Origin of the sequence: Campylobacter sp. W0066.2 (assembly GCF_024723515.1) — a bacterium.
Lineage (GTDB): Bacteria > Campylobacterota > Campylobacteria > Campylobacterales > Campylobacteraceae > Campylobacter_D.
In genome coordinates this window covers 1-57671 of the sequence record NZ_JANQCV010000010.1, presented here as the reverse complement: position 1 = coordinate 57671, position 57671 = coordinate 1, and the positions used below count along the sequence as shown (strand labels likewise).

Below are 57671 nucleotides of genomic sequence, written 5' to 3'. Positions count from 1 at the left end.
TAGCTAAAAACACAGCTACCACAGGGCCACTTAGCTCGTTATTTGCCATAGATGGATGACAAAGGTAAGTGGAAATTAAAATTTCATCTTTTGTTTCTTGCGTGCTAGGTATGAGTAAATCAGCATAATTTAAAACTCCATTTTCATGGTGCTTTGCATCTATGAAAACTTTATATTTTCCTTCTTTTAGTTTAACTCTATCTTCATGTTTTATACAAAACCCCCAACGCCTTTTATAATAGCTTGTCACATAAGGTATGGCATCAGGCATTTCTTCTATAGAGTAAAGATGTTCTTGTAAGCTTGCTAGATTAAGCTCTGTGTCTATGCCTGTGCTATAGTTTAATACATGAAGATTATTTTGCTTAAAATCACAAATTTTTTCTCCATTTGGAGTGATGATATAAGCATTGTTTATCTCCCATTCAGCAGGTACTTCCCAGTCAAACACTTTACTTTCACTTGCTATAGAGTGAATTTTTAATATACCCCCCCCCATAGCTTCATCAAGTATTTTTAAGCTTTGTCTAAAGCCAGCCCCTGTAATACTTCTACATATAGGAAAAAGCTCACAAGCTAGCTCATACATACTTTTACTCACAACAAGCCTTTTTAGTTTCTTCTAAGATCTTAAATAAATTTTCTTTAATAAATTGTGCTTCTTTTAAACTCATTTCTTGATGAGCAGGTATGCTAAGTTCAGCTTTATAAAAATTATCCGCATTTTCTAAAAATAAATTTCCATATAAATTTTTATAAAAACTAAACTCATAAGTTGGCTTATAATGCACTTGTATACCTATGCCTAAATTTAATAATTTCTCAAAAATAATCTCTTTTTGGCAATAAAATTCAGGAAAAAGCAAAATAGGGTATAAATGTCTTGAGCTTTTTTTATAATCTTTGATTTTTATAGTGCTAAAATAAGGATTTTTTTCAAATTCTTTATCATAAAAACTTGTGATGATTTCTCTTTTTTCTAGCATATTATCAAGTTTTTTAAGTTGATTTATACCCAAAGCACAAGCAACATCACTTAAACGATAATTATAACCTAGTTCAATCATATCACTATCCCAAAGCCTTTTTTTGACTATGCCATGACTTCTTAAAAGCTTGATTTTTGAGATTAATTCCTCATCATTGCTAACGACTGCACCACCCTCAAAGGTTGTAATAGGTTTAACCGGATGAAAAGAAAATATGCTCAAATCTCCCATAGAGCCTACTTTTTGATCTTTATAAATAGCACCTAGAGCATGACTTGCATCATCAATTAGTGGGATGTTGTGTTGTTTGGCTAAGGCTAAAATTTCATCCATTTCTACACTATTTCCCGCAAAATCAACCACGCAAATTGCTCCTATATTAGAGCTATCTTGGCTTAATCTTAAAGCAAGTTTTTTCTCATCAATATTTCCATCACTTTTTACATCTATAAACTCAACCCTAGCACCTGCCATTAAAGCAGCATTTGCAGTTGCAGCAAAGGTAATGGGGGTTGTTAAGACAATTTTTTCTTTTACATCTAAAGATAAATACGCAAGGTGTAAAGCAGAAGTGGCTGAATTTAGCACGCAAGCATATTTTACACCCACATATTCACAAAGGGATTGTTCAAATTCTTCAACCTTTCTTCCACCGGTTAAAAAATCATCTTTTAAAGCCTCGCAAACTACTTGTATGTCTTGTTCATCGATATTTTGATGAGAATAAGTTATCATTTTTCAAGCTCTGTATGATTTATTATATTTAAAAGCTCTTCTTGGCTAATCCATGATGGATTATTATCAGAGCTATAAGAAAAGCCATTAGAAACTTTTTTGCCCTTTTGCCCTTTTGCATTTATACTAAAATCAACATTAGTGTTATTAAATTGGATACTTGGGCTGATGGCATAATAATTTTCAAATTCATAAGTTAAATGACTATCATCACTTGAAATCATAATTTCATGTAGTTTTTCACCCGCTCTTATGCCTATGATTTTATGAGCTAAATTAGGAGCCATGGTTTTAGCTAAATCAACGATTTTCATAGAAGGAATTTTTGGTACGAAAATTTCCCCTCCATGCATGTATGTAAAGTTATTCAACACGAAATTAACCCCATCTTCTAAAGATATCCAAAATCTTGTCATTCTCTCATCTGTGATAGGAAGTTCTTTAGCGCTTTCATTGATTAGCTTTTTAAAAAATGGTATAACAGAGCCTCTTGAGCCTACTACATTGCCATATCTTGTAACGCTAAATTTAGTATGAGAATTTCCTGCGATGTTATTTGCTGCTACAAAAAGCTTATCGCTTGCAAGTTTTGTAGCTCCGTATAAATTAATAGGATTGCATGCTTTATCAGTTGAAAGTGCGATGCATTTTTCTACATTATTTTCCAAACACGCATCGATTACATTTTGTGCTCCATGGATATTAGTTTTTATACATTCCATTGGATTATACTCTGCAATTGGTACATGTTTCATAGCAGCTGCATGAATGACAAAGTCAACATCCTTCATTGCTATACTTAATCTTTCTTTATCTCTTACATCACCTATAAAATAACGCATGCAATTATCATTAAATTCTCTTGCCATTTCAAATTGCTTGAGTTCATCGCGTGAATAAATGATGATTTTTTTGGGTTTGTATTTTTGAAGTAAAGTTTTAGTATAAGTTTTTCCAAAACTTCCTGTACCACCGGTGATTAAAATACTTTTTCCATTAAACATATATATTTTCCTATTACTTGACTAAGTTTTTATATCGGCTGAAAATAAAATTATTTTAAAATTCTTGGTAAAGTTATACCTGTTTGGGCTTGGTATTTGCCTTTTTTATCAGCATATGTTACATCACAAGGCTCATCTCCTTGTAAAAATAAAACTTGAGCTATACCTTCATTAGCATAAATTTTAGCAGGTAGTGGGGTTGTGTTTGAGATTTCTATAGTGATATGTCCTTCAAAACCTGGCTCAAAAGGAGTTACATTCACTATAATACCACATCTTGCATAAGTGCTTTTGCCAAGGCAAATTGCCAAAACATCATTTGGCATTTTAAAATACTCAACTGTTCTAGCAAGTGCGAAAGAATTTGCAGGTACTATACATACATCACCTACAAAATCTACTACATTTTCTTCTACAAAATTTTTAGGATCTACAACAGTGGAATTTACATTAGTAAAAATTTTAAATTCTCTTCCAACTCTTATATCATATCCATAGCTTGAAAGCCCATAACTAACTATACCTTTACCTATATTTGCTTCGCAAAATGGCTCTATCATATTGTATTCTAGTGCCATTTTTTTGATCCAATTATCTGCTTTTAAGCCCATTTTTGTCCTTTATAATTGAAGTGAATTTTTAAATTATATCTTAAAATAAAAGTAAAAAATAAATAATTGAAGTTATTTTTAGTATTTTTATATATAATTATAAATTAAGTCTTATAAATATAAATAAGGAGAATATATGACAAAAGAGGAAATCAAAGAACTAATGCAACTTTTTGCAGAAGCAAATATAAGCAAGATTAAAATAAAAGAACAAGATGGATTTGAAATAGAACTTGAAAGAGATATGTGTTGTGAATTACCAGCTCCAGCTCCTATTACTCCAGCTCCACAGCCAATTAATGTAAATGTAGTTAATGAAACCAAAGCAAGCTCAAACTCTTCTAATAAACCGACTATCAATAGTCCTATGGTAGGTACTTTTTACCAAGCTCCAAGCCCGGGCGCAGCACCTTTTGCTAAAGCAGGACAAACTATTAAAAAAGGAAGTACTATAGCAATTATTGAAGCAATGAAAATCATGAATGAAATCGAAGCTGAATATGATTGTAGGATAGTAGAAGTATTAGTTGCAGATGGTCAGCCTGTAGAATTTGGTATGCCTTTATTTGTGGTGGAGAAATTATAAAATGGAAATTAAAAAAGTTTTAATAGCAAATCGTGGAGAAATTGCATTAAGAGCTTTAAGAAGTGTAAAAGAAATGGGAAAAAAAGCAATTTGTGTGTATTCTACTGCAGATAAAGATGCTTTGTATTTAAAATATGCTGATGCGAGCATTTGCATAGGAAATGCTAGAAGTTCAGAAAGTTATTTAAATATCCCAGCTATTATTAGTGCGGCTGAAATTAGTGAAGCGGATGCGATTTTTCCAGGATATGGATTTTTAAGTGAAAATCAAAATTTTGTTGAAATTTGTGCAAAACATAATATCAAATTCATAGGCCCTTCAGTAGCTGCTATGGCATTAATGAGTGATAAAAGTAAAGCAAAACAAGTAATGCAAAGAGCAGGTGTGCCTGTAATCCCAGGAAGCGATGGGGCTTTAGGCGGGGTTGAAGCAGCAAAAAAACTTGCTAAAGAAATAGGCTATCCTGTGATTTTAAAAGCAGCAGCAGGCGGCGGCGGCCGTGGTATGCGTGTAGTTGAAGATGAAAAAGATTTAGAAAAAGCTTATTGGTCAGCAGAAAGTGAAGCGATGAGTGCTTTTGGTGATGGCACTATGTATATGGAAAAATATATCCAAAATCCACGCCATATAGAAGTGCAAATCATAGGAGATAGCTTTGGTAATGTGATACATTTGGGTGAGAGAGATTGCTCAATGCAAAGACGCCATCAAAAGCTTATAGAAGAATCTCCTGCAATTTTACTAGATGAAAAAACAAGAGCAAGACTTCATGAAACAGCAGTTAAAGCTGCGAAAGCTATTGATTATGAAGGTGCGGGAACTTTTGAGTTTTTAGTGGATAAAAATTTAGATTTTTATTTTATTGAAATGAATACGCGTTTGCAGGTTGAGCATTGTGTGAGTGAGATGGTAAGTGGGGTAGATATTATCGAACTTATGATTAAAGTAGCAGAAGGGTATCCTTTACCAAAACAAGAAGAAATTAAACTTAAAGGCCATTCTATAGAATGTAGAATCACTGCCGAAGATTCTAAAACTTTCTTACCTTGCCCAGGTAAAATCACAAAATACGTAGCTCCAGCAGGACGCAATGTAAGAATGGAAAGCCATTGTTATCAAGATTACAGTGTACCTCCTTATTATGATTCTATGATTGGAAAATTAGTCGTTTGGGGAGAAGATAGAAACACAGCTATAGCTAAAATGAAAATAGCCTTGCAAGAGCTTATTGTAGGTGGAATAAAAACAACCAAAGATTTTCATTTAGCGATGATGGATAATGCAGATTTTATCAATAATAATTATGATACAAATTATCTTTCAAGACATTAATTTAAGATAGGTTTTTAACCTATCTTAATTCTTCTATATGGGCATTTGCTCTTATTTTATCAAGATGATTTTTTAAGGCTTGTTCTTTTTGAGCTAGAGTATAGACATTGCTAACTTGATCTTTGATTAAATCAAATTCGATAGGGTTTTTGCCATATTTTTCTTTTACAAAATACACTATATAAGCATTTTCACCATTTAATACCGGAGTAAATTCTCCTATTTTTGTATTATTTAACAAAGCAAGTAGTCTTGGATCTATATTAGCTGCATTTAAGCTAATGGCTTTTGATTTAATTTGAGAATTTTTATACATAGGGTTTTGTGCAAGTTGTTGTAAAAGTTCAGGATTAGTAGAATTATAAACAACTAAGTCTATATTTGAAAAAGTGCTAAATTTATCAAGATTACTTTCATAAAAATGTTTTAGTGTTTCCTCATCGATATTGATTTTTGCATTTTGCATTATACTTCTATAAAGTTTATCTCTTTCAAGATCTTTTTTAATCTTGTTTTTAAAAACTTCAAAATTTAAACCATCTTTTTCTATTTTTGATTGCAAACCATTGATATCAGTTTTATTGCCTTTTGCTATTTGGGCTAATTTTTCATTAAGTTCAAAAGTACTTACATAAATTCCTAGTTTTTTAGCTTCACTTTGTTGAATTTTATCATCTACTAAAAATGCTATAGCTTTTTGTCTATCATTGGTTTTTAATTCTTTCATGGTTTGTTCTATATCATAAAGAGTAATAGGTTGATTTTCTACTACCATTGCTACTCCACCAAGGGTTTGAGCATATAAAATATTTGCAGCAAAACAACAAGATATTAAAAATTTTCTCATATAAAACCTTTATTTAAGTGTAAATATAGCATTATAACAATAAAAATTTAAAAAAGGTAAAAATATGCAAGAAATCACAACGCGTTTTGCTCCTTCTCCAACAGGATATTTACACATAGGAGGGCTTAGAACGGCTTTATATAATTATCTTTATGCAAGAAAAAATAAGGGTAAATTTTTATTGCGTATTGAAGATACGGATTTAAAAAGAAATTCACAAGAAGCCACACAAGCTATTATAGAAGCATTTAAATGGTGCGGGCTTGATCATGATGGGACAATTGAGTATCAATCCCAAAGATTTGATATTTATAAAAAATACATTCAAAAATTATTAGATGAGGGTAAGGCTTATTATTGTTATATGAGCAAAGAAGAGCTTGATGAGTTAAGAGCTAAGCAAGAAGCAGCTAAAGAGCGCCCAAAATATGATGGTAGATATAGAGATTTCAAAGGAACTCCCCCAAGTGGTATTGAGCCTGTAGTGCGTATAAAAGCACCACAAAGTGGAGAGATTAAATTTATAGATGGTATTAAAGGCGAGATTAGTTTTAAGGCTGAAGATATTTTAGATGATTTTGTAATTGCAAGAAGCGATGGTAGCCCAATTTATAATCTAACTGTTGTAATTGATGATGCACTAATGAGCGTGAGTGATGTTATAAGAGGAGATGATCATTTATCAAATACTCCAAAACAAATCGTTCTTTATGAGGCACTAGGCTTTAAAATACCTAAATTTTATCATGTGGCTATGATACATGGTGAAGATGGTAAAAAACTTTCTAAGCGTCATGGGGCAACTGATGTGATGGAGTATAAAAATATGGGAATTTTACCTCAAGCCCTGCTAAATTTCTTAGTGCGTCTTGGTTGGAGTCATGGCGATGACGAAATTTTTTCTTTAGAAAGCATGCAAGAGCTTTTTGATCCAAATCATATTAATAAAAGTGCTTCTTGTTATAATTTTAAAAAGCTAGAATGGCTTAATGCTCATTATATTAAAACTTTACCTTTTGAAGAAATCAATAGACAATTAAAAGATTTAGGTTTTGATTTAAGTCAGTATGAAAAAGCAGGCTTTTTGCTAGATATGTTAAGAGAGAGAGCTAAAACTTTGCATGATATTATTAGCGGGGCTAAAGTGTTACTAAATGACCCAAAAGAATACGATCAAAAGGCTGTAGATAAATTTCTTAATGTAACAAATTTAACTTATTTGGAAAAATACGCTATGGTTTTAAACGAGCAAAAAAATGCTTGCGAATTTGAAGAATTAACTAATCAATTCTTAGAAGAAAATAATCTTAAGTTACAAGATCTAGCCCAAGCTATACGTATTGCACTCACTGGAAGCTCGGTAAGTCCTAGTATATTTGAAGTATTAGAATTTTTAGGAGTGCAAAAAGCTAAGCTTAGAATAGAAAATTTACTAACTTACATGAAGGAGAAATAATGAATTTAAAAGAAGAGGCTTTAGAGTACCACTTAGGTGGTAAAGTAGATATTATTGCTAGAAAGCCTATGGATAGTGCGCATGATTTGTCTTTAGCTTATTCTCCAGGGGTTGCTGAACCTTGTGTTGAGATAGCAAAAGATGAAACTTTAGCTTATAAATACACTAATAAAGCTAATTTAGTTGCCATAGTAAGTGATGGTAGTGCGGTTTTGGGACTTGGCAATATAGGAGCAAGCGCAAGTAAGCCTGTGATGGAAGGAAAGGCTTGTTTGTTTAAAAAATTTGCTAATGTTAATGCCTATGATTTAGAAATTAATGCTCATAGTGTAGATGAGATTGTTACCTTTTGTAAAGCTATAGCACCTACTTTTGGGGGGATTAATTTAGAAGATATTTCAGCACCAAAATGCTTTGAAATAGAAGCTGCTTTGCAAGATCTTGGAATTCCTGTAATGCATGATGATCAACACGGAACTGCAATCATTTCTACAGCAGGATTAATGAATGCTATGGAAATTAGTGGTAAAAAATTTGAAGATATTAAAGTAGTAGTAAGTGGTGCGGGTGCAGCGGGTATTGCAAGTGCTAGAATGTATAGAAATTTAGGGGTTAAAAATATCGTTTTAGTAGATAGTAAAGGTGTGATTAATACCCAAAGAGATGATTTAAATCAATACAAACTAGAATTTGTAAGTGATACTAAAGATAGCACTTTAAGAGAGGCTTTAAAGGGTGCTGATGTGTTTTTGGGTTTAAGTGCGCCTAAGATTTTAGATGATGAGATGATTTTAAGCATGGCTAAAGATCCTGTGATTTTTGCGCTAGCTAATCCTGTGCCTGAAGTAATGCCTGAAGATGTTAAAAGGGTTAGAAACGATGCTATAGTTGGAACAGGTAGAAGTGATTACCCAAATCAAATTAATAATGTTTTAGGTTTTCCTTTTATTTTTAGAGGGGCCTTAGATGTAAAAGCGACTAAAATTACTGAAAATATGAAAGTAGCCGCCGCTAAAGCTTTGGCTGATTTAGCTAAGCTTGAGGTAACTGATGAGGTAAAACAAGCTTATGGAGTAGAAGAGCTTAGCTTTGGTAGAGATTATGTGATACCAAAACCATTTGATAGCAGGGTAAAAGCTGTAGTTAGTGCTGCTGTGGCAAAAGCTGCAGTTGAAGATGGAGTGGCTTTGGTAAAAGAATTTGACTATCAAAAATATCTAGCAAGCTTACAATAGTTTTTATAGATTAAGTTTTATTTAAAATATTTTTTTGAATAAAACTTAATTTTTATTTTCAATCTTCAATTTAACTTTTCTATTATTTTACTTTTTTACTTAATAATCTAAGATTACAAAATAATTTTTTACAATAAATGTTAAATTTTGATATAAATTTTAGTATTGATTATATTTTTAATTAAATTAATTTATATTTAAGATATTTTTTTATAGGATACTAATACTTAATCATAGAAAGGCTAAGATGGTTTTTGGAAAGATAGATTATCTTAATTTACTCCCTTTGCATATCTATCTTAAAAAAACAGCTTTTCCTAGTTATGTTAAGCAAACTACAGAATACAAAAAAGGGGTTCCTAGTAAGCTAAATCGCCATTTGTATTTTAGACGTATTGACGCAGCGATTATTTCAAGTATTGAAAGTCGTAGAAAAAAATACAAAACCTTAAATGTGGGAATTTGCGCAAGCAAAAAGGTAAAAAGCGTTTTAGTAAAAAAATATTCTCAAAGCAAAGAAGATGCAAGTTCTGCAACTTCTAATGCTCTTGCAAAAGTTTTAAAGCAAAAAGGGGAGGTTATCATCGGTGATAAGGCTTTAAAACTTTATTTGCAAAATCCAAAAGATTATATTGATTTGTGTGAATTATGGTATGAAAAGACAAAACTACCTTTTGTTTTTGCACGCTTTTCTTGTGTTAAAAATTTTTCTATTTATAAAAAAATGATGAAAAATTTCACAAAAAGTAAAATTTTCATTCCACAATATATTTTGCTAGATTACTCTAAATCAAGAAATCTTTCTCAAAAGGAAATTAGCGCATACTTAAAGCTAATTTATTACAAAATAGGAACAAAGGAGCAAATGGCGCTAAAAAAATTTTTAGCTAAAACAAACAGCAAGATACTATAAAAAGGACAATTTATGAGTATGGCTAAACAATATATCAACGAAACTTTAGAAAAAATTCAAACAATTTCCCCAAGACAACCTATCTTTTTTCAAGCAGCAACTGAGGTATTAAATTCTTTAGAACCTTTACTTGAATCTAACAAAACTTATCAAGATCATGCAATATTAGAGCGTATTGTAATGCCTGAAAAAACAACTATATTTAGAGTTGTATATATCAATGATGTAGGTAAAGCTCAAACACATTTTGGCTATAGAGTGCAGTTTAATTCTAGTTTAGGTCCTTATAAAGGTGGACTTAGATTTCATCCTAGTGTGAATTTGGATGTTTTGAAATTTTTAGGTTTTGAGCAAATTTTCAAAAATTCTTTAACAGGTTTAATGATAGGCGGTGCTAAAGGTGGGGCAAATTTTGATCCTAAAGGTAAAAGTGAAGCAGAAATTATGCGTTTTTGTCAAGCTTTTATGGCTGAACTTTCAAAAATCATAGGTGCAAGCACTGATGTGCCAGCGGGTGATATAGGGGTTGGTGCTAGGGAAATTGGATATATGTTTGGAGCTTATAAGAAAATTAGCTCTAATTTTGATGGAACCTTAACAGGAAAGAAAATTCCATGGGGTGGAAGCTTAGCAAGAACAGAAGCAACAGGATATGGCTGTGTGTATTTTACCCAAGAAATGCTAGCAAAATATAACAATGCATTAGAAGGAAAAGAGTGCGCAGTCTCAGGTAGTGGAAATGTGGCAATTTATACCATAGAAAAATTACACCAACTTGGCGCAAAAGCAATCACAATAAGCGATAGCGATGGATTTGTTTATGATAAAGATGGAATAGATTTAGATTTATTAAAAGAAATTAAAGAAGTAAAAAGAGCTAGGGTGAGTGATTATGCAGCGCTTAAAAAAGGTGCTGTTTTTGCTCCAAAAAGTGCATATAAACAAGGTTGTAATGGAGTGTGGAGTATACCTTGTGATATAGCTTTTCCAAGTGCTACGCAAAATGAATTAAATTTAGAAGATATTAAAACCTTATATCACAATGGTTGTCGCATGGTAGCAGAGGGGGCTAATATGCCAAGTACACTTGAAGCGATTGATTTTATGTTAAATCAAAAAGACTTTTTATTTGCCCCAGCTAAGGCTGCAAATGCAGGCGGGGTAGCGACTTCTCAACTTGAAATGCAACAAAACGCAAGTATGTGTCAATGGAGTTTTGAGGAAGTTGATGCAAAATTGCATAAGATTATGAAAAATATTTTTGAAAATTCATATGAGTGTGCAAAGGCTTATAGTCATGAAGGAAATTTAGTAGTAGGTTCAAATATAGCAGGCTTTAAAAAAGTAGCTGATGCGATGATTGATCATGGTTATATTTAAAAAGATGGCTTAAATGCCATCTTTAATGCATATAAAAAAAGCTTGTTATTTGATTAGCAATTTTTTCTTCTAAGGACTCTTTGGCTCTATCTATATTGCTAAGATAAGCAGTTCTTGCTAAAAGCGAGGTGCTTTGAGTAGAGTTTTTGGAGCTAATTTGTAAATTAACTTGCAAAAGATAGTAATTTTCTACTTCCATTTCAAAAACATTATCTATTTTATCAAAGTCATTATAAAAAAATCTCGCATTAGAAGCAATTAGCCTTTGTGCATAAGAAAATTTTTTAAAATCTACTATATTGATATAAATTTTATAATCACTTTGAGTATTATCTAAAACTAATCCTAAATTTTGTAATTTTTGAGTGATTTTGGCTTCTAAATTTGTGTTTAGTTTTGAAGGATTATTGATGTATAAAGAAAAGCTTTGATTTTTATTAGCATATAGGAAAATACCCTCGTTGTTTGTTTGGATAAAAGTTTGCATAGGGCCTGTGCAAGCACTTAAAAATAGTGCAAACACAAGCAAGAAAAGATTATTTTTGAGCATCGATTATGGTTGGTACGGCACGAAGACCAAGTTTAGAGTATTTTGCAAAAATTTCTCTTACTGCTTTAACTTCAGCTTCACTAGGTTTTTTATAATCTTTTAAATTTTTATCATAGTATTTTTTCATGATAGCAATTTTTTGTGCATCATCTTTAGCATTTTTACTTTCTTTATAGATTAATGCAGATTTTTCAAAAGCACTAGTATCATGGATTGGAGTTAAGATAAATTTAACCTGATGAGTTTTTAGTGTTTCTTCTATCTTATCTAAATGCATTCTACAATATGGACATTCAGGATCGCTAAAAACATAAAGTAAAGGTTTGTTTTTATCGCCTAAAGAAATAAACATTTTTTCTTTTTTAAGTTCCACTAGAGCTTTTTTTGAAAATTCAGCTTGCTGTTTTTCCATAAGTTTTGCTTGATAAACTTGAGAATAAAACTCACTTTTTTTTACATCAATTACTTCGGTTGTGATGATATTATCTTGAGTGAAAACGATTTCTTGGAAATTTTTACCACTAATTTCAAAATTAACTATCACAGCTTCAAAGTTAGTATCAGGAATTTTTTCTCTACTAGAAACACTAATGTTTGCATTTGATAAATTTGGATTTTTTTTAAAAAAATTAATAATTTCTTCATTACTTGCAGCAAATAAAGAGCTAGCAAGAGTTAAAAGAGCTAAAGATTTTTTCATTTTTTTCCTTTATTTTAAATTTTTATACATTATAAAATGTAAATTTTAACACTTAGGCTTTTAACATTCTTTTTTCCTCAATTTTTATCACTTGAGGATAGTTTTTATCAAGGTATTCTAAATAAGCTATGGCGTATTTTCTTGAAATTTGAAAATGATTTTTTATAAAAGCTACATCTAAATGATGATCTTGCAAAAGCTTTAAAAACTCTTGCATGAGATTTTCAAGAGCATTTTTTTCTATAAAAAGATTATGTGCTAATCTTTTGACTTTGTTTTCTTTAGTGAGTTTTTTTAAGATAAGATCTCCATTTTTCCTATCAAGTTCTAAATACTCATAAAGATTATAAGGTGCGGTAGGTTTTATACCTTCTTTTTTTAAAATTTCATAAAGCTCACAATGAGCCTTTTCTTGCAATTTTTCAAAATCTTGTCCTTTTAAAAACCATATGCCATCTTTAAAATCTAATTTTTCTTGCATTTGCTTGAGCACATAAGCACAAAAGCTCTCACTTGCCCAGCTAAGCCTTAAGGCGATAGAATGAGGCGAGATTAAAGCATAAGGATTTTTAGAGAAAATAAAATTAATAAATTCTTTTAAAGTTTGCATAGCATTTAAATCATACACATTTAAAGCTTGCTCATCGACAAAAACATGATCTAAACTTTTTGCTAGGTTTAGGGCTTGCTCATGAGTGAGTTTAAAGCGTTGATAACTTGAAAGTAAGCCAAAGCCAAGTTTGTGAGTTTGTTTTAAAAACTCAAATACTTTTATAAAATCTTTTTGTTCTAAAAGTGCTAGATACTTAGCTTTTATATCTTTTTTTAAAGGCTCGCTTACTGCATTTAATACCACACCACCACTTTTAATACGCCCATTTTCAAGCAAGATAAATTTATCATCAAAACACAAAGGTAAGTTTTTATCAAACTCCAAGCTAATATAAGTCTTATCTTCAAATTCTTTGATTACACTAATTTTTGCATTAAGCTTTTTTGAGCCACTACAAAATTCTAAAATACTCCCGTGTTTAATCTCTGTATTAAAAACAACCCCATCAATACTTTTAAAGCTTTTAAAAACACCTTTTTTGCTTAATACATAACCTTTTTTTAATTCATGATAATCACAATTTAAACTCAAAGCAACTCTATTGTAAGCTTTTACTTCTAAAACATTTTCTTCATGAATTTGTATGTTTTTTACAATGATATCTTTTTGATTTTCAAGGCAAAAAATTTTTTCATTTTTGCTAATTTTTCCTTCATTTAAGCTTCCTGTTACTACCGTTCCTATACCTTTTAGAGAAAAAACCCTGTCAATGTAGTATCTAAAAATCAAATTTTCATCATTTTCTTTAGGCTTTAAACTAAGTAGATAGTTTTTTAAATTCAATATACTTTGCTCATCATAAATGCTAATTGGAAAAACTTTTAAGATATTGATTTTAAAGGCTTTTAATTCTTTTAAAAGCTCTGCTTGTTTTTGTGTTAAATTTTTACATAAATCAACCTTACTCAAAATAAGCACCACATCTTTTACGCCTAAAAATTCCAAAACCCTTAAATGCTCTATACTTTGAGCCTTTAAACCCTCGTTTATATCTATGACAAACATACACACTCTAAAGCCAAAAGCACCACTTATCATAGTTTTAATCAAACTTTCATGTCCAGGCACATCGATAAAAGCAATATTTAAATTTTCACTTTTTAAATTTGAAAAGCTAAGATTAATCGTAATACCTTTTTCTTGCTCTTCTTTTAAATCATCACCTTCAAAACCATTTAAAGCTTTAACAAGCGAAGTTTTACCATGGTCAATATGCCCAGCAGTGCCTATGATGATACTATGCATGAAATACCTCTTTGATAGCGTGGATTAAACGGTTTAAATCTTTTTCTAAAATACTTCTAAAATCTAGCACAAAATGCCCATTTTCAACACGGCCAATCACACCTTTTTTTCTAAATTTTTCTTGTAAAAGCAAAGCTTTTTCATCAAAACTTAGCACAAAAGTATCTAAGCTTTTATCAGGCATAGAACCACCGCCTACTAAACTTTTAGAAGTTTTTAACTCACATTTTGTAGGAATTTTTTCTTTGACAAAAAGTGCCTTTTTTTCTACGGTTTTTAAATCATCATTTAAAAGTTTTAGTGTAGGGATTTTTTCATATTCTTTTTCTAAGTATGCTTTGGTAGTTTCATTTAAAAAAGCTAGAGTGATTTTATCAACCCTTAGCATTCTTAAGAGTTGATTTTTCTTTAATTGTTGAATGTATTTTTTCTTTCCAAGTATAATGCCTGCTTGAGTAGAGCCAAAAAGCTTATCGCCACTAAAACTTAAAATATCACAATGTTTTAAAAGCTCTTTCACGCTCGGTTCATTTTTACTAAGTTGTTTATTAATCTTTTCACACCAGCCAGCACCCAAATCATAATAAGATATGAGTTTTTTCTTTTTTGTTAAAGCATGAATTTCGCTTAAGCTTACTTCTTCAAAAAATCCTTTAAAAGCAAAATTAGAGCGATGAGTTTTTAAAATCATTTTAGTATTTTCATTGATAGCTTTTTCATAATCATACAGATGAGTTTTATTAGTCGTGCCTATTTCTTTTAGTTTAACTCCAGCTGCTAGCATAACTTCAGGAATTCTAAAATTTCCCCCAATCTCAACTAACTCACTTCTTGAAGTGATAACTTCCTCATTTTTTGCTAAGGTATTTAAGATTAAAAATACAGCCGAGGCGTTATTATTAACAACCAAACAATCTTCACAATTAAATAATATTTTTAAATTCGCACTAAGTGCGTCATACCTTGAGCCTCTTGTGCCACTTTGCATGTTAAACTCTAAATTTGAATAAGAGCAGATGATTTCTTTAGTTCTTTCAAAAATACTCTCATCAATAATGCTACGACCAAGATTAGTATGTATGATAACTCCAGTAGCATTGATCAAACTTTGACTTTGCATATTTAAAAACTCATCAATGCTTTGAGAAATTTTACTTAGCAAATCTTGTAAGCTAAAATTTAAATTTTCATCTTTACTTAGTTCTTTTTTACAATTTGAAACAACTATTTTTGCAAAATGAGATCTTAAATACAAAGGGTAATTAGTCAAGTTTTTATCGTTTATAAGTGTGTTTATGGGCGGAAAATTTCTAAATTTGTTCATCTTAAACCTTAAGAATAAATTAGTAAAATTATAACTTTTTTATAATGAAATTTATATAATTAAGATTAAAAAATTTAAAAGAGAGTGTTATGAAAGATTTTGTATTTTTAGAAAATGAAGATTTAATTCCTCTAGGCGATGATATTAGCATAGTTCAAAAAGCCTGTAATGAGGAAATTTTTATAGGAAATTCAAAGCTTTTAAACCCTGAAGTTTATGCGCCCGAGATTAATTTTTACCTTAAAAACTCACAAGATGATGTGCTAAAAAAAGCCAAAACTATTGAGTCTTTATATAAGATTAGATCTAAAGTTTATGATTTAGGACTTGATTTAGAATACACCAAAGAAGTGGGTAAAAATGTAATTATTGTAAGCAATGAGGATCAAAATAAGCTTATAGAAAGCTTAAAAAAACAAGAATACAAGGTTTTAAAACTAAGTAATGAACAATGTTTAGGTGTTTTAGGTTGCGTGGGCGAGCTTTGTGTGATAGCTTTAAAAGATGATGAGCAAGTAGAGATTGATTGTGATTTTTTCTTATATGATGTAAAAAAAGAAAGTTTTGATCAACAAAGTGGTTGTTATGATTTAACTACTTTAAGTCAAGAAGAAATTATAAAACTTTTAAATTCTAATTCTCCAAAATATAAATTTAGAAATTATATTAGTTATGATGATAGCATTTGTCAATACCATGAAAGAAGAAGTGTTCATTGTGGAAAATGTGCTGAAATTTGTCCTAGTGTGGCTATTTTAAAAGATGATGAGCAAAGAAAATTAGAATTTTCTCATGTGGATTGTTTAAGCTGTGGTGATTGTGTAGGAATTTGTCCTAGTGGTGCGCTTGATTATGCACCTATGCCACGCAATAGTTTTTATGAAATTTTAAAATTTTATGAAGATAAAATCATTTTAATAATCCCTGAGAAAATGTCTATAGAAAATTTAAATATCACTTTAAAAGAAGATGTAATGCCTTTTATGATTAAAGGCGAAAACTATCTTGATCAAGCACATTTTTTAGCCATGCTTCAAACAAGTGGTGCGAGTGTGATTTTTTATAGTGATGGCTTATCGCAAGGTGCTTTAGAAGTGATAGCTTTGATGAATGAAATTTTTCAAAGAAAATTTAAACAAAATGCAATTTTTCTAGCTAAAGATGAAAAAGAACTTTTGGAGGCTATAAATCAAGCACATTTTATAGAAAATCTCAAATTTATATCTTATAATCCTACGCTTTTAAAAAGAGAGGATTTTGCTATAAGATTAAGAGAGCTTATAAAAGAAGAAAATTTAGGCAATATTCCAAGCAAAGAATGGATACGCTATGGAAAAATCACTATCAATACAGACACTTGCACTCTATGTCTTTCTTGCGTGGGAGCTTGTAACGTAGGAGCTTTAGTAGCTGATACTAAGGATAATTCTTTGAAATTTAATGCAAGCTTATGTACTACCTGTGGATATTGTGAGGCAAGTTGTGCTGAAAAAGATACTTTGATACTTCAAAGAAGTGGGATAGATTTAGAAAAAGAGTATTTTTCTTTTATGGTTTTAGCTCAAGATGAACTTTTTGCTTGTGTAGAGTGTGGGAAAGAATTTGCTACTAAAAAGGCCATTGAAAAAATCGCTAGCATTATGAAGCCAAGATTTATGGGCGATGAAGCTAAGATAAAAACACTATATTGCTGTGCTGAATGTAAAGCAAAAGTAATGATACAAAGTATGAATGTGCTTTAAGCCAAAAGGCTTAAAGCGTCGAGTTAATGCAAGTTATAGTTTTTATACTTTACTTAAATTTAGCGCAAAAGCTTTTTGGCTCAAAAACACTTCATCATTTTCTTTAAAATCTTTAGCTTCTAAAGGACTTAGTGTTACTTGACTGATTTGATTGCCTATGGCAAGTATGGCTATAAATATGCTATCTTGTTTTTGTAGTTTTAAAATGCGTGCTTTTATAGCAAATTTTTGTGAGCCTTGTGTCTTTAAAAAAACTTCATTAGGCGAGCCTTCTTTGATGATGGCTCCATTTTCTAAAATGATGACTTTATTGACTAGTTTATAAACTTCACTTACATCATGACTGATTAAAATAGTAGTGATTTTATAAGTTTTATGTATATTTAAAAGATAATCATGCAAGTGTAGTTTTATCTCATTATCTAAGGAGCTAAATGGCTCATCTAAAAGTAAAAGTTTGGGTTTTTGCATAATGGCTCTTGCTAAAGCTACGCGCTGTTTTTGCCCTCCACTTAGCTCTAGAATATGACTTTTTTTGTGTTTGCTTAAATCTAAAAGCTCTAAAAGTTCATTAGCAAATTTTAGATCTTTTTTGGCAAAAAGTAAGTTTTGCTCTACATTCATATTTTCAAATAAAGCATAATCTTGAAAAACAAAGCCAAGTTTTCTTTTTTGTGGACTTAGAAAGTTTTTATCATCAAAAAATATAGTATCATTAAAAGTGCAAATTCCTCGTGCTTTTTCAAAACCTGCTAAAATTCTCAAAAGCGTAGTTTTACCACTACCACTTTTTCCAAAAATAGCACAAAATTCTCCTTCTTTAACTTCAAATTTAACCTTAAGTTTAAATTCTTTTTCTTTATTTTTAAAGATTTTTTCAAAGTCAAGTTTTAGCATAAATACTCTTTGATAAATAAAGCACTAGGATGTACATAAGCAAATACAAAATCATTTTTTTGATAGTTTTGTTCTAAAAACTCATGGGTGCTAATTTGAGCTTCGAAAGTGCAAATTTCATTTTCTAATCTTATGATAGTGATGATTTGTCCTTGAAAAATATCAATGATTTTTGCATAAAAGGTATTTAAAAATGAGTTTTCTAAATTTTTTTTACTAAGCAAGCACTCGCTACTTTTAAAAGCTAGTAAAACTTCTTGATCAATGCTTGCTTTTTCATCAAGTTCTAAAGCAAGCATATATAATTTATGTTTATTTATAAGAAATTCTATCCAGTTTATATTTTCATGATTTTTTATAGTATTTATTTTAGCTTTAATCATAGGATATTATAGCCATAAGCTTTGAAAATTTCCTTAGCCTTTTTGCTTAAAATAAAATCATAAAATTTCTTAGCTTTGGCATTATCTTTACCATAAGAAGTGATAACAATACCTTGATTGATTGGCTCATAAAGCTTTGGATCAATTAAAATATAATTTTTTCCTTCTTGGAGTTTATAAGATTTTAGCGTATCTTCATATAAAGCACTTGCTGCTATAAAACCCACATCAGCTGCTTTTAGTGTTTGGGTAAGTGCTTCTCCTATGGATTTTGCTTCGATGATTTTAGCTTTTGTTTGCTCATAAATTTTAGCATTTTGTAAAGTTTCTATACTAGCTTGACCATAAGGAGCAGCTTTGGGATTAGCTATGGTGATGATTTTTACTTTTTCTTCTTTGAGTGTGTCTAATCCTTTGCTTAAATCCATTCTAACACTGAGTAAAGCTAAAGCTCCTTGAGCATAAATAACAGGTTTTGTACTAGCAAAATTATCATCATACAAGCTTTGTGCAAATTTCATATTTGCAGCCATAAATATATCAAATGGCGCACCATTTTTAATTTGTGAGACTAAATTTCCACTAGCACCTAAGCTTACATTGATACTAATATCAGGGTTTTCTTTTTGAAATTCTTTTTGCAAGGCTTTAAAAGCATAAACTACATTTGCAGCTGCAGCGATATTTACATCAGCGCCATAGCTGAAAATACATAAAAAAAGTAGGGTGAAAATTTTTTTCATTTTTTATCCTTTTGGTAGTAAATTTTGAAAAAATTATAGCTTATTTTTAAAAGCAAAAATAAATTTGTATTTTTTGCATATTTTCTAAGATTTATTTCATAAGCAAATAAAAAATTTTAATTTTTTTAAAGAATATTTTAAAAGCATTTTAATGTAAAAATTTATTTTAATTTTTGTATAATTTAAGATTTTAATTTATGAAATTTTAAAAGGAAAAAGCTTGTTAAAATACATACTAAGTTTGTGTTTATTTTTTAACACTTTGATTTTAGCAAATGACTTTGAAGATTTTGAACAAGAATATCAAAAAAAAGAAGTCAAAGATAGCTTTTATACCTATAATAAAGCTATGAGTAAGTTTAATTATGATCTTTATACTTATTTTCTAAGACCGGTTGCACTTTCTTATAAAAGCATTACTCCAAGTTTTATAAGAACAGGAGTAAAAAATGCTTTTGATACCACAAGATCACCTTTTAGATTTATCAATCACCTTTTAAGTTTAGAATTTAGAAAAGCCGGTGAGGAATTTGGAAGATTTTGTGTGAATGTGATTTTTGGATTTGGTTTGTTAGATAGTGCAAGTAAAACTCCTTTAAAAAGTTATGAGGCTGATTTTGGAACGACTTTGGGTAAATGGGGAGTGGGTAGTGGACCACACTTAGTGCTTCCATTTTTAGGTCCTTATAATGTAAGAGATGCTTTAGCTTTGTCTGTAAATTGGTTTATGGTACCTGAGGGATATATTGAGAATTTTTGGGTTGGTGTGGGTGTAAATGCTGCATTAAAACTTAACGAATTAAGTTTTGAGTATGAAAAAATAGATGATATTTACCAAAATAGTGTAGATTATTATACTTTTATACGCGATGCGTATGAACAAAGACGCCAAGAACTCATCAAATAAGGAGATAAAATGAAAAAAATCATAGTTTTACTTTTTAGTGTAGTATTTGCTTTTGCTTTAAATTTACAAGATATTTCTAAAACCATGCAAGAAAAAATTGATGAGAGCTTAAAAATTTTAGATCAAAATAAAAACGATAAAGCTAAAGCAGCGGAAAAAATCTTTGCTTTATTTGATGGTGTTTTTGATTATGAGCTTATGGCTAAGCTTAGTCTTTCTACAAGATATGAAAAATTAAGTGAAAACGAAAAAAATGAATTTAATAAAGCTTTTGAAAAAAATCTTAAAAAAAGTTTCACAGATAAGCTTGCTTTGTATGATTCTCAAAAATTAAAAGTGATTAATTTAGAAGAAAAAAACAAAAGAGCCTTTTTGAAAACTTCTATGATAGTAGATGGTAAAGAAAATTTTGTAATCTTTAAATTTTATGATAAAAATAATGATTGGCAAATTTATGATGTGGATATTTTTGGTATAAGTATCATACAAACTTATCGCTCACAATTTAAAGATGTCTTACAAAATGGTGATTTTAAAACCTTGCTTGAAAAGCTTTCTAGTGTTGATTTTTCTAAATAATGCTAAGTAAAATTTTAAAAATCTTTCTTAATTTCCCAAAGCTAACTTTGGGGATTACTTTAATCTTTTGTATATTTTTTAGTTTTTTTGCTAAAAATTTAAGTGTTGATGCAAGTGCTGAAAGCTTGTTTTTAGAGCATGATGAGGGTTTGAAACTATATAGAGAAGTTTCAGCGCGTTATGGTAATGATAATTTTTTAATGCTTGCTTTTTCTCCTAAAGATAAAGATATTTTTACTAAAGAAAATTTAGAAACCATAAAAAATTTAACTCTTGATTTAGAAAAAATCAATGGTGTGCAAAAGGTATTTTCTATCACTAATGCGCCTTTACTTGCAAGTTCTAAAGGTAAAGAGTTAAAAGAGCTTATCCAAAATATACCTAATATTTTTAGTCAAGATGTGGATGTTAATCTGGCTAAAAAAGAAATTTTAAATCAACCCTTTTATAAAAATAATATCATCTCAAAAGATGGAAAAACAACGGGAATTTTGATTTATCTAGCACCTGATCTTGTTTATAATGATTTGATTAATTCAAGAGATAATGCAAAAAGTGAAAATGAAAAAGAGCATTTTAGAGCCTTGATTAAAAAACACCAAGAAAACTCAAGAGAATTTAGTGCAAAAAGATTAGAAGAAATTACTAAAATAGTATCTAAATATAGTCAAAATGGAGACTTTTTACATCTTGGTGGTGTAGAAATGATCGCTAATGATATGATTAATTATGTAAAAAGTGATTTAAAAATTTATGGTCTTAGTTTAATGGGGCTTTTATTTATAGTACTTTGGTGGTTTTTTGGCTCTTTGCGCTTAGTGTTCTTGGCTTTGGGAATTTGTGTGATTTCGCTTTTTACTTCAAGTGGGATTTTCGCACTTTTAGGCTTTGATATTACCGTAGTGTCTTCAAACTATGTAGCTTTAGTGCTTATTATCACTGTTTCTGTTGTGATACACTTAATCGTGCATTTTATAGAAAATTTACACAAACACCCAAAAGCTAGCGTTTATAAGCTTTTACTCTCAACCTTACTTGATAAAGCAAGTCCTAGTTTTTATGCTATTTTAACCACAGTTGTTGGGTTTTTAAGTTTTGTTTTTTCAGATATTGAGCCTATTATCAAACTTGGTATTATGATGAGTCTTGGCATCAGTGTGAGTTTGATTTTGGCTTATATTTATTTTGCAAGCATTTTGGTATTAATGCCGCGTTTAAATTTTAAAGAGCTTAATCAAAATTCGTTGAAATTTTTAAGTTTCTGTGCAAATGTAAGTTTAAAACATAGAAAAATTATCTATAGCATAAGTTTATTTTGTGTGGCTTTTGCTTTGTATGGAATTTTACAAATTAAAGTAGAAAATAGCTTTGTGAGTTATTTTAAAGATAGTTCTAGGATCAAACAAGGTTTATTGATTATAGATAAAGAGCTAGGTGGAACTATGCCTTTAGATGTGATTATCAAGTTTAAGCAAGATCCAAAACAAAATGAAAGTTTAGATGAGTTTGAGCAAGAATTTGATGATTTAGCCAAAGATGATAGGTATTTTTTTAGTAGTGAAAAAACAAGAATAGCTGCTAAGGTTCATGAGTTTTTAAGTAAGCAAAAATATGTAGGCTCTGTGCTTAGCTTACAAAGTTTGCTAGAGCTTGGAAAAAGTATTAATGATGGCAAGGCTTTAGATGATTTTGCCTTAGCGTTTTTATATGAAAATTTAGATGAGAATTTTAAAAAGCAAGTTTTAACCCCTTTTGTAAGTGTAGAAAATAACGAGCTACGATTTAGCGTACGTATGCTAGATAGTGATCCAAATTTAAGACGCGATACTTTTTTAAAACAGCTTGAAAAAGACTTAAAAGAGCTTTTGCAAAATGATAATGTAGAGGTTAAAATCAGTGGTATTATGCCTTTGTATAATAATATGCTTCAAAGTCTTTTTTCATCACAATTTGACACTTTAGCCTTTGTGGTGCTTGTTATTTTTGCTTTGTTTGTGGTGATTTTTAGAAGTTTTGTTTATGCTTTCGTGGCGATTTTGGCTAATCTCATACCTTTGGCTTTAGTATTTGGCTTAATGGGTATTTTAAATATACCACTTGATATTATGAGTATTACCATAGCTGCTATTTGTATAGGAATAGGGGTTGATGATATGATTCATTATATTTATCGTTTTAAAGAAGAATTAAAACATAAAAGCTTAGAAGAGGCTATAAAAGCCTCGCATATAGGCATAGGAAGTGCGATTTATTATACTAGTGTTACGATTATTCTAGGCTTTTTAGTAATGATTAGTAGTAGTTTTATCCCGACGATTTATTTTGGCTTGCTTACAGTTTTAGCTATGAGTTTGCTTTTATTTGGTTCGCTTTTTTTATTACCAAGTTTTATTTTAAGCTATCATTATCTTAAGCAAAATTATAATAAAGCAACATCCAAATCACATAAAGCCCAAAAGCAATAAGCATATATTTTATAAATTGTTTCATCAATACTCCATTTTTTCTAATGCTCTTAAGATATAAGTAGCAAACATTAGTGCCTGTGAGCGGTGTGAAATTTTTAATTTTACTTGCTCATCTAATTCGCCTAAGGTTTTATCAAAACCTTTTGGGATAAATAAAGGATCATATCCAAAGCCATTATTACCCCTTGGAGTGTCAATAGCAAGGCCATGCATATATCCATGCGTACTAAAATGTCCATATTTTGAGCTTATGGCTATGGCTGCAGTGTAAAAAGCTTTGCTTTGATGTAGATTTTTTTCATGTAAGGCTTGGATGAGCTTGTTTCTATTGGCCTCATCAGTGCCTTCTTGAGAGTATCTTGCAGAAAAAATCCCTGGTGTATTATTTAAAGCCTCTACGCTTATACCGCTATCATCGCTTAAGGTGATAAATTCATCTTGTTTTTTGCCTAAAGCATTAAAAATAGCTTTAGATTTTATCAAAGCATTTTCTTTAAAACTTGTGCCATCTTCGATAATTTCAAAAGGGGTGATGATTTCATTTAAGGCATAAATTTCATAAGTAGTTAAAAATTTTTTGATTTCTTCTACTTTGTGCGCGTTAGAAGTTGCTAGAATGATTTTTAATTTTTTCTTCATAAATTACTCTTTTTGTTTTGACTTTAAAAAAAGTTTATCAAAATCATAGTAAAATTATCCTTTATAAGGAGAAAAGATGTTAAAAACTGTTTTACCTTTATCTTTTATTGTAGGAACTAGATTTTTTGGATTATTTATAGTTTTGCCGGTTTTAAGTTTATATGCTTTAAATTTAAAAGGAGCCAATGAGTTTTTAGTAGGGCTTTTAGTAGGTGTGTATGCTCTAACTCAAATGGCATTGCAAGTTCCTTTTGGAATCATTTCAGATAAAATAGGGCGTAAAAAAACTATGCTAATAGGACTTGTGGTGTTTATCATAGGTTCTTTAGTGTGTTCATATGCTGATGATATTTATACGATGATGTTTGGAAGGCTTTTACAAGGTGCAGGTGCCATAGGAGCAGTAGCTACTGCTATGATAAGCGATTTTATTAATGAAGAAAATCGTGGTAAGGCTATGGCTATCATGGGTTCATTTATAGGACTTTCTTTTGCAGCTTCTTTAGTGCTTTCTCCTTTAATGAGTGCTAAATTCGGACTTTCAAGTTTGTTTGATTTAAGTGCGATTTTGAGTTTAATTTGTATCGTGCTTTTATTTAGCGTTGTGCCAAAAGAGCATACAATAGTACATGAAAATACTAAAACTCCATTGAAAAAACTTTTAAAAGAAAAAAACTTAGCTTTGATGAATCTTACTAATTGTATGCAAAAAATGCTTATGAGTATTGCGTTTTTAAGTATTCCTTTGGTTTTGGTGCATGAGTTTAATTACCCAAGTGAGAATTTATGGCATGTTTATGTTAGCTCTATGGTACTTGGGTTTTTAGCTATGGGTTTATCAGGATCTTTGGGAGAAAAAAGAGGCTTAAGTAAAGAGATATTGCTTTTAGGTGTGGCATTTTTTATCATTGCTTATATTATATTTGCTTTTTCACATAATGCTTTAGTGTTTATGGTGGGTGTTGTAGTGTTTTTTATAGGATTTAATTTGCATGAGCCTATTATGCAAAGCTGTGCGAGTAAATTTGCCAAAGTAAATGAAAAAGGTGCAGCTTTGGGTGTATTTAATGCTTTTGGTTATTTTGGAAGTTTTTTAGGCGGTGTTGTTGGAGGGTATTTTTTGCACCATTTTAGTTTAGTCACTCTTGCTTTTATTTTGATAGCTTTGTCTGTAATTTGGTTTGTGTTGCTTTTGTTTTTACAAAGTCCAGCAGATTTTAAAAATGTCTATTTATCTTTAGAAACAAAACATGATTTAAATGTGATTAAAGGCATAAATGGTGTTTTAGATGTGTATAAAAACTCTAAATTTTTAGTGATTAAATACAATAAAAAACTCACAAGCGAAGAAGAAATTTTAGCGATTATTGAAAAATAATCGCTTTTATACAAAATGCTTTTCTTTTAAAATCACATATAATTTTAAAGTAGAAATAAAGAAAGTTAAAATAGCAGGTCCAAGGATAATACCCCAAAAACCAAAACTTGAAATTCCTGCTATCATCGCAAAGAAAATCAAAAGTTCGTTAATTTGCGTTGGAATTTGAACAAGTTTTTCATTGATCCATTTAATGATGTAAGGTTTTACTAAAGTATCTGCGATAAAAGATATCATAACCACGCTATAGATGAAAATCACTAAAGCACCGCTTAGATTGTTATTTGCAAATTCATATAAAGAAACAGGCACATAAACTAAGGCTCCGCCTACTACAGGGATTAAAGAACTAAAGCAAAATAATATCCCCATTAAAATCGCATCATAACCATAAAATTTAGTAATGATAGCAAAAAGCACCCCTTGTAAAATGGCATTTAGCACCATAGAATAAAACACAACAGACATTACATTACTCACTTCACTTAAAATACCTTGAGTTTCTTCTTTTTTCATAGGTACTATGCTTTTTATATAGCCAATGAGTTGGGCTCCATAAAGATTAGCAAAGAAATAAAATACGCAAATTAATACTATGTCAGTTAGAAATTTAGTGCCAAATTTAGTTGCGCTTGAAAGATAGGTTAAAACATTTTTAGAGATAGAATTTAAGTCAATACTTGCTAGTGCTTCTTTGATTTTTGGCTCTATAAAGCTTAAAGATTCAGGTAAGTGTAGGGAATAATTTTTAAAATATTCTATGGTATTGTGAAAATAGCTTATATCAAAACCTTTTGCAGCCTTTGCTAGCTCTATAATAGCATATACAAAAGGTATAAAAAATAAAGCTAGCATAAAAGCAGTAGTAGCTGCTGCAGCAACGACTTTTTTACCTTTGAAAATACTTAAGAATTTAACATTAACATTAGAAGTAGAAACAGCCATTAAACTTGCTATGGCTATATTCATCAAAAAAGGTTTAAACAAAAAAAGCACCCAAAATAAAATGATTAAAATAAAACTAATTAAGAAAAAATTACTACTTTTCATCAAATAAACCCTTATTGTATTTTAATTTTAAAACATCAAAACTTTTTAAGCTCGCAATACGACCTTTGGCCGTTCTTTCTATATAGCCATTTGTTAGTAAATATGGCTCTATTACATCTTCTATGGTATTTTCATCCTCACTTAATGCTGCAGCTATACTAGAAAGTCCTATAGGTTTTCTTTTAGCTTCAGTTAAAAGTTCTAAATACCGCAAATCCATCGCGTCAAAACCAAGCTCATTTACCCCTAAGGAATCAAGTGCTTGTTTAGCTCTTTTTTCGCTAATAATTTCTTCATCATTTACATCAGCAAAGTCCCTTACACGCTTAAGCAATCTTAATGCAATCCTTGGGGTTGAGCGACTGCGTTTGGCTATTTCTAAAGAAGCTTTTTTTTCACAAGTTTTATTAAGCTTTAGAGCTGCTTTTTCTAAAATGATAGCAAGCTCTTCATTTTTATAAAATTCCAAGCGAAATTGCATGCCAAAGCGATCGCGTAAAGGATTGCTTAGCATACCTGCTCTTGTAGTAGCACCAATGAGTGTAAATTTAGGTAAATCGATTTTGATTGTTTGTGCAGCAGGGCCACTACCGATGATAATATCAAGACGAAAATCCTCCATAGCAGGGTAAAGCACTTCTTCTATGGCAGGACTTAAGCGATGAATTTCATCGATAAATAAAATATCTCCCTCGCTAAGGTTAGTTAAAATCGCAGCTAAATCCCCGCTTTTTTCTATCATGGGTGCAGCGGTAGTTTTGATATTTGCATTCATTTCATATGAGATAATGTTTGCTAAAGTTGTCTTGCCAAGTCCTGCAGGCCCACTAAAAAGGATATGATCTAGACATTCATTTCTTTTTTTAGCAGCTTTGATGAAAATTTCTAAATTTTTTTTAATGTTTTCTTGTCCTATGTAGCCATCGAAATTTGAAGGTCTAAGACTTGTTTCATAAGTTTCATCAGGGGAGAATTTTTCAATCTCTACGATTCTATCCATATTTTTTCCATTTTATTTTGTAAGAAATTTTAATTTTATCTAAAATTTGCTAAAATAAACATTTAAACTTAGATTATAGAAGTTTTTATGGGAATTTTAGAGCAATTAGAGTTAGATTACGAGCTTGAAGAAATCGAGCGTTTTTTGTATTTTTTTAGAAGTCTTTGCGATGTTGTAGAGCCTTTGATAGTAAAGCTAAGCAGTGATAGCTTAAAATACAAAGAAGCTTTAAAAGACTTAGAGCAAAATATCCACAACGTGGTTTGGGCTGCTAAAAGATTAAATTTAGATGAGATTGCAAATTTTTGCACATTCTGTGAGGAAATTATGCAAGAAGCAGCTAAATTTGATGGGCCTGCTAGCGATGAATTTGTGGATTGGATGTTTTTAGTGGGTGAGCAGCTTGATAGATATTGCAGTGATTATGAAAAAAATGTTTCTTTTTTAAGCGTATTTAACCCTCAAATTGCAAATGTTCCAGATAAAATTTCTAAATAATGGGGACGACTTGGCTTCGACAGGAGTAGAGTGGCCTTGGTGGCATGTCGCTTTGAGCAAAGCGTATAAAGCTCAAATTAAAATTAAACGCAAACAACGTTAAATTTGCTCCTGCTTACGCTAAAGCTGCGTAAGTTCAGTTGAGCCTGAATTTTAAGTGATACTATCTAGCTTAGAATTTGGTCATTTTTGATAGTGTAGATTGAAATTTGACAAGTTTTAATTGAAGTTAAAGTCTTAGTCTAGCTTGAAATTTTGGAAGGTGAGTTTGGTTAGATGAAATTTTCACCTTTGCTAAGCATGTAGATGCCGTGGTTGTTTTATTTTTGGACAGGGGTTCAATTCCCCTCGTCTCCACCAGTAATTTAGTTTTTATTAACTAGTGCATCTCTTATATCTATGACAAGATAAATTACAAAAAAGCTTAAAAATATCGCAACTAAAGATCCAATAAGTGTTACTAGACCTACTATAAATCCTAGAGTAAACATCAGCGCAATAGAATAAATAATCGCTATAATAAAGCTTAATGCAGCCGCTATATCAAGTATAGTTCTACCAAAATTTAAGATTAAATTTTTAATCATAATAACTCCTTAATTAATAATAATTTATTAATTATAGCAAAATATAGTTTTAATTAATATAAAATTGTAGAATTATTTGAAGTTTAGATTTTCTTTGCAAGGATAACCTTGCAAAGAATTTATACAAATAAAGAATTTACGCTTTCATTGTGATAAACTCTGCGTATTACCTCACCAAAAATAGGTGCTACGCTTAGGACTTTGATTTTATCCATTTGTTGTTTTAAAGGTATAGTGTCAGTTACTACTAGCTCATCAAGCGCATCTTTGGCTATTCTTTCATAAGCTACACCACTAAGTACAGGGTGGGTGCAGCAAGCTATAACTGACTTTGCACCTTTGCTTTTAAATACTTCAGCAGCTTTTACTATGGTTCCTGCTGTATCGATGATATCATCTACTAAAATCACTTCTTTATCTTTTACATCACCGATGACATTCATCACTTCGCTTTCATTAGCTTTTTCGCGTCTTTTATCTACTATAACTATATCAAGTCCTAAAGCTTTTGCCACGCTTCTAGCTCTTGCTATACCGCCTATGTCAGGACTTGCGATGATAGGGTTTTTATAGTTTTTATTTTTAATATAATCATTAAAAATAATACTCCCATAAAGATTATCCACAGGTACATCAAAAAAGCCTTGAATTTGTCCAGCATGTAAATCTATGGTAGCTACTCTATCTACTCCTGCTGATTCTATAAGATTTGCTACTAATTTTGCAGTAATAGGCACCCTAGGACTTGCTTTTCTATCTTGTCTAGCATAACCAAAATAAGGGATGATAGCTGTGATAGAGCTTGCACTTGAGCGACGCAAAGCATCTGTCATGATTAAAAGCTCCATTAGATTATCATTTGTTGGGGCACAAGTACTTTGTATGATAAACACATCTTTACCACGCACACTCTCATCTATTTGAATGCTAATTTCACCATCACTAAAACGCTTCACACCTGCATTGCTTAGAGGCAATGAAAGGTATTTTGAGATTTTTTTAGCAAATTCTTCATTTGCTGAACCAGAAAATATTTTATATCCACGCATATATAAGCCTTAGAAAGTTTTCTGTGATGATATAAAATTTTTTTTGAAAATACAATAAAACATATTAAAAGCCGTGCAATCTTTTTAAATCCGCATCAATAGGAAATTTATTTCCATCTTTATCTACGCTCACATAAGTTACTACAGCTGAAGTTACATGCATACAATACACACGGCCATATTCATTAGCTCTTTGAGTAACTACTTCTACTTCTACGGTGATAGAAGTATTACCTGCTTTGATTATTTTTGCATAGCAAGATACCAAATCACCTACGAAAATCGGCTCTTTAAAAATGATTTTATCTACTGCAACCGTGACAACTCTTTGTGGGGAAAGTTCTCTTGCGGCAATGGCTCCGGCTAGATCAATTTGTGACATGATCCAACCACCAAAGATATTACCAGCGGGGTTTGTATTGCTTGGCATAGCTATAACTCTTAGCTTAGGTTCTCCCATATCTTTCATACATTCTCCTTGTGTTTTAAAAAAAACATTATAATTAAGTTTTAAAAATAAAGAAAGGTAAAAAATGAATGATTTTAAGCAAATAGCAAAAATTGTGAAAAATAGGAAACAAAATATCAATAGTCTTTATAATATACTTCAAACTAATCAAAGTCATCCTTTGATAGATAGAGCTTTAGAACTATCTAATCTTGAAAATGAAAAAAGCAATGTTTTGGCAATGTTGCGTCGTTTGGTGGATTTAAAAGAGGAAAATTTAGTCCAAGAACTTGAGAAAAAAGGTTTAAATGAAGAAGAAATTTCTCAAATAAAATATAAAGTTTTTTCTTTGGTAAGAGCCTTTTATGAAGTAGAACATCAAGATTTAATCGATGAGATTAAGAGTAAAAATTTACTTGATGAGTTTTATTTGGCTTTAGTTCAAGGTGTGCATAATATAGGCGTAGTTATGAATTCTTTTGAGCTTGTTTGGAGCAAGCAAATTTTAGATACAAATAATAAAATTTTAAAAGAACAATTTCCAAATTTAAGCGATGCTTTGGAGTTTTTAAAGCAAAATGAGCTTTATCAGCTTAATCAAGATGGTGAAATTTGTGAAAGAAGCTATGGGGCTTTAGTTAAAATAGGAACACTTTGGAGATTTTTACCTTATGCAAAGGCTTTTGAAAATGAGGTTTTAAAGCTTGAATATGAGTTTGATAAACTTTTAGAAAAACTAAGAAATTTTGTGCTAGATAATGAAAAAAATGCTTATGTTGATTATATAGAAAAATTAAAATTTGCTTTTTGTGAAAAAGATAATAATGAAGTGGTTAAAAAATGGCAAGAAGCAGAGCTTGCGTGGATGGAAGTAAAATGTCCATTGCAAATTGGCCATCCTTTAGAATATTATGAGGACTCTTATACACATGCAGTAGCACTTGAGTGGGATATGCGCTTAGAAGATGTGAGTGATTTTAATGGGAATGAGTTTAAAGATAAAATCAAAGAAAGCTTTGCAATGGTGTATGCGAATTTAGATGAAGAAGATGAAGCTTTGTTTGATGAGGTGAATTTTAATCTTGAAAAAACTCAGCTTTATATTTGTATGCCTATGATTTTTTATGGAGCAGAGCTTAAGGGGCTTTTTTCTGCTCAAGTAGTACCAAATGATGAATATGTAAGTAATATAGCAGGCAAAAAGATCTTTGCTTTTTTAAATTATGTTTATGAAAATGCTAAAACCAAACCTTTTATGAAGCTTTCTTCTATGGTATTTGAAAAAGAATTTTTAGATTATGGTAGAGAAATTTTATTTTATAATGAAAAATTATGGAAAAGAATTTATGAAGTTTCTACCATAGGTCATGAATTTGGGCATATTTTCTTTGTGGCAAATGATAGTGAAAAGAAAATGAATGAAAGTGGTGTATTTAAAAATATAGAAGAGTTTAAAGCTACTGCGGGCGGGCTTGTAAATTTCTTTTTGCATGAAGAAGATGATTTAAAGTTTCCAGTGTTTTATGAGCTTATTAAAAGGGCTATAGGATTGATCGCTTGGCAAAGAGTAGAGGAGGTTAAGCCTTATTATACAGAAGGTTTGATTCATTTGTCATTGTTGTTTAAATCAGGGGTGCTATCTTTTGCAAATGAGAAATTAAACATTAAATTTGATGAGGAAGCTTATGAAGCCTTTAAAGCTGTGTTTATGCAAAATTATTATAAGCTAGCAAGACATTATATGTTAAAAGAAGATGCTAAAAATTATTTAGATGAATTTTGTGTTTTAGAAGATGAGGTGTTTTTACCACTTGATGAAGAGTGTAAGGAATTTGTAAAATACTACTATGAATTACATAAACTTTATGGTAATGAAATCGATGAAAGTGGAGAGTTTGAAAAATACTCTAATATAAAATAAAATTTTATCAAGAAGAACTTAGCTTTCTTCTTGATATTTGCTATTTTCTAATGCTTTTTCCATATCTTTTTGCGTTTTTAAAATCGCTTTACTAAAACCATTTAGCACTAAAAATGGAGCAAATTGCGCCGCTCTTTTTTCTCTTGGCATTGGTGGGAATTGTTTTGATTTTTGATATTTTATATCTATTATATCTTTATAATCATCATGCATTATGACCTCCTATTAAAGAAGTAATTTCTTTAGTTTCATTATCTAAGCTTGAAGCTTTTAAAATAGCCTTTTTACCAAATTTTTGCATGATTTGAAGTCTTGCTTTTTGGAGCTTTTCTTCTTTTTCAAGTTGATTTTTTTCTTGCAAAATTGCATTAAAATCACTAAATAAATTTAATTCTTGGAAATTTTCTTGAGCTTTATCTGTGATATTGTTTAAACTTAGGCTGATTTTTCTAATGCTTAAGTTTTTATCGCTGATTTTGCAAAAAAGTTCTAAGGCTTTTTTATTGATGATTTTTAAAGAATGGGTGAAATTTTCTAAATTTATACTTCCATGAGCATTTTTAGGTATAGCTCTTCCATAATTATCTTTAGCAACAGCTCCTTTATAAGAAGCTAAACGACTTGAATTTTCTAAATTACTTTTATCATATTGTATATCTAGCGTGATATGATTTGTTTTAAGGTTATTTTGTATAAGTTCAAATACTAAATGATCCACAAGTTCTTTTAAAACTTTCATTGCTTGAATGCTATCATATGCAAAAGGCAAAACCTTAGTCATGACTTTAGAGTGATTTTGTGATTTGTAGTTTTTAATATCTTTCATCGTGCAAGTTTCAACGCTCCATGCATGATAGATTAATAATTCAGCATTAACACCAAAGTGTTTATAAAGCAAGTCTTAATGTTTTAAAGAAAATCTTGCAAGATCTCCCATAGTATGAATGTTTAAATCTGCAAGTTTTAAGGCAATACCTTTACCTATACGCCAAAAATCTTTTAAAGGTTTGTGCTGCCATAATTTATATCTATATAATTTTTCATCTAAAAAGGCTATAAGCAAGCCATTTTCATCTACTTTTTGTCTTTTAGCGAGTATATCCATAGCAATTTTAGCTAAGTATAAATTTGTGCCTATACCTGCTGTTGCGGTGATTTTACTTGTATGCAAAATATCAAGTAAAACCTTAGTAAGTAACTCATAAGCTGATAGTTTGTATTTTTCAAGATAAGAACTAAGATCGATAAAAACTTCATCAATAGAGTATATATGGATATCTTTTGCATCAAAATACTTCAAATAAATGCTGTAAATTTTTGTGCTAAATTCTATATAAGTTGCCATTCTAGGTTTAGCGATGATGTAATTTAGTTCTAAATTTAAATCATTTTCAAGTTCTAATGTATCAAAACTTTTAGCTTTAAAGCAGTGCTTTTGAGCTTTCTTGATTGATTGAATGGATTTTTTGTTTAAACTCAAAAAGCCTTAATCTGCCAGGTATATTGTAAGTTTTTAGTGCAGGTGAAACTACTAGTATGATGGTTTTATCTGTTCTTGCTTTATCTGCTACAATAAGATTAGTTGTTAAAGGATCTAGATTTCTTAAAATACATTCAGCTGAAGCGTAAAAAGATTTCAAATCAATAGAAGCATAAATTGCATAGTATGTGAACTTGCCTTTAGATTTATTAAGTTTGATAGTATTAATTATAACAATAAAAATTATTAAAATAGATGAGAGGAATAAGGTGGCGGACAGAGAGGGATTTGAACCCTCGAGACCCGTTAAGATCTGCACCCTTAGCAGGGGTGTGGTTTCAGCCACTCACCCATCTGTCCGTATTAAAAGGGAAAGTATATCTTATTGTTTATAAGATATACCTTAAATTTATACACTAAGATAAGCTATGATTAAAGTTATAACAAAACCAGCACCTAAAACTGCGATTTGTTTGCCTCTGTCTTTGCGTATAGCTATGATAGTGATTAAAAGTCCTGAGATATAAAGGATTATCATAGCAAGTGCAAAAGCTAGTCCAAGCACAGAAAAATACCACATACCTTTGTCTTTATGAAGTAAAATCATATTTCCAAGTAAGCTTCTATCTTTTGTGATGATTTCATAGTTATTTTCATCTATTTTAATAATACTTGCAGTATAGCTTATAGTGCCAAGCTCTATACCATCACCTTTTTTGTTAAGCTTTGGCTCTAAAGATGAAGGAAGTTTTAAGTTATTTTTCTTTAAAAAATTAATTAAAAATTCAGCTTCAGCACCTTCTTGGATAATGGCTTGAACTTTTTGACTTTGAATTTTAGCCCCGCTTTCTCCATCAAAACCAGCTATATAAGCAAAACCAGTAACAGCATATAAAAATGCTAGTGGCAAGAAAAATAAGCTAATGTAAATGTGAATTTGTCTGAATAATTTGTTTTTATTCATTTTTACTCCTTTTTGAAAAATAATGAGAAGTATATTATCAAAAAGTAAAGTGAAAATAAAATTTTAATCTTTTTTAAATTTACGGGCTAGGGTAAAAAAGCTTCGAATGATTCCATAAAGTACATATAAACTTGCAACGATTAATGCACTTTCTAAAAAATACAAATAAAGCATGGAAAATAAGATTACTAAAAGGATTAATACTTTTAAAACATTTGCGCGTTTTAAATCGATTTTTTTAAAGCTTGGATATCTTATATTGCTTACCATTAAAAAAGCTAAAAGCATTTGAATGCATACTATCATCAAAGAAAAATCACGCAAAAAATCATAATATAAATAAGCACTAACCCATAAAGCGCTTACAACTGCTGCTGTTGGTATAGGAAGTCCTATAAAAACTGAAGGTTCATAAGTGCCTGTGGTGACATTAAATCTTGCTAAGCGTATAGCGCCAAAAACTACAAATAAGCCTGCTATTAATGAGCCAAAACGACCATATTCATAACCTATGCTCATATAAAAAAGCATAGCAGGTGCTACGCCAAAGGCTATTAGATCTGCTAGTGAGTCAAACTCAACTCCAAATTTAGAAGTAGAATTAGTAGCTCTTGCAACGCGACCATCTAAACCATCACAAATTAATGATAAAATGATATAAATTAATGCTTTATCAAAGTTTTGATTAATAGAAGCAATCACTGAAATAATGCCTAAAAATATGGAAGCAGCTGTAAAAAGATTAGGTAAAATATAAATTAGTTTAAAATTCATGGATTTAAATACCCTATCAATGCACCAATGCGTACTTTGTCATTTTCATTTACGCAAATTCTAGTATCTTTTGGAAGCAATAAACTCACACTGCCATCAAACATAAAACCTATATTTTGCCCATGGTTTAAATGATGACCAAAATCATCAATATGAGTTTTTCTATTTAAAGCACCAAAAATGATACGTAATGCCCATTGTTTGCCTTTAGAGCGTGCTAAAAATAGCATTCTTTCACCCATTAAATTTGTATTTTTCATAAATGGACATAAAAAAAGTCCGTGTCTTAGTCTAGTTTCTTCTATATCCATATCAAGTGGAGCTATGATATTGCCTTGATGAATGATATTGTTTATAATTTGTACTTCTATACATTCACCAAGCTCTTTATATGAGCTTGTTTTAATACTTTTTATTTTTCCTTCTATAGGAGCTATGATAGTATTTGGATCTGCTATATAATCGATTTTACTAGTTTTAAAAAGACAAGCAAAAAGTATAAAAATACACCATAAAAGCCAAGAAAATCCCCATATAAATTGAGCTATTGCAAAAACTATAGCTAGAACTATGAGTAAATTCCAGCCAGCCTTTGCAATAAAATTTGTTTTCATTAGTTATCCTTAGTAGCTTCTTGCTCTTTTTCTTCTAAGCGCGTTGGAAGATTATTTTCTTCCTCATAGTTTTTAATAATCTCTCTTACTTTAGCACCATCAATAGTTTCTTCTTCATAGAGTGCTTGTACCATTACTTCTATAGCACCGCTATAAGTTTTTAAAATTTCTTTTACACCCGCATAGCGTTCATCTAAGGTTTTCTTCACATACTCATCTAAATCTTGAGCCATTTTATCAGAATAATCTTTGATAGTTTGTCCGCCGCTTAAGAATGTATTTCTTTGTTTTTCAAGCACCATTAAACCCGCGATTTCACTCATACCATACATAGAAATCATAGCTTTTATGATATCAGTTGCACGCTCAAGGTCATTGCTTGCACCAGTTGAAATTTCTTTAATGAAAATTTCTTCAGCCGCGCGTCCTCCTAAAAGCACATCAACTTCAGCTAAAAGCTCATGTTTTTGCATTAAAAATTTATTTTCTTCAGGGGTATTGAGTGTATATCCTAAAGCTGCTAAACCACGCGGTATAACAGAAACTTTACTTACTTTTTTGGCACCTTTTGTGGTTTCAGCGATTAAAGCATGACCACATTCATGATAAGTTACGATTTTTTTCTCTTTATCGTTAATTCTACGCGATTTTTTTTCAAGTCCTGCTATAGCTCTTTCTACTGCTTCAACTAAGTCTTTTTGTTCCACATGTTTTTTAGAATCTCTACCTGCAAGTAAAGCTGCTTCGTTAATGATATTTGCTAAATCAGCACCCGCTAGACCTGCTGTTAATCTTGCGATATCTTCTACTTTTACTTCAGGTGAAATTTTAATATCTTTCATATGAACTTTTAAAATATCACATCTGCCTTTAAAATCAGGCTTGTCTACTAAAACTTGTCTATCAAAACGTCCCGGTCTAAGTAATGCTGCATCTAAGACTTCAGGACGGTTTGTCGCTGCTAGTACGATTACTGGCGAGCTTTCAGTACCAAAGCCATCCATTTCTGCTAGAAGTTGATTTAAAGTTTGCTCTCTTTCATCATTTCCACCCATCATGCCACTTGCTGCACGTGATTTGCCTATAGCATCAATTTCATCTATAAATACAATAGCTGGAGCTTCTTTTTTAGCATTTTCAAATAAATCTCTAACCCTACTAGCTCCAACACCCACAAACATTTCTATGAAAGATGAACCTGAGACGCTAAAAAATGGTACATCAGCTTCGCCTGCCACTGCTTTTGCAAGTAAAGTTTTACCCGTACCTGGAGGGCCTACAAGCAAAAGTCCTTTTGGAATTTTTGCTCCAAGATTGATATATCTTTCAGGATATTTTAGAAAATCAACTATTTCTTTAACTTCTTCTTTTGCTTCCTCAACACCTGCAACATCATTGAATTTAACTTTTGGTTTTTCTGAATTTACAAGCTTTTTAGAGCTTCCTATACCAAGTATAGATCCGCCCATATTTTTTTGCATACGAGAAGCTAAAAACATCCATATGCCAAAGAAAATAAATACCGGTAAAACCCAAGAAAGTAAGATATCTATAAACCAATTACTCTCGTTAAAAGCTCCATAAGAAACGCCTTTTGAATCAAGCAAAGGCACAAAAGTAGCATCATTTGGAACTTTTTTGGTAATATATACCATATTTCCTGCTTTAGATACTGCTTTTATGGTAGTTTGACCTATGTTAACTTGGGCAATTTGATTGTTTTCAATTAAAGTTTTTAATTCAGAATAAGTAACTTTTTTGGTATTTTCTCCGCCCATAATACCCATGCTACCATCATCTGAAAATCCTTTAAATAAAAGAATCATCACAATGGTAAAAATAGCGAAAATAAAAATAGGGTTTTTATTGAAAAAGCTATTATTGTTTGGATTATCTTTTGGTTCGTTTGGTTTTTTATTCATTATTTTATTTCCTTTTTGTAAGCTAAACTCAACCACTCTCCTTTGTGTTTACATTCTAACAAAGTCAAATCTTTGAATTTATCTTTAATTCTTTCTTCATATTTGTTTAAAATACCAGATAAGATTAAAATTCCACCTTCTTTGGTTTTTTCTTTAAGATCTTTTTCTAGTATGATTAAAATATCAGCAATGATATTTGCCACAACTATATCATATTTATGTAAGCTTTTATTAATAGAACCTACCCAAATATCATCAAAGCTAACTTGATTTAATTTTGCATTTTTCTTGCTTGCAACTACGGCTAGCTCGTCTGTATCACAAGCTTGCACTTTAGCTCCAAGCTTTGCCATGATGATACTTAAAATCCCACTTCCACAGCCTACATCTAAGCAAAATTTAGAATCATCTGTGTATTTTTGTAAAAATTCTATACAAGTGTAAGTGCTTTCATGATGTCCTGAGCCAAAAGCTAGGGCAGGGTCTATAATGATATTGATTTTATCTTGTATAGCTTCTTGCCAAGTCGTGTGAATGTGGATATTGTCAATAGTTAAAGCTTGTATGCCTTTTTTATACTCTTCTATCCAGTTTTTATTTTCTTTTTTTTCTAAAGTAGAATGAAAATAAATCTTAGTGTTAAATTTTTCACATAATTTTTGATGAAAGCTTTGCAAGGCTATTTGAATGAGTTTTATATCTTCTTCTGATCGTATATAAACACCATCATTCTTTTCTTCTATGGCATCTATATCTAGAGAAAAAACAAGATCAAGGAATAAATCTAAATATTCCTTATCTATTTGAAAAAAAAGTTCGTAATAATGTGTTTGCATAAAAACTTATAATCAGCCTTCGTTTGTTCCTAAAACATCTTCAAGTTTTTCTTTTAATACTTGAGGTGTAAAAGGTTTTACAATATAGTTATTTACACCTGCTTTTAAAGCTGTGATAACTTCTGCCTTACCACCTTCTGTAGTTACCATGATAATAGGCATATCAGCATATTTTTCTTCCGCTCTTACTTTTTTTACTAATTCTAAGCCGTTCATTTCAGGCATATTCCAGTCAGTAATTAAAATTTTAATATCATCATTTTGTGAAAGCAAATCCCAAGCTTCAACTCCATGTTCAGCTTCTAAAACATCTTTGTGACCTAATCTTACAAGAGTGTTTTTGATTATTCTTCTCATGGTAGAACTATCATCAACTACTAATAACTTCACTTTTTTTCCTTTGTCTTGATGTAATTACATAAAAGTGTAATTGTATCGTTTTTATTTTTATTAATCAATTAAAAGTTTATATTATACCATTTTAAAATAAAATTAGAATTTAATCACTCTCCATTTTTATTGTGATTAAATTCAGGCACAATTTCCTTTAAAACTTTTGCAGGATCTTTGCTTTGGAGTAATTTTTCTATTTCTTGATTTAAAATTTTTAAATCTTTAATTTCACTAGTGGTAACAAATATACTTTCATATTGAGTCTTTAAATCATCTTCATGGATTAGAAGTTCTTCATAAAGTTTTTCACCTTTTCTTAGTCCGGTGATTTTAATTTCTAGCTTTTTATTAGAAAGTAAAAGCATTTTTTTAGCTAAATCCATGATTTTAACGGGCTCACCCATATCAAGTACAAATAATTCTCCGCCTTTAGCAATAGCTGCAGCTTGTAAAACAAGTTGCACAGCCTCATCCACTAGCATAAAATAACGCACTATATCAGGATGAGTAAGAGTAAGTGGTTCATTAGCTGCAATTTGAGCTTTAAATTTAGGTATAACACTTCCACTTGATCCTAAAACATTACCAAAACGCACACAAGCTACTTCAAAATTTTCACAACTTGAACTTAGTGCATAAAGCTCACAAATTCTTTTTGTACAACCCATGATATTAGTTGGTCTTACAGCTTTATCAGTACTTATCATAACAAATTTAGCAACCTTGTAAGTTTTTGCAAGATCGATTAAATTTTTAGTACCTATGATATTATTTAAAATAGCTGAATGTGGATTTTGCTCACACAAAGGCACGTGTTTATAAGCTGCTGCATGTAAAATCAAATCTATATTTTTTTCTTGTAAAAGTTTTTCTAGAGCCTCTTTGTCTAATATACTCATCATAATAGGCTCGATTTTTTCTTTATGCAAGCTTAATTCTTCATTGATTTTATATAAATTATACTCGCTATGATCAAGCATGATTAAATGTTTTGCACCAAATTTAACGCATTGTTTGCAAAGCTCGCTTCCTATTGTTCCACCAGCTCCACTAACTAAAACTACTTTATCTTTGATAAAATCAATCACACAAGCATTATCTAAATCTTTTGGCTTGCGTGCTAATAAATCTTCAATGCTTATATCTCTTGCTTCATTTTGTGTAAAAGAAAAAAGTTTTATATCATTAATCCCATAAGCAATGAGTTCATCAAAAAGCTTTTTGAGCTCTTCTTGCTCAAGTTTTAAAGCAATGATAGCAGTATGAATACCTTCAGCGGTATATTTTCTAATAGCTTCTTTCTCTTCAACTATAAATTTATCACAATAAGTACCTATTAAGTTTTTACGCTCATCTACTACAGCTACAGGGAAAAGTCCTAAGCTTCCTTCTTTAGCTCCTTTTAATAAATGCAAAGCCTTTGAAGTGGCGCCAACTACTATACAAGGGTGTTCTTCGTTGTATTTTGGCTTTCTAAAATCAACTATCATTCTTTTGCTTATACGCAAACTTCCAATTAGCATACAAGATAAAACAAAGTCTATTCCTATAACACTTCTTGGAAAAGGATTAAAAAAATCATCATAAAAATAATAAATTGCTAAAAATACAAGCTCAGCCAAAGCTAAAGCAATAACTAATTTACGCGCTTCATTAAGTGAGAAAAATCTCCAAGCAACTTGATAAATTCTAAAAAATGCTAGAAAAATGATTTTAAGTAAAATCAAAATCACTGCACTTTTAAACATACCTTCATAAAATTCACTTGGAATGTCTGCACTAAAGCGTAAAGAAAAAGACAAATAAATACTTATAACAAAAAGTAAAATATCAGCGCCTAGGAAAAAACCTAAGCGTTTGCTTTTATAATCCATCTTAGTCCTTTAAGGTGTTTAAGATTAAAGTAGAAACTTCCTCTACATCGGCTTTACTCATAGTAGTTGCGCTTGGAAGGCAAATTCCATTGCTAAAGAAAAACTCACTATTGCCATTTAAGTAAGCATCGCAACCTTTGTAAAGTTCTTGTAAATGCATTGGTTTCCAAAGCGGGCGACTTTCGATTTTATTATCTTTTAAAACTTGTATGATTTTTAAAATTTTATCTTGAATTTGAACATTTTTATTTTCACATATACAATGTTTTTCATAAGTATTAAGTTTATTTAAATCAAAATCAAGTAAAGCAGTACTTAGCCAGCGATTTGACTTGGTATTTTCAAGTTCATCTAAAAAAGTAAAAGTCCCACTTAAAAATTCTTTATACCAGCTATAAATTTCACGCTTTTTACTTACTCTTTCTTCTAAAACTTCCATTTGAGCAGTGCCGATTGCACCTAAGATATTACTCATTCTATAGTTGTAGCCATATTCTTTATGCTCATAATGAAGACAATTTTCTCTAGCTTGAGTGCTATAAAATCTTGCTTTTTCAAGATTAGCATGATTTTCACTCACAAGCATGCCACCACCACCTGTTGTGATGATTTTATTACCATTAAAAGAATATACTCCAAAATCCCCAAAAGTACCTAAAGCTTTATTTTTGTAAAAACTTCCCAAAGCTTCAGCAGCATCTTCGATTAAAAAAATCTCATTTTCTTTACAAATTTGGACAATCTCATCCATTTTAGAAGCATTGCCATAAAGGTGTGTTAAAATGAGAGCTTTTGGCTTTTTAGGACTTTCTTTGATAGCTTTTTTTAATAAATTGACATCTAAATTATAAGTTTCATCACAATCAATAAACACAGGCGTAGCATTCATGTAAGAAATAGGCGCTACTGAAGCAATAAAAGTAAAACTTGAAGCTAAAACTACATCACCTTCTTTAATACCCAAAACTCTTAAAGCTAAATGAATAGCTGCAGTAGCTGCATTTAGAGCAAGTGCGTTAGAGCTTTTTGTATAATCTTTAATACTTTGTTCTAAGGCATTAACAAACTCACCCAAAGGTGCTATATAATTACTTTCAAAAGCTTTGTGTATGTATTCTAATTCTTTTCCACTCATATGTGGTGCTGATAGAAAAAATCTCATTTTACCTCCTTTATTTTCTTAGCAGGAACTCCGGCGTAAATACCTTTAGAAGTTAAGTTTTTAACCACAACTGCTCCTGCGCCTAAGGTTATATCATCATTTAAACTCATACAAGGAATAACGCTTGAATTAACTCCCAAAAAACAACGCTTTCCTATTTTTACATTTCCTGTTAGTTTAGCTCCAACGCTAATATGGCTAAACTCATCTACAAAACACTCATGCTCAATCACACAAGCAGTATTTAAAATCACACCTTTTGCAATGCTAGCTTTAGCATTAACTACGACATTTGGCATGATTAAAATACCCTCATCATCTAAAAAAGCACTTGAGCTAATAATAGCACTTTTGTGTATCAAATTTACTAATCTAAATCCATCATCTTTTGCTTTTTTGAAAAGTTTTTCTCTAATAGAGTTTGCACCAATAGCAATAAACATATCGTGTTTTTCTAAGTTGGAGTGATATTTTAAGCCTTTATTATCATCCAAAAAGATGATTTTTTCATATCCTAAATTTCTAGCCACATCAGCACAGACTAAACCATGCCCACTAGAACCATATATATAAATACTTTTAGTTGTGTCCATTGAATTTATCCGTTGTAGCTACCCCCTCTTTATTAACCCCACTTCTTTTTAGAACTTTAACAATGGTCATAAAAAAGATTTTAAGATCAAATAAAAAAGAGCAATTTTGCACATATTCTACATCATATTTAAATTTTTGCTCCCAAGAAATAGCATTGCGTCCATTGATCTGTGCCCAACCTGTAATGCCCGGTCTTACATCGTGGCGTTTTTTTTGTTCTTGATTGTATAAGGGCAAGTATTCTACAAGTAAAGGTCTTGGGCCTATGAAGCTCATATCGCCTTTTAATACATTAAAAAGCTGTGGTAATTCATCTAAACTCAAGCTTCTAACTAGCTTACCAAAAGGCTTTAAGCGTAATTCATCAGGAAGTAATTCTCCATTTTCATCGGTTTCATCACTCATAGTTTTAAATTTGTAAATATAAAAAATTTTTTCATTTAATCCTGGTCTTGCTTGTTTAAAAAGCACACTTCCTTGAACGATTTTTAAAACAATGCCAATAAGCACTATAAAGGGTGAAAAAACAATCAACAAAATCAAAGCCAAAAAAAAGTCAAAAACACGCTTTAAACCATTTTTATACATTTATAAAACCCCTATAAAAGTCAAGATATTTCAAAGCTATGATATTTTCATCATAATTTTGCGCTCTAAGAAAAGCATTTTGTGCTAAAGTATTTTTTAGTTTTTTATCTTCTAATAAAACTGCAATTTTTTCAGCTAAATCTTTACTATCTTTGCATTTGCAAATTAAACCATCTATGGCATTATCCACTGCTTCAATGCAACCCTCAGCATCGCTTACCACACATGCTTTTTTACAAGCTTGTGCTTCTAAAACCGTTCTTGGATAGCCTTCTTTATAACTTGGTAAAACAAATATATCGCATAAATTTATTAAATGTGCAATATCACTTCTTGCGCCAAGATAAAAAACATCACTTGAGTTTAAAAATTCTAGCGGAGCACAAGATTTATTATCATCTCTTCCACCCACTAAAACAAAATTTGCCTTATCTTTTAAAATTTGGCTTGCCTCATAAAATTCTTTAATTCCTTTATGCCAAAGTGCTCTTGAAATCATTAAAATGATGGGTTTATCAGGCATGTTGTGTTCTTTTAAAAAAACTTGTTTTTCTTCTGTGCTAATTTTTAAAGGTAAAAATTGTTTTAAATTTAGCCCTACGGATTTGATGATTTTGATTTTTTCTTCTTTTAAGCCTAAATTTTTCATAAATAAAGCATTGCTTTCATTGACAAAAATAAAACCATTAGCAAGTTTAAAAGAAATTTTATAAAGTAAATTAATGCTCATTCTTACTAATTTGCTTTTAAAATCATCATCTATGTAAAAACTTCCTAAGCCTTCAACCAAACCAAAAGTATATTTAATGCTCGCCATTTTAGCCGCTATAATACCTGTTGTATTGCTTTTGTGAGCACTTGTTTGTAAAAGATCTAAATTTAAACTTTTGAGTGTATTTTTTAAACTAAGTAGATTTTTAAAAACAATTAAAGGATTAACACTTGATCTAGCTAAATCATAAAAGTAAACCTTATAGCCTAGCTCTTGTAATTTAATAGCAAAATCATCTTTTGGAGTGATGATTACAACTTCATGATTGTTTTTTTCTAAAGCTCTAATGAGTGCAAGGCGAAAATAATACACACTCATTGCACTATGGGTTAAAATTCCTATTTTCATCTTTTTAGCCTATAAATTTTTGCTCTTGCATCATTAGTGACTTGCTCAAATAAATCTTGATCGTATTGATTTAATAAAAACATTTGTATATAAGCACTATTATAAAGACTTTCATCTAAAATTACAAAGCTTTTGTATTCTCTTAAAAAGAGCAAATAAATTTGAGCTTTTGAATCAATTTCATTGTAATAAAATTTGCCATTAGTGATAGATTCTATATCGATAAAAGCTTTTAAAGGTATGCTCGCACCTTCTACTTTTAAAGCTCTAAAATCATTAATAATTTCTACCCCATTATCAAGCATAACAGAGCCTGTAGTTTTATCTTGAGCTATAGCATTAGCTTGGGAGAAAAATAAACTTTTTTCTTGCTCTCCATTGTCAGGATTTGTATTTGCAAATTGTGCCACCACAGGCATGATACGCAACATTCTATAAGGCATGTAAATATATATATCTCTAGTTTTATTCGTATCAAATTTAAAATTTTTATCATTTAAACTTTCTAAAAAATCTTTAGCGCTTGTTTGGTTATAATCTTTAACCATAGCTTTTAAAACATCAGGGTAGTTTTCTTTGAAAGATTTTTCAGTGTATTCTACGCTAAGTCTTGCCATATTGGCTGCTGGAATTTGTTCTTTGCTTAAGACAAAAGATGAGAAAAAATTATCTTTTCCTAGGTGTTTTCCACCATCGATTAAGGTTTTTACATCGCTATAATAGCGTATTGGATAACCATAATCCCACCAAGCAACGACATAATCTTCTCTTTGAGCTTTATTTTTTAAATCATTTAAAATACTAGCTTCATAAGAAGTAAAAACAGTAGAGGATTTATAATAATAAATATGCATCAAAGCAGGGCTTATACTAAAAAATGCAATGAGTATGAGTAAGATATTTTTATTTCTTAGGCTAAGTTTGATTTGTTTTTTTTCTAAAAAATTAAAAAATGCATATAAAAAATACCCAAAACCCAAAGCCATTACAGGAACTGCATAAATGGTAAATCTAAGTCCAGCTCTTAAAGCCATAAAACCTAGTGCAAGCATAGGTAGAGCTAAAAGCATGCTTTTATGATCTTTACAAAGTAAGATAAAACCTATAAAAGAAAGGATAAATACTAAAACACTAGAGCTAATTCTTTGCATAAATACTTCAGGATCGATAGTATTTACTTCCATAATAGTTTCATTAACATTAAAATACATAAAGGCAGCATCTTTTAAATTTTGCACATCAGAAGCTTTAAAAACATAAAATTTAAGTTGATATAAAACGGGATCTAAACCACCACTTAAATGTAATATCAAAATGCTAATAAAAATCAAAGCCCAAATCATATAAAAATTAATTTTTTCTTCTTTAAAAGCAAAAATAGCAAATAATAATACAATCAAAGCAAGCTTATATTGCCATGCTAGCATACTTAAAGCTATGATCATCAAAGCAATAGCTAGATAAAAAATTTTTTCTTTTCTATGAAATACTAAAGTATAAAGTCCAAAAAGTCCTATCATAGTAAAATTTAAAGAATAACTTGATGGATACCACCATAAATAAATCATAATAAAAACCGGACTCAAAAGTAGGGTGAAAATGTCTTTATTAATAGTTAAGCGTATAAAGGTAAGCAAAATAAGCATTGGTAAAACTAATACTAGCATATCTGTATCATAATACCCACTCATAGTGCGGTTATAATAACTATTTGCAATGCTTCCAAGTAAGGCTGCTATAAAGCCATAAGTAGTGAGTTTATACTCTCTTGCGATTAATATAATAGGCACAACAATCAAAGAAGCAAAAAAAGTACTCATATATAAAATAATACTTTCAAAGCTAAAAGGCAAAATACTATAAAGCCAATAAGTCAAAGTAGAAAGTGAGCTTCCAAAATAAGATAAGTCATTGGGTTGATGAAAACCTGCTATCATGTCTCTTGCACCTTCTGCAAAAGCATAGCCATCATTAGTAGTAATCATGAGTTGATCATTAAAGAAAAACTCATAAAACTCACTTGCCCAAGCTACCCAGTATAATCTACACAAAACACTAAAAGCAAAGGCTATAAGGATTAAAATACAGGTATATTTTATAGAATTATTATCCGTGAAATTTTGTCGTAGTTTCATTTTATGCCTTGTTGAAAAATTCAAATAATTGCTTTGCTATGCTAATTTTATCAAATTCTTTTGCACGCAAAAAAGCCTTTTGTCTATATGAAGCTTTTAATGCTTCATCATTGCATATTTTCTCTAAACCTTCTTGCATGGCTTTTTCATTATCTACTTTTACTAAAAGTCCAAACTCATCATTTAAAAATAACTCCCTTGCACCACTTTTATGATCAGTGCAAAGTACGGCAGTATTGCAAGCTAGGCATTCGATTAAAACATTGGAAAAACCTTCAAAACTTGAAGCAAAAGCAAAAAAGTCACATTTACTCATGTATTTATAAGGATTTTTATCAAAACCTAGTAAAAAGACTTTGTCTTTTAAATTTAAAGTTTCTATTAAAGCTAAAAGCTCATCTTTTAAAATACCCTCGCCTAAAATGACTAATTTTAAATCAGTTTTAACTTTTGCATAAGCTCTTATAAGCATAGCATGATTTTTACCATGATCAAGTCTGCCAACACTTAGTATAAAAGGATCTTTAAAGTCAATTGCTTCTTTGGATTTTTCTATAATGCTTTCTAAGTCTATGGCATTGTATAAAATATCACATTTTTTTGCTTCTATGTTGAAATTTTGTATTAAATCTTCTTTGTTTCCTATAGAATTTGCTAAGATTAAATCTGCCTTATTATAAAGTTTTTTAATAAGAAATTTATTGATAAAAGAATTTAGATTATTATGTTTATAAAGCACACTTGGAGTAGTACATTCATTAATAATAAGGGTTGATTTAAGTCCTAGAGATTTTGCCATTAAAGCAATATAATTAGGTCTATTTAATAATACAAATTGTAAATTGATTTTTAAATCTTCACAAAGCTTTTTGTATTTCATAGCTAGCAAGGGTAGTTTTAAAAATTTAGCTAAGTTACTTTCGCTTGGACTTGATTTTTCAAGGTAGTGGATATTAACCTCAGGAATATCATATGATATTTTATCGTTCATTAAAATCAAATGTACTTCATATCTTAAATTTAACACAGGCAATAGCGTAGATACAACCCTTTCAGCACCACCGCTTCCTAAAGAATAAATAAAAATTGCTAGTTTTTTCATATTAAACCCTTACTTCTTTGATCAAATCAAGCCATTTTTGTGCTACATTGGCCACTTCATAATCTTTACATCGCTGCTGTGCATTAAGCGCTAGTGTTTTTCTTAAATTTTCATCTTGCATTAAAAGTGCAAGTTTTTCGCTTAAAGCTTTTTCATCATCTAAATCTACTAAAAATCCATCTTTTCCATCATCAATTAAATCTTTATGACCACTTGTGTATTTAGTGCTAATGCGCGCTACTTGATAATATAAACTTTCAAGCAAAACCGTTGGCAAGCCTTCTATGAAAGAGCAAAGGCAGATTATTTTTGCTTTTTTATAAAGCTCTTGCATATTTTCAACTTTGCCTAAAAAATTAACCTTGATATTTAAATTCTTGGCTTCTTGTTCTAAATCTTGTCTTAATTCTCCATCACCTGCTATGAAAAAGTTGTATTGTTTTTGTAAATTTGTATCTAGCATTGCTATGGCTTTTAAAAACATAGAAGCATTTTTATTATGATCAAGTCTGCCTACAAAAATGACATTATTTTCTTTTTCTAAATTTTCTTTAATAAGACTAAAATGACAAGGATTTGGCATATTGATAACTTTTTTAACAAAGTTTTCATAGTATTTTTTATCATCATTACTTAGCACAGTTAGAGCATTTGCATGAGGAAAACTTATACGGCGTAAAAACTTCCAAATTTTAGATTTTAAATAAGTATAAGAGCTATGCTCGCTAATGATTAAAGGTGTATTGGAGCCTTTATTTGCCCAAATGCAAGCGATGTTAGTGGTATCTAAAAATGAGATAAAAACATCACTTTTATGGTCTTTGAGTGCTTGTTTTAAGGCTTTGAATTTTTTAATGCGTGAGGCTATTTTATTATAAAGAGTAGAAAAGTCAAACTGTTCTAGGGTAAAAAGTTTGATTTTTGGATCAAGCTTGTAAAAAGAGTCTTCTTTATGAAATTTAATAATATTTATTTCATGATGTTTGCAAAGTTCATTAGCCAAAGTAACTAAAACCCTTTCAGCACCACCTGAATTTAAAGTAGCTATAATGAAAGTGATTTTCATACTTGTTCCTTTAAATGTCCATGATTTACTTCAAATACTCTATCGCAACCTTGTATAGTTGAGAGTCTATGGGCTATGATGATGAGGGTTTTGTCTTTTGAAATTTTATAGATTTCTTCCATGATTTTTGCTTCACTTTCTTGATCAAGAGCGCTAGTTGCCTCATCTAAAACTAAAATTTCAGGTTGTTGATAAAGCGCTCTTGCTATGGCTATTCTTTGTCTTTGGCCTCCACTTAAAAACGAACCTGAATCACCCACCTTAGTATGCACTCCATCTTCAAGTGAATTTACAAAGCTTTCAAGATTAGCTTGCTTGATTACCTTATGCAAAAGTGCTTCATCTATTTCTTCTCCAAAGCTAATATTTTTAGCAATAGAATCATTAAAAAGATAAATTTGTTGAGGTATGTAGCCAATTTTACTTCTAAAACTTTTTATATTGCTCTCATCAAGCTTAATTCCATCTACAAAAATAGCTCCATCGTTTGGTTTTAAAAGCCCTATAATAAGATCGACTAAAGTGCTTTTACCACTTCCACTTTTACCTATAAAAGCGATTTTTTCATTTTTCTTAAGCTCAAAATTTAAATTTTTAAATAAATTTTTCTTACCCTTATAAGCAAAGAAAAGATTTTTCAAAACGATTTTTTCTTTAAAATCAATACTTTCATCGCCTAGTTTTTCTTCTTTTTCATTGAGCATGTTATAAATAATATCTAAAGAGTTTTTATAATATGTGATTTCATTATAACTTGTGATGATACGATTAGCACTTGGCATAAGCCTATAAAGAGCTACTACGAAAATGGTAATAGTTGCTAAGATAGAGGAAATATCACTTTCATATCTTAAAACTAAATACACCACGATAAAACAAAGCATACAAAAACCTATACCTTCAAGGTAAATTCTAGGAATGCTTGACATGCTTTCATTGCTAATGTTTGCTTTGGCAAAAAGCCCACTTTGAATTTCATAAAGCTTTTGTGTGCTTTGTTCTTTGGTTTTGAGTTTGATGATTTTAAGGTTGTTTAAATTTGCATTTAAAATTTCAAAATAATTTTTCATCGCTTCTTCTCTAGCTATGGAAGCTTTTTTTACCAAGGGTGAGAGAATTTTGATTAAAATGAAAGCATTTAAAAGTAAAAAAGCACTTAAAGCTAGGGTGATTTTATAGTTGATAATTAACAATAAAGTATAAAGCAAAAACACCACAAAGCTTTCACTTAACATAAGCAAAAAAGCACTAATTAAAGTGCTTAAATGAAATACTTCTTGAGTGATGGTTTTTAAAAGTTCTGATTGATTTTTATTAGTAAAATTTTCATATTCAAGATGTAAGTATTTATCAAAAATACGACAAGCAAGGCTGTGATAACGCCCTTTAGAAAAACGCGCAAGCAAATGAAAATAAAAGGCGTTTAAAAAAGCTCTAAAAATATAAAAGGCGATTAATATACAGCCAAAATAAGCAATAATCTTATAACTTGGTAAATTTAAATACTCATATATAGGTTGAAAATAGGAGCTTTTTTCTAAAAGCTCAAAATTACTCGCCACTGATACAAAGGGCATGATCAAAGAAATAGCAAAGCTTTCTATAAATCCTATGAAAATAGAAAAAATTAGCAAAGCAAATAAAAATTTCTTATCATGAGTATTGAGTATGAAAAAAAGTTTTTTTAACACTGCTTTTCCCACTCATAAGCACTTTTACAGATTAATTCTAAATCATCATATTTTGGTTTCCAGTTGGTTAGAGTTTTGATTTTATCCGCATTTGAAATAAGCACAGAAGGATCTCCAGCTCTTTTTGGTGCAAGTTCTACTGTGAAATCCACCCCGCTTACTTTTTTCATGGTTTCAATAACTTCTTTTACGCTAAAACCATGTCCATATCCTACATTGAAAATATTACTTTCATTGTTTTCTAGGTATTCTAAAGCGGCTAAATGCGCACTTGAAATATCATCAACATGGATAAAATCTCTAATACAAGTACCATCTTTAGTATTATAATCATCGCCAAAAATATAAAGTTTTTCTCTTTTTCCTGTGGCTACTTCAGCAGCAACCTTGATAAGTAAAGTAGCTTTTGGATAGCGTTGACCTATAGGATAACTTATGCAAGCACCTGCTACATTAAAGTATCTTAAAATGCAGTATTTAAATTCAGGATTTGCCATATTAGCATCTTGTAGGACTTTTTCACTCATAAGCTTGCTTTGTCCATAAGGATTAATCGGTGCTAATGGGCTTTGTTCATCTACGATAGGAGTTAGTGGCTCTCCATAAGTTGCTGCGGTTGAAGAAAAAATGAATTTTTTCACACCTGTTTCTAAACAAGTTTGGATTAAATTACTTGTATTTGCGGTATTGTTCATATAGTATTTTAAAGGATTTTCCATACTTTCAGGAACTTCAATGCTAGCTGCAAAATGCACAATTGCATCAAATTTTTCTTCTTTGAAAAGTTTTTTAATCCCAGCATAATCGCTTAAATCTTGCTCAAAAAACTTAAAAGGTCTGATTTTAGAAAGTTCATCTAAACTTTTTTTGCTACCTTTTGAAAGATTATCTAATACACAAATTTCATGATTTGTTTCTAAAAATTGTTTTAAAGTATGAGAGCCTATATATCCTGCGCCACCGGTGATTAAAATTTTCATTTTTATCCTTATTTATAATATTTATTAATAGTTATTTTAATATACTTTTCTTAATTAATTTAAAACTTGCTCTTTTCTTTTTCTATGGCTTCTAAAAATGGCTTTTGATAGCTTTTATCGCTATGTTTTTGCAAAAGCTCTTCTTTGAAATTTTCTAAAATATTAAGATAATCTTCTTGGGTTAAGTTGCCCTTGATAAGTTCGTATTTTAAAAATAGCATATAGGTGTTTAACACATCGCTTTCACAGTATTCGTGAATTTTTTCTAATTTGTTTTGATAAAAAAGTTCTAATACTTCATTTCCATGCACATCATACTTTCCAGGAAGTCCTGCCATAGCACAAAGTGTGTCAAGTTTTAAGCCTTTTTGGCCAAAACTTCCTAAAGATTCTAATAAATCACAATGTTTATTTTCTACAAATTTACTTTTGTAGTTATTCCATTTATCGCTTGCGTCTAAATAAGCACTTGCGTTGATATTGTATTTTAATGCTCTTATAACAAGTAAAGGCATATCGTAGCTTTTGCCATTAAAACTTACAAGACGGGGTTGGTGTTTGTCTATGAAGTTAAAAAACTCTTCTAGCATTTGCTTTTCATTGTCGCCTTTGATGTTATTGACTTTGATGAAATTTCCAAATTTATCTGCAATTACCGCACAAATGCTTACAACTTTATGAAAAGGTAGGGGTAAAAATTCGCTTCCACTTTCTTCTTTTTGCCTTTCTAAAGCTTGCTTGCTAATGCTTAAATCATCGTCGTTAAAATCATAAAGATGTTTTATCAATTCTATATCAGGAATGCTTTCACAATCAAAAACGCAAATATATTCTTGCATGATAAACCTTTTTTTAAAAAAATCTTTGTTAAAATCATAACAGAAAATTTAAAAATAAAGTAGTATATGAAAATAGGTTTGGTTAAATTATCCGCACTTGGAGATATCATCCATGCGGTGATTGTTTTACAATTTATTAAAAAGCATTATCCTAAGGCGAGTATTGATTGGTTTATAGATGCAAGATTTGCAGGATTATTGCAAGATCATCCAATGATCAATGAAGTTTATGCCCTGCCTTTAAAAGATAGAAAATTCAAAGAAGTTTTTGCTATGCTTTTTGAAGCTAGGCAAAACAAATATGATGTTGTGATTGATCTGCAAGGTTTGATTAAATCTGCTTTAGTGAGTAAATTTTTATGTGCTAATACTTTTGGCTTTGATCAAGAAAGTATCAAAGAAAGCTTTGCGAGTAATTTTTATACGCATAAATTTGCGTGTAATTATGAAGAAAATATTATCGTGCGTAATCTTTCTTTGGTAGCTTATGTATTAAATGAGCATTTTGATCATAGCGACATAGAGTTAAAACAAAGTTGTTTTAGCGTAGATGATGAGTTAAAAGAAAGCTTAGAACAAAGGCTTTCTTTAAGTGAAAGTGCGCCAAATATACTCATACATGTAGGCTCATCTATGCCTAATAAAATTTACCCAAAAGAGCGTTTGATACTACTTTGTAGAATGCTTTTGGAGTATTTTACTAGTGCAAAAATCATGCTTGGTTGGGGTAATGTTAATGAGTTTAATTTTGCTAAAGATATAGTTTTAAATTTAAAGCATTTGAAAATAGAACTTGCGCCAAAATTAAGCTTAAGTGAGCTTTGTGCTTTAACTAAGGCAAATGATTTGATTATCGGAAATGATAGTGGGCCTACTCATTTAGCCTTTGCATTAAACAAGCCTTCTATAACGATTTTTGGTGCTACTCCTAGTCAAAGAAATGCTTATGAAACAAATATCAACAAAACAATCAATGCAGGTAAAAAAATACTGTATTCAAAACATATAGATAAGAGTGATTTTTGCATACAAAATATCGATGAAAAAGATATTTTTAAACTTGCGTGTGAGCTTTTAGAAAAATGATAAATTATGTATATTTAAGCCTTTTTTATATATTAAAAGCTCTTGTGAAGATTTTACCTTCAAGACTTTTAAACTCTTTTGCAAATTTGGTTGCTTTAATTACTTATAGACTTAATCATAAACACCGCAAAATCATCGATATAAATTTAAAAATTTGCTTTCCTGAAAAAGATCAAAAATGGCGTGATGAAACTAGTCTTAATATCTATAAAAATTTTGCTAAATTTGGGATTGATTTTATTAAAAATCAAAATGCAAGCAAAGAAGAAATCATCAATAAAATTTGCTTTGATGATGAGGAACAAATTCTAAATATAATGCAAAGTAAAAGATCTTTGATCGTAACTACGGCTCATTATGGCAATTGGGAGCTTTTGGCTTTATCTTTTGGGGCTAAATTTCAAGGAATTTCCATAGTTGGAAGAGCACTTGATAGTATGATAATGGATAAAATTTTAAGTAAAAATCGTACGCAATTTAACATAGAACTTATAGAAAAAAAGGGTGGTCTTAAAAAAATGCTAAAAGCCTTAAAAGAAGGCAGATCGCTTGGAATTTTAACCGATCAAGATGCAGTGGATAGTGAAAGTGTAAAAATACAATATTTTAATCAAGAAGTAAATTTCATAGCAGGTGCAAGTGTGCTTGCTAAAAAAACAAATGCTATGATTTTACCTTGTTTTGTATATCAAAAAGATGAGAAATTTTTTGTAAAAACTTTTAAGGCTTTAGATGCAAGCAAGGCAAGTATAGAAGAGCTTACTAAGTACCAAGCAAAGTGTTGTGAAGAGATGATTAAATTTAAACCTGATGAGTATTTTTTCTTTCATAAGAGATTTAAAAGATACAATCATGAGTTGTATTTATAGGATATAAAATGGATTTAAAGCAAATTAGTGTGATAATGATTATTAAAAATGCTCAAAAAACCTTAAAGGCTTGCTTGGAGTCTTTGCAAGAATTTGGCGAGATAGTTTTAATAGAAAATGATAGTAATGATGATACTTTAAAAATTGCTTATGAGTTTAGTAAAAGTTATAAAAATATCAAGATTTATCAACATAAATTTATAGGTTTTGGACCTTTGAAAAATTTAGCCATAAGTTATGCTAGCAATGATTGGATTTTTAATATTGACGCAGATGAGCTTGCTAAGAAAGAATTTTTACAAGAATTAGGGCAAATTGAGCCTAATAAAGAAGATATCATAGCCTTACCAAGAGAAAATTTATACAATGGAGAGTGGATTAAAGCTTGTGGGTGGTGGCCTGATTATGTAATGCGGGTGTTTAATAAAACCCATACTAGTTTTAATGAAAATTTAGTGCATGAGAGTTTGATTTTACATGAAGATAGTAAAAAGATTAAATTGCAAAATGGTTTGAGGCATTTTGCATTTGATGATATCGATAGTTTGTTAGATAAGCTTCAAAAATACTCCAAACTTTGGGCTTTGCAAAATTTACACAAAGAAAGTAGTGTTTGCAAGGCATTGCTAAGAGGAATTTGGACTTTTTTTAGAAATTATGTTTTAAAAAAAGGAATTTTTTATGGCTATAAAGGTTTTATCATAAGTACTTGCAATGGACTTGGAGCTTTTTTTAAATATATGAAATTGTATGAGTTAAAAAAGCAAAAGCCAAAAACTTGTGCTTTGATTATCACAACCTATAATCAAAAAAAAAGACTTGCTTTAGTGCTTGATAGCGTTAAAAACTTAGAGCCTTTACCAGATGAGGTTTTAATAGCTGATGATGGAAGCAGGGAAGATACAGCCAAGCTTATACAAGCTTATCAAAAAGATTTTCCTTGTAAGTTAGAGCATATTTGGCAAGAAGATGAGGGATTTCGTGCCGCGGCAAGTCGCAATAAGGCAATTAATGCTTCTAATAGCGAATATATTATCTTAATTGATGGGGATATGATTTTAGAGAAAAACTTCATTAATGATCATTTAAAATTTGCTAGCTTAAAGACTATTTTGCAAGGCTCAAGAACTATTTTAAATGAAAATGAAAGCAAAGAACTTTTAAGCAAAAATGATTTTAGTTTGGCATTTGATAAAAAAGGTTTTAAAAATCAAAGAAATATTTTTTTAGCTAAATGTATATATAAATTTTCAAAACTAACTAAGAAATTTTTTAAAAAATCACAACTTGTTAAAGGCAGTAAAACTTGCAATATGAGTTTTTATAAAAGTGATTTTGAAGCCATTGAGGGATTTAATGAAAAATTTATAGGTTGGGGCAGGGAGGATAGCGAGTTTGTAGCTAGATTTTTATTTAATGATGGAGTATTTAAAAGACTTAAATTTAGTGCTTTAGCTTATCATATTTACCATGAAGAAAATAGCAAAAATATGCTTGAAATTAATCATCAAATTTATCTTGAAACTATAAAAAACAAAAAAACAACTTGGAGATAAAGCATGAAAAAGGTCGGCGTAGTAATCCCCATATACAATGTAGAAAAATATCTAAAAGAATGTTTAGATAGTGTAATCAATCAAACTTATACTAATTTAGAAATCATACTAGTAAATGATGGTAGTACAGATGAAAACTCACTCAATATTGCAAAAGAGTATACTTTAAAAGATAAAAGAATAACTCTTTTTGATAAAAAAAATGGTGGTTTGAGTAGTGCAAGAAATACAGGTATAGAATTTTTTTATGGAGAATATGAAATACAACATATTGAACAAGAAAATGAATTAAATGTTTTTAAGATTGTTGGCAATAACCCACAAAATATTTATAAAATTTATAAGTACAAAAATGCTTTAGCGAGTGATAAGCTAGAAATTTCAAAGATTGATTATATTATCTTTTTAGATTCTGATAATTATTGGGAGTTAAACTGTATAGAAGAGTGTGTTATAAGAATGCAAAATGTAGATGTATTATGGTTTGATCATGCTTGTATTTATGATGATGGTATAGAAGATAAGGGTCAAAAAACAAGGATGAATGTATTTAATTTTACTCAAGAATGCACTATCACTCCAAGAGACTATGCTAAGCAAGCTATAAAAGTAGGTTCGAGGGATATCTCGTTTAGCTGGGGTGGTATGATAGATTTTTCATTTTTAAAACAATTAAAACTTAAATTTATCAACAAAATCATCAATGAAGATATTCATTTTGGTATGGTTTTATTTAGCTGTGCTAATAATATTTATATTTTGCCAAAAAGATTGTACTTATGCCGTTTGAGGGCAAATAGTATATCAAATCATGATAAGAAAGTTACAAAGGCAAATGTATCAGAGTATTTTAAAGACTTGTATGAATTTTTTGGAGAAAATGCTAAAGAGGTAAAAAACTATTTAAAAGCAGCAAGTAGGATGATAACAGCTTTAGAATTGATAGAATTTTTTAAAGATCAAAAAAGTGAAAATTCTCAAGCCATAAAAGAGGCTTTTTTGCCTTTTTATGTAAAAAAGGCTTTGATGATTAAAAAATTTAAAAAAGATCCTTTAAATTTAAAGGAAAAATTACCTATAATCAAACCTTTTATCCAGACAAAAATCCCTTATGATCTTTGGAAAATTTGCCAAAAAATAAAAGGTATTTTTAGATAAAATCAACTTTGCAAGATGATTTTATCTATCATTGAATCTTTTTTTATAGATTTAAAATGCGTGAGTTTGTGTAAAAAACTTTGCTTTTGAATTTCTTCCCAAAGAGTTGGATTAAATTTTTCTTTGGCGCTAAATTGTAATAAATGGCATTCTATATCGCTCATATTTTTATAGGTATCATTTGCAAAGCCATGTTCTTTTAAAAGTTCAAATATGATATGCAGTACAAAATAGTAGTGATTTTCACTTGATTGCTCATTTTTCCAATAATTTATTAAAATATCTTTTAGAGTTTGAATAAAAGTATTGCTTGCTTTGGCTATCATAAAACTACTTAGCATTTTAACTTTAAAATCATCATTCCAGTTAAAGTATCCATAAGAAAAATATCCACTTTTGATAAATTTTTTCAATTTTTCTTTACTAGGTTTTGTTTTTGATCTTTCAAAGGTAAAAAAATCTTTATCACAAAGCTCACTAGGAATTTTAGAACTTAAAAATATGCTTGCATCACACCATATACCTCCATAAGTTGCAAGCAAGCATATTCTTAAAAGATCTGAAAAAAAAGTTATAGTTTTTTCTCCAAAAAAGTTATTTTCTAATTTTTCTATAACAAATGGTGGAAAATCAAGATACTCTTTGATATTATCTTTATCTAAAATGATGATTGTGTAGTCATCTTTCATTTGACTTTGCACTGAATTGAAACATTGTTGTATCATAGGTGAAGCTTGATCTTTACCTTGGTGCCAAAATTGCCAAATGATTTTATCATTTTTAAAATGATGTTTTTTTTCAAAATCAAAATGAGGAATTTTTCCTTCTAAAAAAGGATTGATATAGTTACTTGAAAGATAACTAGCTATTTTAGGGTGTTCTAACTTATATTGGATATGATTTCTTAATTTTCTTCTTGTTGATTTTATGGGTATAAATGAGCTTAGTTTTTTTGTTAAATTATTATAAAATAAAGGGCTATTTTGTTGTATTTGCATATATATTCCTAAAAAGTTTTTTGATATAATATCAAAAATAATCAAGGTTATGTATATATG

At 30.1% G+C, this 57671-nt stretch carries 56 protein-coding genes, 1 tRNA gene, 1 other RNA gene and 1 pseudogene (1 of these 59 running past the window's edge); 18 read left to right on the top strand and 41 right to left on the bottom strand.

Translation table 11 applies throughout. The annotated features are described in order from the left end of the window. The 4 genes in view from CAMP18498_RS05765 to dcd are tightly spaced (at most 50 nt apart) and all read right to left on the bottom strand, a layout consistent with a single transcriptional unit that may run on beyond the window. Nucleotides 1-589, bottom strand: the 5' end (the start) of a protein-coding gene (locus tag CAMP18498_RS05765; RefSeq protein WP_337197986.1) for a DUF4910 domain-containing protein. Its footprint begins 674 nt before the window's first position; only the first 589 of its 1263 coding nucleotides appear in the window; the start codon lies at nt 587-589; the stop codon falls past the left edge of the window. Nucleotides 590-593: 4 nt separating this feature from the next. Beyond that, nucleotides 594-1724, bottom strand: a complete 1131-nt coding sequence (pseC, locus tag CAMP18498_RS05760; RefSeq protein WP_337197971.1) for a UDP-4-amino-4,6-dideoxy-N-acetyl-beta-L-altrosamine transaminase — start codon at nt 1722-1724, stop codon at nt 594-596. Beyond that, entirely contained in the window at nt 1721-2728 is a 1008-nt protein-coding gene (pseB, locus tag CAMP18498_RS05755; protein ID WP_337197970.1) for a UDP-N-acetylglucosamine 4,6-dehydratase (inverting), read from the bottom strand. The genes pseC and pseB overlap by 4 nt, the downstream gene beginning before the upstream one ends. Before the next feature lie 50 nt (nt 2729-2778). Next, nucleotides 2779-3339, bottom strand: coding sequence for a dCTP deaminase (gene dcd, locus CAMP18498_RS05750; protein ID WP_039668780.1), 561 nt, complete (start codon nt 3337-3339; stop codon nt 2779-2781). Nucleotides 3340-3475: 136 nt separating this feature from the next. On the opposite strand from dcd, the gene accB reads away from it, so the two are divergent. Beyond that, nucleotides 3476-3925 (top strand): acetyl-CoA carboxylase biotin carboxyl carrier protein, encoded by a 450-nt coding sequence (gene accB, locus CAMP18498_RS05745; protein WP_337197969.1) that lies wholly within the window; start codon nt 3476-3478, stop codon nt 3923-3925. A gap of 1 nt (nt 3926) precedes the next feature. Continuing rightward, nucleotides 3927-5258 (top strand): acetyl-CoA carboxylase biotin carboxylase subunit, encoded by a 1332-nt coding sequence (locus tag CAMP18498_RS05740; RefSeq protein ID WP_337197968.1) that lies wholly within the window; start codon nt 3927-3929, stop codon nt 5256-5258. A 19-nt stretch (nt 5259-5277) separates the two neighbouring features. Here CAMP18498_RS05740 and CAMP18498_RS05735 read toward each other — a convergent pair whose 3' ends face one another. Next, nucleotides 5278-6105 (bottom strand): peptidylprolyl isomerase, encoded by an 828-nt coding sequence (locus CAMP18498_RS05735; protein WP_337197967.1) that lies wholly within the window; start codon nt 6103-6105, stop codon nt 5278-5280. 64 nt (nt 6106-6169) lie between these two features. On the opposite strand from CAMP18498_RS05735, the gene gltX reads away from it, so the two are divergent. From gltX to gdhA, 4 genes are all read left to right on the top strand, one after another. Then, a complete protein-coding gene (gene gltX, locus CAMP18498_RS05730) occupies nt 6170-7561 on the top strand; it encodes a glutamate--tRNA ligase (RefSeq protein WP_337197966.1) in 1392 nt (463 codons plus the stop codon). Then, entirely contained in the window at nt 7561-8796 is a 1236-nt protein-coding gene (locus CAMP18498_RS05725; protein ID WP_337197965.1) for a malic enzyme-like NAD(P)-binding protein, read from the top strand. Before gltX ends, CAMP18498_RS05725 begins: the two co-directional genes overlap by 1 nt. Nucleotides 8797-9043: 247 nt before the next feature. Further along, nucleotides 9044-9709: an MqnA/MqnD/SBP family protein gene (locus CAMP18498_RS05720; RefSeq protein ID WP_337197964.1), complete on the top strand. Its 666-nt coding sequence runs from the start codon at nt 9044-9046 to the stop codon at nt 9707-9709. A 12-nt stretch (nt 9710-9721) separates the two neighbouring features. Beyond that, nucleotides 9722-11089, top strand: a complete 1368-nt coding sequence (gene gdhA / locus CAMP18498_RS05715; protein ID WP_337197963.1) for an NADP-specific glutamate dehydrogenase — start codon at nt 9722-9724, stop codon at nt 11087-11089. 22 nt (nt 11090-11111) lie between these two features. On the opposite strand, the gene CAMP18498_RS05710 is transcribed toward gdhA, so the two are convergent. From CAMP18498_RS05710 to selA, 4 genes are read right to left on the bottom strand one after another with little or no spacing between them, the layout of a single operon-like run. After that, nucleotides 11112-11639 carry a hypothetical protein gene (locus CAMP18498_RS05710; RefSeq protein ID WP_337197962.1) on the bottom strand — a complete coding sequence of 176 codons (528 nt, stop codon included), beginning with the start codon at nt 11637-11639 and terminating at the stop codon, nt 11112-11114. After that, nucleotides 11626-12339 (bottom strand): thioredoxin fold domain-containing protein, encoded by a 714-nt coding sequence (locus CAMP18498_RS05705; protein WP_337197961.1) that lies wholly within the window; start codon nt 12337-12339, stop codon nt 11626-11628. The genes CAMP18498_RS05710 and CAMP18498_RS05705 overlap by 14 nt, the downstream gene beginning before the upstream one ends. Before the next feature lie 52 nt (nt 12340-12391). Further along, nucleotides 12392-14197, bottom strand: a complete 1806-nt coding sequence (selB, locus tag CAMP18498_RS05700; protein ID WP_337197960.1) for a selenocysteine-specific translation elongation factor — start codon at nt 14195-14197, stop codon at nt 12392-12394. Continuing rightward, on the bottom strand, nt 14190-15521 hold the full coding sequence (selA, locus tag CAMP18498_RS05695) for an L-seryl-tRNA(Sec) selenium transferase (RefSeq protein ID WP_337197959.1): 1332 nt from the start codon (nt 15519-15521) through the stop codon (nt 14190-14192). The genes selB and selA overlap by 8 nt, the downstream gene beginning before the upstream one ends. Before the next feature lie 89 nt (nt 15522-15610). On the opposite strand from selA, the gene CAMP18498_RS05690 reads away from it, so the two are divergent. Next, nucleotides 15611-17263, top strand: coding sequence for a 4Fe-4S dicluster domain-containing protein (locus CAMP18498_RS05690; protein WP_337197958.1), 1653 nt, complete (start codon nt 15611-15613; stop codon nt 17261-17263). 42 nt (nt 17264-17305) lie between these two features. Here the strand turns inward: CAMP18498_RS05690 and CAMP18498_RS05685 are convergent, their stop codons facing one another. Genes CAMP18498_RS05685 through modA form a run of 3 tightly spaced genes read right to left on the bottom strand, consistent with a single transcriptional unit; the run spans nt 17306 to nt 19286 of the window. After that, a complete protein-coding gene (locus CAMP18498_RS05685; protein WP_337197957.1) occupies nt 17306-18160 on the bottom strand; it encodes an ATP-binding cassette domain-containing protein in 855 nt (284 codons plus the stop codon). Next, nucleotides 18154-18543: a hypothetical protein gene (locus tag CAMP18498_RS05680; RefSeq protein ID WP_337197956.1), complete on the bottom strand. Its 390-nt coding sequence runs from the start codon at nt 18541-18543 to the stop codon at nt 18154-18156. The genes CAMP18498_RS05685 and CAMP18498_RS05680 overlap by 7 nt, the downstream gene beginning before the upstream one ends. After that, the gene (modA, locus tag CAMP18498_RS05675; protein WP_337197955.1) at nt 18540-19286 is read right to left on the bottom strand and encodes a molybdate ABC transporter substrate-binding protein; all 747 of its coding nucleotides are present in this window, start codon (nt 19284-19286) and stop codon (nt 18540-18542) included. The genes CAMP18498_RS05680 and modA overlap by 4 nt, the downstream gene beginning before the upstream one ends. A 220-nt stretch (nt 19287-19506) precedes the next feature. Between modA and CAMP18498_RS05670 the strand changes: the two genes are divergently transcribed. From CAMP18498_RS05670 to CAMP18498_RS05660, 3 genes are read left to right on the top strand one after another with little or no spacing between them, the layout of a single operon-like run. Continuing rightward, the gene (locus CAMP18498_RS05670; protein WP_337197954.1) at nt 19507-20193 is read left to right on the top strand and encodes an MlaA family lipoprotein; all 687 of its coding nucleotides are present in this window, start codon (nt 19507-19509) and stop codon (nt 20191-20193) included. A gap of 9 nt (nt 20194-20202) precedes the next feature. Continuing rightward, nucleotides 20203-20772 carry a Tgt2/MlaC family protein gene (locus CAMP18498_RS05665; protein WP_047208573.1) on the top strand — a complete coding sequence of 190 codons (570 nt, stop codon included), beginning with the start codon at nt 20203-20205 and terminating at the stop codon, nt 20770-20772. Further along, complete coding sequence (locus tag CAMP18498_RS05660; RefSeq protein WP_337197953.1) at nt 20772-23237, top strand: efflux RND transporter permease subunit; 2466 nt, start codon at nt 20772-20774, stop codon at nt 23235-23237. The genes CAMP18498_RS05665 and CAMP18498_RS05660 overlap by 1 nt, the downstream gene beginning before the upstream one ends. A gap of 24 nt (nt 23238-23261) precedes the next feature. Here CAMP18498_RS05660 and rdgB read toward each other — a convergent pair whose 3' ends face one another. Continuing rightward, entirely contained in the window at nt 23262-23879 is a 618-nt protein-coding gene (gene rdgB / locus CAMP18498_RS05655) for an RdgB/HAM1 family non-canonical purine NTP pyrophosphatase (RefSeq protein WP_337197952.1), read from the bottom strand. A gap of 76 nt (nt 23880-23955) precedes the next feature. Between rdgB and CAMP18498_RS05650 the strand changes: the two genes are divergently transcribed. Beyond that, entirely contained in the window at nt 23956-25257 is a 1302-nt protein-coding gene (locus CAMP18498_RS05650) for an MFS transporter (protein WP_039628880.1), read from the top strand. Nucleotides 25258-25263: 6 nt separating this feature from the next. Here the strand turns inward: CAMP18498_RS05650 and CAMP18498_RS05645 are convergent, their stop codons facing one another. Further along, entirely contained in the window at nt 25264-26307 is a 1044-nt protein-coding gene (locus tag CAMP18498_RS05645; RefSeq protein WP_337197951.1) for an AI-2E family transporter, read from the bottom strand. After that, nucleotides 26297-27307 (bottom strand): Holliday junction branch migration DNA helicase RuvB, encoded by a 1011-nt coding sequence (ruvB, locus tag CAMP18498_RS05640; protein ID WP_337197950.1) that lies wholly within the window; start codon nt 27305-27307, stop codon nt 26297-26299. The genes CAMP18498_RS05645 and ruvB overlap by 11 nt, the downstream gene beginning before the upstream one ends. 87 nt (nt 27308-27394) lie before the next feature. Here ruvB and CAMP18498_RS05635 point away from each other — a divergent pair, with 87 nt between their 5' ends. Both CAMP18498_RS05635 and ssrA read left to right on the top strand, forming a co-directional pair. Next, nucleotides 27395-27805, top strand: a complete 411-nt coding sequence (locus CAMP18498_RS05635; RefSeq protein ID WP_337197949.1) for a histidine phosphotransferase — start codon at nt 27395-27397, stop codon at nt 27803-27805. 1 nt (nt 27806) lies between these two features. After that, nucleotides 27807-28165, top strand: a transfer-messenger RNA (tmRNA) gene (gene ssrA / locus CAMP18498_RS05630). Nucleotides 28166-28170: 5 nt separating this feature from the next. On the opposite strand, the gene CAMP18498_RS05625 is transcribed toward ssrA, so the two are convergent. From CAMP18498_RS05625 to CAMP18498_RS05615, 3 genes are all read right to left on the bottom strand, one after another. Then, entirely contained in the window at nt 28171-28392 is a 222-nt protein-coding gene (locus CAMP18498_RS05625; protein WP_214135152.1) for a hypothetical protein, read from the bottom strand. Between the two features lie 119 nt (nt 28393-28511). Continuing rightward, a complete protein-coding gene (locus CAMP18498_RS05620) occupies nt 28512-29441 on the bottom strand; it encodes a ribose-phosphate pyrophosphokinase (RefSeq protein ID WP_337197948.1) in 930 nt (309 codons plus the stop codon). Nucleotides 29442-29505: 64 nt separating this feature from the next. After that, a complete protein-coding gene (locus CAMP18498_RS05615) occupies nt 29506-29910 on the bottom strand; it encodes an acyl-CoA thioesterase (protein ID WP_039619080.1) in 405 nt (134 codons plus the stop codon). Between the two features lie 64 nt (nt 29911-29974). Between CAMP18498_RS05615 and ciaB the strand changes: the two genes are divergently transcribed. After that, entirely contained in the window at nt 29975-31810 is a 1836-nt protein-coding gene (gene ciaB, locus CAMP18498_RS05610; RefSeq protein ID WP_337197947.1) for an invasion protein CiaB, read from the top strand. Between the two features lie 18 nt (nt 31811-31828). On the opposite strand, the gene CAMP18498_RS05605 is transcribed toward ciaB, so the two are convergent. From CAMP18498_RS05605 to CAMP18498_RS05500, 22 genes are all read right to left on the bottom strand, one after another. After that, on the bottom strand, nt 31829-32023 hold the full coding sequence (locus tag CAMP18498_RS05605) for a hypothetical protein (protein WP_337197946.1): 195 nt from the start codon (nt 32021-32023) through the stop codon (nt 31829-31831). Continuing rightward, nucleotides 32016-32708, bottom strand: a complete 693-nt coding sequence (locus CAMP18498_RS05600) for a DinB/UmuC family translesion DNA polymerase (RefSeq protein WP_337197945.1) — start codon at nt 32706-32708, stop codon at nt 32016-32018. The genes CAMP18498_RS05605 and CAMP18498_RS05600 overlap by 8 nt, the downstream gene beginning before the upstream one ends. A gap of 3 nt (nt 32709-32711) precedes the next feature. Then, entirely contained in the window at nt 32712-33290 is a 579-nt protein-coding gene (locus tag CAMP18498_RS05595; protein WP_337197944.1) for a Y-family DNA polymerase, read from the bottom strand. Next, nucleotides 33232-33450, bottom strand: coding sequence for a hypothetical protein (locus tag CAMP18498_RS05590; protein ID WP_337197943.1), 219 nt, complete (start codon nt 33448-33450; stop codon nt 33232-33234). Before CAMP18498_RS05590 ends, CAMP18498_RS05595 begins: the two co-directional genes overlap by 59 nt. A 110-nt stretch (nt 33451-33560) precedes the next feature. Continuing rightward, nucleotides 33561-33650: transfer RNA gene (locus tag CAMP18498_RS05585), tRNA-Ser, on the bottom strand. Nucleotides 33651-33699: 49 nt separating this feature from the next. Beyond that, entirely contained in the window at nt 33700-34254 is a 555-nt protein-coding gene (locus CAMP18498_RS05580) for a hypothetical protein (RefSeq protein WP_337197942.1), read from the bottom strand. A gap of 63 nt (nt 34255-34317) precedes the next feature. Then, entirely contained in the window at nt 34318-35028 is a 711-nt protein-coding gene (pssA, locus tag CAMP18498_RS05575; RefSeq protein WP_173787723.1) for a CDP-diacylglycerol--serine O-phosphatidyltransferase, read from the bottom strand. Beyond that, nucleotides 35025-35642, bottom strand: coding sequence for a phosphatidylserine decarboxylase (locus tag CAMP18498_RS05570; protein ID WP_337197941.1), 618 nt, complete (start codon nt 35640-35642; stop codon nt 35025-35027). The genes pssA and CAMP18498_RS05570 overlap by 4 nt, the downstream gene beginning before the upstream one ends. Continuing rightward, nucleotides 35642-37564, bottom strand: coding sequence for an ATP-dependent zinc metalloprotease FtsH (ftsH, locus tag CAMP18498_RS05565; protein ID WP_337197940.1), 1923 nt, complete (start codon nt 37562-37564; stop codon nt 35642-35644). The genes CAMP18498_RS05570 and ftsH overlap by 1 nt, the downstream gene beginning before the upstream one ends. After that, on the bottom strand, nt 37564-38400 hold the full coding sequence (locus tag CAMP18498_RS05560) for a 50S ribosomal protein L11 methyltransferase (RefSeq protein ID WP_337197939.1): 837 nt from the start codon (nt 38398-38400) through the stop codon (nt 37564-37566). The genes ftsH and CAMP18498_RS05560 overlap by 1 nt, the downstream gene beginning before the upstream one ends. Nucleotides 38401-38412: 12 nt before the next feature. Then, entirely contained in the window at nt 38413-38790 is a 378-nt protein-coding gene (locus tag CAMP18498_RS05555) for a chemotaxis response regulator CheY (protein ID WP_039619063.1), read from the bottom strand. Between the two features lie 113 nt (nt 38791-38903). Further along, the gene (gene pglF / locus CAMP18498_RS05550) at nt 38904-40667 is read right to left on the bottom strand and encodes a UDP-N-acetylglucosamine 4,6-dehydratase (configuration-retaining) (protein WP_337197938.1); all 1764 of its coding nucleotides are present in this window, start codon (nt 40665-40667) and stop codon (nt 38904-38906) included. A 1-nt stretch (nt 40668) separates the two neighbouring features. Further along, complete coding sequence (gene pglE / locus CAMP18498_RS05545; RefSeq protein ID WP_039628859.1) at nt 40669-41829, bottom strand: UDP-N-acetylbacillosamine transaminase; 1161 nt, start codon at nt 41827-41829, stop codon at nt 40669-40671. Further along, nucleotides 41826-42422, bottom strand: coding sequence for a UDP-N-acetylbacillosamine N-acetyltransferase (gene pglD, locus CAMP18498_RS05540; RefSeq protein WP_337197936.1), 597 nt, complete (start codon nt 42420-42422; stop codon nt 41826-41828). Before pglD ends, pglE begins: the two co-directional genes overlap by 4 nt. After that, on the bottom strand, nt 42409-43011 hold the full coding sequence (gene pglC / locus CAMP18498_RS05535) for an undecaprenyl phosphate N,N'-diacetylbacillosamine 1-phosphate transferase (RefSeq protein ID WP_039628855.1): 603 nt from the start codon (nt 43009-43011) through the stop codon (nt 42409-42411). The genes pglD and pglC overlap by 14 nt, the downstream gene beginning before the upstream one ends. Then, entirely contained in the window at nt 43004-44131 is a 1128-nt protein-coding gene (gene pglA, locus CAMP18498_RS05530; RefSeq protein WP_337197935.1) for a N,N'-diacetylbacillosaminyl-diphospho-undecaprenol alpha-1,3-N-acetylgalactosaminyltransferase, read from the bottom strand. Before pglA ends, pglC begins: the two co-directional genes overlap by 8 nt. Continuing rightward, nucleotides 44128-46266, bottom strand: coding sequence for an undecaprenyl-diphosphooligosaccharide--protein glycotransferase (gene pglB, locus CAMP18498_RS05525; RefSeq protein ID WP_337197934.1), 2139 nt, complete (start codon nt 46264-46266; stop codon nt 44128-44130). Before pglB ends, pglA begins: the two co-directional genes overlap by 4 nt. A gap of 1 nt (nt 46267) precedes the next feature. Further along, nucleotides 46268-47368 (bottom strand): N-acetylgalactosamine-N,N'-diacetylbacillosaminyl-diphospho-undecaprenol 4-alpha-N-acetylgalactosaminyltransferase, encoded by a 1101-nt coding sequence (pglJ, locus tag CAMP18498_RS05520; RefSeq protein ID WP_337197933.1) that lies wholly within the window; start codon nt 47366-47368, stop codon nt 46268-46270. A gap of 1 nt (nt 47369) precedes the next feature. Then, nucleotides 47370-48434: a GalNAc-alpha-(1->4)-GalNAc-alpha-(1->3)-diNAcBac-PP-undecaprenol alpha-1,4-N-acetyl-D-galactosaminyltransferase gene (pglH, locus tag CAMP18498_RS05515; RefSeq protein WP_337197932.1), complete on the bottom strand. Its 1065-nt coding sequence runs from the start codon at nt 48432-48434 to the stop codon at nt 47370-47372. Beyond that, nucleotides 48431-50125, bottom strand: a complete 1695-nt coding sequence (gene pglK / locus CAMP18498_RS05510) for a BC-type lipopolysaccharide transporter PglK (protein WP_337197931.1) — start codon at nt 50123-50125, stop codon at nt 48431-48433. Before pglK ends, pglH begins: the two co-directional genes overlap by 4 nt. Further along, the gene (galE, locus tag CAMP18498_RS05505) at nt 50119-51105 is read right to left on the bottom strand and encodes a UDP-glucose 4-epimerase GalE (RefSeq protein ID WP_337197930.1); all 987 of its coding nucleotides are present in this window, start codon (nt 51103-51105) and stop codon (nt 50119-50121) included. Before galE ends, pglK begins: the two co-directional genes overlap by 7 nt. Nucleotides 51106-51164: 59 nt before the next feature. Next, nucleotides 51165-51944, bottom strand: a complete 780-nt coding sequence (locus tag CAMP18498_RS05500) for a 3'-5' exonuclease (protein WP_337197929.1) — start codon at nt 51942-51944, stop codon at nt 51165-51167. Nucleotides 51945-52010: 66 nt separating this feature from the next. Here CAMP18498_RS05500 and waaC point away from each other — a divergent pair, with 66 nt between their 5' ends. The 4 genes and pseudogenes from waaC to CAMP18498_RS05480 all read left to right on the top strand — a co-directional run bounded on the left by waaC (nt 52011) and on the right by CAMP18498_RS05480 (nt 56632). Then, nucleotides 52011-53030: a lipopolysaccharide heptosyltransferase I gene (gene waaC / locus CAMP18498_RS05495; RefSeq protein ID WP_337197928.1), complete on the top strand. Its 1020-nt coding sequence runs from the start codon at nt 52011-52013 to the stop codon at nt 53028-53030. Continuing rightward, nucleotides 53027-53899 carry a lipid A biosynthesis lauroyl acyltransferase gene (locus tag CAMP18498_RS05490; protein ID WP_337197927.1) on the top strand — a complete coding sequence of 291 codons (873 nt, stop codon included), beginning with the start codon at nt 53027-53029 and terminating at the stop codon, nt 53897-53899. The genes waaC and CAMP18498_RS05490 overlap by 4 nt, the downstream gene beginning before the upstream one ends. 8 nt (nt 53900-53907) lie before the next feature. Then, on the top strand, nt 53908-55455 hold the full coding sequence (locus CAMP18498_RS05485; RefSeq protein ID WP_337197926.1) for a glycosyltransferase family 2 protein: 1548 nt from the start codon (nt 53908-53910) through the stop codon (nt 55453-55455). A 3-nt stretch (nt 55456-55458) separates the two neighbouring features. Continuing rightward, nucleotides 55459-56632: pseudogene (locus tag CAMP18498_RS05480) on the top strand (glycosyltransferase family 2 protein). Here the strand turns inward: CAMP18498_RS05480 and CAMP18498_RS05475 are convergent. Then, entirely contained in the window at nt 56616-57611 is a 996-nt protein-coding gene (locus tag CAMP18498_RS05475; RefSeq protein ID WP_337197925.1) for a capsular polysaccharide synthesis protein, read from the bottom strand. The pseudogene CAMP18498_RS05480 and the gene CAMP18498_RS05475 overlap by 17 nt on opposite strands. Nucleotides 57612-57671 lie beyond the last annotated feature (60 nt).

What these genes read in the sequence shown, in the direction of transcription:
- dcd (WP_039668780.1), bottom strand. Translation starts at nt 3,339, where the DNA reads ATGGGCTTAAAAGCAGATAATTGGATCAAAAAAATGGCACTAGAATAC.
- modA (WP_337197955.1), bottom strand. Translation starts at nt 19,286, where the DNA reads ATGAAAAAAATTTTCACCCTACTTTTTTTATGTATTTTCAGCTATGGC.
- pseB (WP_337197970.1), bottom strand. Translation starts at nt 2,728, where the DNA reads ATGTTTAATGGAAAAAGTATTTTAATCACCGGTGGTACAGGAAGTTTT.
- CAMP18498_RS05625 (WP_214135152.1), bottom strand. Translation starts at nt 28,392, where the DNA reads ATGATTAAAAATTTAATCTTAAATTTTGGTAGAACTATACTTGATATA.
- CAMP18498_RS05740 (WP_337197968.1), top strand. Translation starts at nt 3,927, where the DNA reads ATGGAAATTAAAAAAGTTTTAATAGCAAATCGTGGAGAAATTGCATTA.
- CAMP18498_RS05680 (WP_337197956.1), bottom strand. Translation starts at nt 18,543, where the DNA reads ATGATTAAAGCTAAAATAAATACTATAAAAAATCATGAAAATATAAAC.
- CAMP18498_RS05735 (WP_337197967.1), bottom strand. Translation starts at nt 6,105, where the DNA reads ATGAGAAAATTTTTAATATCTTGTTGTTTTGCTGCAAATATTTTATAT.
- waaC (WP_337197928.1), top strand. Translation starts at nt 52,011, where the DNA reads ATGAAAATAGGTTTGGTTAAATTATCCGCACTTGGAGATATCATCCAT.
- CAMP18498_RS05620 (WP_337197948.1), bottom strand. Translation starts at nt 29,441, where the DNA reads ATGCGTGGATATAAAATATTTTCTGGTTCAGCAAATGAAGAATTTGCT.
- pglB (WP_337197934.1), bottom strand. Translation starts at nt 46,266, where the DNA reads ATGAAACTACGACAAAATTTCACGGATAATAATTCTATAAAATATACC.
- pglH (WP_337197932.1), bottom strand. Translation starts at nt 48,434, where the DNA reads ATGAAAATCACTTTCATTATAGCTACTTTAAATTCAGGTGGTGCTGAA.
- CAMP18498_RS05665 (WP_047208573.1), top strand. Translation starts at nt 20,203, where the DNA reads ATGAAAAAAATCATAGTTTTACTTTTTAGTGTAGTATTTGCTTTTGCT.
- CAMP18498_RS05490 (WP_337197927.1), top strand. Translation starts at nt 53,027, where the DNA reads ATGATAAATTATGTATATTTAAGCCTTTTTTATATATTAAAAGCTCTT.
- gltX (WP_337197966.1), top strand. Translation starts at nt 6,170, where the DNA reads ATGCAAGAAATCACAACGCGTTTTGCTCCTTCTCCAACAGGATATTTA.
- CAMP18498_RS05635 (WP_337197949.1), top strand. Translation starts at nt 27,395, where the DNA reads ATGGGAATTTTAGAGCAATTAGAGTTAGATTACGAGCTTGAAGAAATC.
- CAMP18498_RS05725 (WP_337197965.1), top strand. Translation starts at nt 7,561, where the DNA reads ATGAATTTAAAAGAAGAGGCTTTAGAGTACCACTTAGGTGGTAAAGTA.
- CAMP18498_RS05720 (WP_337197964.1), top strand. Translation starts at nt 9,044, where the DNA reads ATGGTTTTTGGAAAGATAGATTATCTTAATTTACTCCCTTTGCATATC.
- pglC (WP_039628855.1), bottom strand. Translation starts at nt 43,011, where the DNA reads ATGTATAAAAATGGTTTAAAGCGTGTTTTTGACTTTTTTTTGGCTTTG.
- CAMP18498_RS05570 (WP_337197941.1), bottom strand. Translation starts at nt 35,642, where the DNA reads ATGAAAACAAATTTTATTGCAAAGGCTGGCTGGAATTTACTCATAGTT.
- CAMP18498_RS05475 (WP_337197925.1), bottom strand. Translation starts at nt 57,611, where the DNA reads ATGCAAATACAACAAAATAGCCCTTTATTTTATAATAATTTAACAAAA.
- pglE (WP_039628859.1), bottom strand. Translation starts at nt 41,829, where the DNA reads ATGAGATTTTTTCTATCAGCACCACATATGAGTGGAAAAGAATTAGAA.
- ruvB (WP_337197950.1), bottom strand. Translation starts at nt 27,307, where the DNA reads ATGGATAGAATCGTAGAGATTGAAAAATTCTCCCCTGATGAAACTTAT.
- pglA (WP_337197935.1), bottom strand. Translation starts at nt 44,131, where the DNA reads ATGAAAATAGGAATTTTAACCCATAGTGCAATGAGTGTGTATTATTTT.
- CAMP18498_RS05710 (WP_337197962.1), bottom strand. Translation starts at nt 11,639, where the DNA reads ATGCTCAAAAATAATCTTTTCTTGCTTGTGTTTGCACTATTTTTAAGT.
- CAMP18498_RS05645 (WP_337197951.1), bottom strand. Translation starts at nt 26,307, where the DNA reads ATGAAAAGTAGTAATTTTTTCTTAATTAGTTTTATTTTAATCATTTTA.
- pglJ (WP_337197933.1), bottom strand. Translation starts at nt 47,368, where the DNA reads ATGAAAAAACTAGCAATTTTTATTTATTCTTTAGGAAGCGGTGGTGCT.
- ciaB (WP_337197947.1), top strand. Translation starts at nt 29,975, where the DNA reads ATGAATGATTTTAAGCAAATAGCAAAAATTGTGAAAAATAGGAAACAA.
- CAMP18498_RS05485 (WP_337197926.1), top strand. Translation starts at nt 53,908, where the DNA reads ATGGATTTAAAGCAAATTAGTGTGATAATGATTATTAAAAATGCTCAA.
- galE (WP_337197930.1), bottom strand. Translation starts at nt 51,105, where the DNA reads ATGAAAATTTTAATCACCGGTGGCGCAGGATATATAGGCTCTCATACT.
- CAMP18498_RS05560 (WP_337197939.1), bottom strand. Translation starts at nt 38,400, where the DNA reads ATGCAAACACATTATTACGAACTTTTTTTTCAAATAGATAAGGAATAT.
- CAMP18498_RS05705 (WP_337197961.1), bottom strand. Translation starts at nt 12,339, where the DNA reads ATGAAAAAATCTTTAGCTCTTTTAACTCTTGCTAGCTCTTTATTTGCT.
- selB (WP_337197960.1), bottom strand. Translation starts at nt 14,197, where the DNA reads ATGCATAGTATCATCATAGGCACTGCTGGGCATATTGACCATGGTAAA.
- pglD (WP_337197936.1), bottom strand. Translation starts at nt 42,422, where the DNA reads ATGGACACAACTAAAAGTATTTATATATATGGTTCTAGTGGGCATGGT.
- CAMP18498_RS05500 (WP_337197929.1), bottom strand. Translation starts at nt 51,944, where the DNA reads ATGCAAGAATATATTTGCGTTTTTGATTGTGAAAGCATTCCTGATATA.
- gdhA (WP_337197963.1), top strand. Translation starts at nt 9,722, where the DNA reads ATGAGTATGGCTAAACAATATATCAACGAAACTTTAGAAAAAATTCAA.
- CAMP18498_RS05605 (WP_337197946.1), bottom strand. Translation starts at nt 32,023, where the DNA reads ATGCATGATGATTATAAAGATATAATAGATATAAAATATCAAAAATCA.
- CAMP18498_RS05685 (WP_337197957.1), bottom strand. Translation starts at nt 18,160, where the DNA reads ATGCTAAAACTTGACTTTGAAAAAATCTTTAAAAATAAAGAAAAAGAA.
- CAMP18498_RS05660 (WP_337197953.1), top strand. Translation starts at nt 20,772, where the DNA reads ATGCTAAGTAAAATTTTAAAAATCTTTCTTAATTTCCCAAAGCTAACT.
- pssA (WP_173787723.1), bottom strand. Translation starts at nt 35,028, where the DNA reads ATGAATTTTAAACTAATTTATATTTTACCTAATCTTTTTACAGCTGCT.
- CAMP18498_RS05650 (WP_039628880.1), top strand. Translation starts at nt 23,956, where the DNA reads ATGTTAAAAACTGTTTTACCTTTATCTTTTATTGTAGGAACTAGATTT.
- CAMP18498_RS05690 (WP_337197958.1), top strand. Translation starts at nt 15,611, where the DNA reads ATGAAAGATTTTGTATTTTTAGAAAATGAAGATTTAATTCCTCTAGGC.
- CAMP18498_RS05580 (WP_337197942.1), bottom strand. Translation starts at nt 34,254, where the DNA reads ATGAATAAAAACAAATTATTCAGACAAATTCACATTTACATTAGCTTA.
- ftsH (WP_337197940.1), bottom strand. Translation starts at nt 37,564, where the DNA reads ATGAATAAAAAACCAAACGAACCAAAAGATAATCCAAACAATAATAGC.
- CAMP18498_RS05615 (WP_039619080.1), bottom strand. Translation starts at nt 29,910, where the DNA reads ATGAAAGATATGGGAGAACCTAAGCTAAGAGTTATAGCTATGCCAAGC.
- pseC (WP_337197971.1), bottom strand. Translation starts at nt 1,724, where the DNA reads ATGATAACTTATTCTCATCAAAATATCGATGAACAAGACATACAAGTA.
- accB (WP_337197969.1), top strand. Translation starts at nt 3,476, where the DNA reads ATGACAAAAGAGGAAATCAAAGAACTAATGCAACTTTTTGCAGAAGCA.
- rdgB (WP_337197952.1), bottom strand. Translation starts at nt 23,879, where the DNA reads ATGAAGAAAAAATTAAAAATCATTCTAGCAACTTCTAACGCGCACAAA.
- pglF (WP_337197938.1), bottom strand. Translation starts at nt 40,667, where the DNA reads ATGGATTATAAAAGCAAACGCTTAGGTTTTTTCCTAGGCGCTGATATT.
- selA (WP_337197959.1), bottom strand. Translation starts at nt 15,521, where the DNA reads ATGAACAAATTTAGAAATTTTCCGCCCATAAACACACTTATAAACGAT.